The sequence below is a fragment of the Calidithermus timidus DSM 17022 genome (assembly GCF_000373205.1).
In the GTDB taxonomy this organism is placed as follows: Bacteria; Deinococcota; Deinococci; order Deinococcales; family Thermaceae; genus Calidithermus; species Calidithermus timidus.
Genome location: NZ_KB890699.1, coordinates 167936 through 225606 on the forward strand (window position 1 = coordinate 167936; position 57671 = coordinate 225606).

General features: G+C 65.6%; 42 protein-coding genes, 1 tRNA gene and 1 pseudogene (2 of these 44 running past the window's edge). 20 read left to right on the forward strand and 24 right to left on the reverse strand.

Annotation, left to right across the window (positions count from 1 at the left end):
* The 4 genes from B047_RS0112575 to B047_RS0112590 all read right to left on the reverse strand — a co-directional run.
* Positions 1 to 100: the 5' portion of a branched-chain amino acid ABC transporter permease gene (locus B047_RS0112575; protein WP_018467323.1), read on the reverse strand. 977 nt of this gene lie to the left of the window's left edge; the window shows 100 of its 1077 coding nt (coding positions 1-100); it begins with the start codon at positions 98 to 100; the stop codon falls past the left edge of the window.
* A gap of 150 nt (positions 101 to 250) precedes the next feature.
* Complete coding sequence (locus B047_RS0112580; protein ID WP_018467324.1) at positions 251 to 1144, reverse strand: branched-chain amino acid ABC transporter permease; 894 nt, start codon at positions 1142 to 1144, stop codon at positions 251 to 253.
* 18 nt (positions 1145 to 1162) lie between these two features.
* The gene (locus tag B047_RS0112585; RefSeq protein WP_018467325.1) at positions 1163 to 3118 is read right to left on the reverse strand and encodes a long-chain fatty acid--CoA ligase; all 1956 of its coding nucleotides are present in this window, start codon (positions 3116 to 3118) and stop codon (positions 1163 to 1165) included.
* Positions 3119 to 3128: 10 nt separating this feature from the next.
* Entirely contained in the window at positions 3129 to 3893 is a 765-nt protein-coding gene (locus B047_RS0112590) for an ABC transporter ATP-binding protein (protein ID WP_018467326.1), read from the reverse strand.
* Between the two features lie 292 nt (positions 3894 to 4185).
* On the opposite strand from B047_RS0112590, the gene B047_RS0112595 reads away from it, so the two are divergent.
* Complete coding sequence (locus B047_RS0112595) at positions 4186 to 4842, forward strand: GntR family transcriptional regulator (RefSeq protein ID WP_018467327.1); 657 nt, start codon at positions 4186 to 4188, stop codon at positions 4840 to 4842.
* Complete coding sequence (locus tag B047_RS0112600) at positions 4839 to 5852, forward strand: 1-aminocyclopropane-1-carboxylate deaminase (RefSeq protein WP_018467328.1); 1014 nt, start codon at positions 4839 to 4841, stop codon at positions 5850 to 5852. Before B047_RS0112595 ends, B047_RS0112600 begins: the two co-directional genes overlap by 4 nt.
* A gap of 350 nt (positions 5853 to 6202) precedes the next feature.
* On the opposite strand, the gene B047_RS0112605 is transcribed toward B047_RS0112600, so the two are convergent.
* Positions 6203 to 6278 (reverse strand) — tRNA-Lys (locus B047_RS0112605).
* Positions 6279 to 6377: 99 nt separating this feature from the next.
* Between B047_RS0112605 and B047_RS0112610 the strand changes: the two genes are divergently transcribed.
* Positions 6378 to 6638: a hypothetical protein gene (locus tag B047_RS0112610; protein ID WP_018467329.1), complete on the forward strand. Its 261-nt coding sequence runs from the start codon at positions 6378 to 6380 to the stop codon at positions 6636 to 6638.
* Between the two features lie 71 nt (positions 6639 to 6709).
* On the opposite strand, the gene ctaD is transcribed toward B047_RS0112610, so the two are convergent.
* The 4 genes and pseudogenes from ctaD to B047_RS0112640 all read right to left on the reverse strand — a co-directional run bounded on the left by ctaD (position 6710) and on the right by B047_RS0112640 (position 13340).
* Positions 6710 to 9136 (reverse strand): cytochrome c oxidase subunit I, encoded by a 2427-nt coding sequence (gene ctaD, locus B047_RS0112615; protein ID WP_040779827.1) that lies wholly within the window; start codon positions 9134 to 9136, stop codon positions 6710 to 6712.
* 13 nt (positions 9137 to 9149) lie between these two features.
* Positions 9150 to 10184, reverse strand: coding sequence for a cytochrome c oxidase subunit II (gene coxB / locus B047_RS0112620; RefSeq protein ID WP_018467331.1), 1035 nt, complete (start codon positions 10182 to 10184; stop codon positions 9150 to 9152).
* Between the two features lie 96 nt (positions 10185 to 10280).
* Positions 10281 to 12123: pseudogene (locus B047_RS18625) on the reverse strand (heme o synthase).
* A gap of 116 nt (positions 12124 to 12239) precedes the next feature.
* Positions 12240 to 13340 carry an N-acetylmuramoyl-L-alanine amidase family protein gene (locus B047_RS0112640; protein ID WP_018467333.1) on the reverse strand — a complete coding sequence of 367 codons (1101 nt, stop codon included), beginning with the start codon at positions 13338 to 13340 and terminating at the stop codon, positions 12240 to 12242.
* A gap of 115 nt (positions 13341 to 13455) precedes the next feature.
* Here B047_RS0112640 and B047_RS0112645 point away from each other — a divergent pair, with 115 nt between their 5' ends.
* From B047_RS0112645 to B047_RS0112665, 5 genes are all read left to right on the forward strand, one after another.
* A complete protein-coding gene (locus B047_RS0112645) occupies positions 13456 to 14106 on the forward strand; it encodes a hypothetical protein (protein WP_245533743.1) in 651 nt (216 codons plus the stop codon).
* Between the two features lie 2 nt (positions 14107 to 14108).
* A complete protein-coding gene (locus B047_RS0112650; protein ID WP_157205921.1) occupies positions 14109 to 15764 on the forward strand; it encodes a hypothetical protein in 1656 nt (551 codons plus the stop codon).
* Between the two features lie 134 nt (positions 15765 to 15898).
* Entirely contained in the window at positions 15899 to 17029 is a 1131-nt protein-coding gene (locus tag B047_RS0112655; RefSeq protein WP_018467336.1) for an LptF/LptG family permease, read from the forward strand.
* Between the two features lie 70 nt (positions 17030 to 17099).
* Positions 17100 to 18209 (forward strand): DegT/DnrJ/EryC1/StrS family aminotransferase, encoded by a 1110-nt coding sequence (locus B047_RS0112660; RefSeq protein ID WP_018467337.1) that lies wholly within the window; start codon positions 17100 to 17102, stop codon positions 18207 to 18209.
* Positions 18210 to 18250: 41 nt separating this feature from the next.
* A complete protein-coding gene (locus B047_RS0112665; protein WP_018467338.1) occupies positions 18251 to 20275 on the forward strand; it encodes a M3 family metallopeptidase in 2025 nt (674 codons plus the stop codon).
* 44 nt (positions 20276 to 20319) lie between these two features.
* On the opposite strand, the gene icd is transcribed toward B047_RS0112665, so the two are convergent.
* From icd to B047_RS0112685, 4 genes are all read right to left on the reverse strand, one after another.
* On the reverse strand, positions 20320 to 21594 hold the full coding sequence (gene icd / locus B047_RS0112670; RefSeq protein ID WP_018467339.1) for an NADP-dependent isocitrate dehydrogenase: 1275 nt from the start codon (positions 21592 to 21594) through the stop codon (positions 20320 to 20322).
* A gap of 269 nt (positions 21595 to 21863) precedes the next feature.
* Positions 21864 to 22445, reverse strand: a complete 582-nt coding sequence (locus B047_RS0112675) for a CPBP family intramembrane glutamic endopeptidase (protein ID WP_018467340.1) — start codon at positions 22443 to 22445, stop codon at positions 21864 to 21866.
* Entirely contained in the window at positions 22445 to 22729 is a 285-nt protein-coding gene (locus tag B047_RS0112680; RefSeq protein WP_018467341.1) for an Lrp/AsnC ligand binding domain-containing protein, read from the reverse strand. The genes B047_RS0112675 and B047_RS0112680 overlap by 1 nt, the downstream gene beginning before the upstream one ends.
* Positions 22730 to 22809: 80 nt before the next feature.
* A complete protein-coding gene (locus tag B047_RS0112685) occupies positions 22810 to 23532 on the reverse strand; it encodes a metallophosphoesterase (RefSeq protein ID WP_018467342.1) in 723 nt (240 codons plus the stop codon).
* Between the two features lie 64 nt (positions 23533 to 23596).
* Here B047_RS0112685 and B047_RS0112690 point away from each other — a divergent pair, with 64 nt between their 5' ends.
* A complete protein-coding gene (locus B047_RS0112690; RefSeq protein WP_018467343.1) occupies positions 23597 to 24073 on the forward strand; it encodes a regulatory protein RecX in 477 nt (158 codons plus the stop codon).
* Positions 24074 to 24333: 260 nt separating this feature from the next.
* On the opposite strand, the gene B047_RS0112695 is transcribed toward B047_RS0112690, so the two are convergent.
* Both B047_RS0112695 and mscL read right to left on the reverse strand, forming a co-directional pair.
* Positions 24334 to 24759 carry an OsmC family protein gene (locus tag B047_RS0112695; protein WP_018467344.1) on the reverse strand — a complete coding sequence of 142 codons (426 nt, stop codon included), beginning with the start codon at positions 24757 to 24759 and terminating at the stop codon, positions 24334 to 24336.
* Between the two features lie 104 nt (positions 24760 to 24863).
* Complete coding sequence (gene mscL / locus B047_RS0112700; RefSeq protein ID WP_018467345.1) at positions 24864 to 25259, reverse strand: large conductance mechanosensitive channel protein MscL; 396 nt, start codon at positions 25257 to 25259, stop codon at positions 24864 to 24866.
* Between the two features lie 396 nt (positions 25260 to 25655).
* Between mscL and B047_RS0112705 the strand changes: the two genes are divergently transcribed.
* The 6 genes from B047_RS0112705 (at position 25656) to mnmE (ending at position 34031) form a co-directional block, all read left to right on the forward strand.
* Positions 25656 to 26807: an ABC transporter ATP-binding protein gene (locus B047_RS0112705; protein WP_026234864.1), complete on the forward strand. Its 1152-nt coding sequence runs from the start codon at positions 25656 to 25658 to the stop codon at positions 26805 to 26807.
* Between the two features lie 122 nt (positions 26808 to 26929).
* Positions 26930 to 27568, forward strand: coding sequence for a uridine kinase (gene udk / locus B047_RS0112710; protein ID WP_018467347.1), 639 nt, complete (start codon positions 26930 to 26932; stop codon positions 27566 to 27568).
* Positions 27565 to 29298, forward strand: a complete 1734-nt coding sequence (locus tag B047_RS0112715; protein WP_018467348.1) for a DUF5693 family protein — start codon at positions 27565 to 27567, stop codon at positions 29296 to 29298. The genes udk and B047_RS0112715 overlap by 4 nt, the downstream gene beginning before the upstream one ends.
* The gene (csaB, locus tag B047_RS0112720; protein WP_018467349.1) at positions 29283 to 30284 is read left to right on the forward strand and encodes a polysaccharide pyruvyl transferase CsaB; all 1002 of its coding nucleotides are present in this window, start codon (positions 29283 to 29285) and stop codon (positions 30282 to 30284) included. The genes B047_RS0112715 and csaB overlap by 16 nt, the downstream gene beginning before the upstream one ends.
* 43 nt (positions 30285 to 30327) lie before the next feature.
* Complete coding sequence (locus tag B047_RS0112725; RefSeq protein WP_018467350.1) at positions 30328 to 32574, forward strand: DEAD/DEAH box helicase; 2247 nt, start codon at positions 30328 to 30330, stop codon at positions 32572 to 32574.
* Positions 32575 to 32705: 131 nt separating this feature from the next.
* Positions 32706 to 34031, forward strand: a complete 1326-nt coding sequence (mnmE, locus tag B047_RS0112730) for a tRNA uridine-5-carboxymethylaminomethyl(34) synthesis GTPase MnmE (protein WP_018467351.1) — start codon at positions 32706 to 32708, stop codon at positions 34029 to 34031.
* 57 nt (positions 34032 to 34088) lie between these two features.
* On the opposite strand, the gene B047_RS18765 is transcribed toward mnmE, so the two are convergent.
* Entirely contained in the window at positions 34089 to 39869 is a 5781-nt protein-coding gene (locus B047_RS18765; RefSeq protein ID WP_476695744.1) for a translocation/assembly module TamB domain-containing protein, read from the reverse strand.
* A gap of 3578 nt (positions 39870 to 43447) precedes the next feature.
* Between B047_RS18765 and B047_RS0112740 the strand changes: the two genes are divergently transcribed.
* Positions 43448 to 43714, forward strand: coding sequence for an acylphosphatase (locus tag B047_RS0112740; RefSeq protein ID WP_018467353.1), 267 nt, complete (start codon positions 43448 to 43450; stop codon positions 43712 to 43714).
* A 54-nt stretch (positions 43715 to 43768) separates the two neighbouring features.
* Here B047_RS0112740 and hflX read toward each other — a convergent pair whose 3' ends face one another.
* From hflX to B047_RS0112770, 6 genes are all read right to left on the reverse strand, one after another.
* A complete protein-coding gene (gene hflX / locus B047_RS0112745) occupies positions 43769 to 45439 on the reverse strand; it encodes a GTPase HflX (protein WP_018467354.1) in 1671 nt (556 codons plus the stop codon).
* 84 nt (positions 45440 to 45523) lie between these two features.
* Positions 45524 to 45931: a YbjN domain-containing protein gene (locus tag B047_RS0112750; RefSeq protein WP_018467355.1), complete on the reverse strand. Its 408-nt coding sequence runs from the start codon at positions 45929 to 45931 to the stop codon at positions 45524 to 45526.
* Positions 45932 to 45974: 43 nt separating this feature from the next.
* Complete coding sequence (gene dnaG / locus B047_RS0112755; protein WP_018467356.1) at positions 45975 to 47741, reverse strand: DNA primase; 1767 nt, start codon at positions 47739 to 47741, stop codon at positions 45975 to 45977.
* A 95-nt stretch (positions 47742 to 47836) separates the two neighbouring features.
* A complete protein-coding gene (locus B047_RS16810) occupies positions 47837 to 50911 on the reverse strand; it encodes an AAA family ATPase (protein ID WP_084784994.1) in 3075 nt (1024 codons plus the stop codon).
* An 11-nt stretch (positions 50912 to 50922) separates the two neighbouring features.
* Positions 50923 to 51360: a hypothetical protein gene (locus B047_RS0112765; protein ID WP_026234866.1), complete on the reverse strand. Its 438-nt coding sequence runs from the start codon at positions 51358 to 51360 to the stop codon at positions 50923 to 50925.
* Positions 51361 to 51571: 211 nt separating this feature from the next.
* Complete coding sequence (locus B047_RS0112770) at positions 51572 to 54046, reverse strand: BamA/OMP85 family outer membrane protein (RefSeq protein WP_018467359.1); 2475 nt, start codon at positions 54044 to 54046, stop codon at positions 51572 to 51574.
* Positions 54047 to 54180: 134 nt separating this feature from the next.
* Here B047_RS0112770 and B047_RS0112775 point away from each other — a divergent pair, with 134 nt between their 5' ends.
* From B047_RS0112775 to B047_RS0112785, 3 genes are all read left to right on the forward strand, one after another.
* Positions 54181 to 54999 carry a purine-nucleoside phosphorylase gene (locus B047_RS0112775; protein ID WP_018467360.1) on the forward strand — a complete coding sequence of 273 codons (819 nt, stop codon included), beginning with the start codon at positions 54181 to 54183 and terminating at the stop codon, positions 54997 to 54999.
* A 3-nt stretch (positions 55000 to 55002) separates the two neighbouring features.
* Positions 55003 to 55647 carry a YggS family pyridoxal phosphate-dependent enzyme gene (locus B047_RS0112780; RefSeq protein WP_018467361.1) on the forward strand — a complete coding sequence of 215 codons (645 nt, stop codon included), beginning with the start codon at positions 55003 to 55005 and terminating at the stop codon, positions 55645 to 55647.
* A 123-nt stretch (positions 55648 to 55770) separates the two neighbouring features.
* Positions 55771 to 56220, forward strand: a complete 450-nt coding sequence (locus tag B047_RS0112785; RefSeq protein ID WP_018467362.1) for a DivIVA domain-containing protein — start codon at positions 55771 to 55773, stop codon at positions 56218 to 56220.
* Here B047_RS0112785 and B047_RS0112790 read toward each other — a convergent pair.
* Both B047_RS0112790 and B047_RS0112795 read right to left on the reverse strand, forming a co-directional pair.
* The gene (locus B047_RS0112790; protein WP_018467363.1) at positions 56189 to 56731 is read right to left on the reverse strand and encodes an ElyC/SanA/YdcF family protein; all 543 of its coding nucleotides are present in this window, start codon (positions 56729 to 56731) and stop codon (positions 56189 to 56191) included. The genes B047_RS0112785 and B047_RS0112790 overlap by 32 nt on opposite strands.
* 14 nt (positions 56732 to 56745) lie before the next feature.
* Entirely contained in the window at positions 56746 to 57438 is a 693-nt protein-coding gene (locus B047_RS0112795; protein ID WP_018467364.1) for a YkgJ family cysteine cluster protein, read from the reverse strand.
* A 152-nt stretch (positions 57439 to 57590) separates the two neighbouring features.
* Between B047_RS0112795 and glgP the strand changes: the two genes are divergently transcribed.
* Positions 57591 to 57671: the 5' portion of an alpha-glucan family phosphorylase gene (gene glgP / locus B047_RS0112800; RefSeq protein WP_018467365.1), read on the forward strand. The gene runs 2439 nt beyond the window's last position; 81 of the gene's 2520 nt are visible here — the first part of the coding sequence; its start codon is at positions 57591 to 57593; its stop codon lies off the right edge, out of view.

The window sequence follows — 57671 nt, forward strand, 5'->3', positions numbered from 1 at the left end:
GCACCCCCACCGAGACGATCTCGCGGTAGGTGGCGAAGATGGTGGTGTCTTGCTCGTAGGAGGTGCGGTAGTTGCCGGTCTGGGCCCAGGGGTTACGCATAAACGCCTCCGACGCGTCCAAGGCCCGATGTTGAACACCTGACGGCAGCGCATCGTGGACGGCGCTTAACGAAGGTTGGCAGCCTATAGCTCACAGTCGCCGGTACCGGGCACGCGGCCATCGACCTTGGACATTTAGCGTTCGACATGCTCATACCCGCTCGATCTCCTCGGTTCCAAACAATCCGTGCGGCTTGAACCACAGCACCACCAGCAACACCACGAAGGGGATCACCAGCTCGGTGCCGCCGCCGGGAACGAAGCGGTTGAGGTAGCCCGCCGCCAGGTTCTGCAGCACCCCGATGGTGATGCCCCCCACCACCGCGCCGGGGATGGAGTCCAGGCCGCCCAGGATCACCGCCGGGAACACCGCCAGCCCGATGGCGATGAGGCTGTCCTGGTTGAGACCCGAGACCGTGCCCACCACCATCCCCGCCGAGGCCGCGGTAACGCCCGCCACCGCCCAGGCCAAGGCGAAGACTTTCTCCACCGAAACGCCCACGCTCATCGCAGCCATCTGGTCGTCGGCCACCGCCCGCATGGAGATGCCCAGCGTCGAGCGCTGGAAGAACCAGCCGAACAACAGCAGAAACAGCGCGGTGAAGCCCACGGCCAGCAGTTGGGGGTAGGAAACGGTGATACCCGCCAAGCGGAGCGGCTCCTGAGGGAGAAAAGCCGGGTAGCTGAAGTTACCCGAGCCGAAGGGGGTGAGGTACATCAGCCCGTCGAGCACCGAGGCCAGGCCGATGGTCACCATGATCACCGAGATGATGGGCTGCCCCACCAGCCGCTTGAGGAAGACCCGCTCCACCACGAAACCCAGCAATCCGGTCGCGAGCACCGCCGTCAGCAGCGCCAAGGCGATGGGTAACTTCAGCCAGGCCACCAGCGCATAGGCGACGAAGGCCCCGATGGCGATGAGCTGTCCATGGGCGAAGTTGATTACCCGACTCGACTTGTAGATCAGCACGAAGCCCAGCGCGGCCAGGGCGTAGATCGAGCCCACCGCGATGCCGGAGATGAGGAACTGAAAGAAGTCGCTCACGCCACCCTCCGAAAGCGCTCAACGGACCGCATAGCCACCCACCACCTCGGCTCGAGCGGTGGCCTCGAGCACCCTCACCTCGGTCGCCACCTTCTGCACCGAACCGTCCTGGTACTTGAATTCGGTCTCCACCCGTACCGTCTGGGCCCCGCCGTAGAGCGCGTCCACGAGGGGTTGATAGCGTTGCATGATGAACTTGCGTCGCACCTTGCCGGTGCGCGTGAGCTCGTCGTCGTCGGCGTCGAGCAGCTTGTACAAGAGCACGAAGCGGCAGATGCGCAGATGCTCGGGCAGGCTCTCATTAACCGAACGCACCTCCTTGCCGATGAGCTCGGCCACCTCGGGCTTTTGCGAGAGGTCGAGGTAGGTGGTGTAGGCGATGCCCCGGTCCTCGGCCCACTTGCCCACGGTCTGGGGATCGACGTTGATGAAGGCGGTGATGAAGGGTTTCTGGTCGCCGAAGACCACCGCCTCCTTGACGAAAGGCGAGAACTTGAGCTTGTTCTCGATGAACTGGGGGCTGAACATCTGCCCACCCGCGGTGTGCATCACGTCGGAAACCCGGTCTATGACCACCAAATGCCCGCGCTCAGTGAGGTAACCCGCGTCACCGGTGTGCAGCCACCCCCCCTCGAAGGTCTTGGCGGTGTCTTCGGGGCGCTCCCAGTAGCCCGCCACCACCGCGTCGGACTTGCACAAGATCTCGCCCGAGTCGCTGATTCGGACCTCGCCGCCGGGGATGGGCACCCCCACGGTGTCGGCGCGCACGTCGCCATCGCGGTGCACGAAGGCGATGCCGATGATCTCGGTCTGGCCATAGATCTGCTTGAGGTTGACCCCGATGGCGTGGTAGAAGCGGAAGACGTCCGGTCCCAACGCCGCCCCGCCGGTATAGGCTCGGCGCAGGCGCAGGAAACCGAGCTGATCGCGCAGGGGCCGGAACATGAGCTGCTCGGCCAGCCAATAGCCAACGCGCAGGCCCAGCGGCATCGGCTTGCCGCTCATGCGGTAGTCGGCGGCCTTCATCCCGATAGCCAGCATGCGTTCGTACATCCAGCGGTTGAAGGCGTAGGTCTCGGAGATGCGCACCCAGATGTTGCTCTGGATGCCCTCCCACACCCGGGGGGGGCTGAACATCACGTGCGGCCCGACCTCCTTGAGGTCGGCCATGGCGGTGTCCACCGACTCGGGGAAGTTGACGGTGAAGCCCCCGGCCAGGGCCATTCCCACCGACATCATCTGCTCGCCGATCCATGCGAAGGGCAAAAAGGAGAGGTAGTCGTCGGTGGGCTTCAAGGGGTCGATGCTCTGCAGCGAGACGCCCATGTGGATGAGGTTTCGGTGCATGAGCATGGCCGCCTTGGGCCGCCCCGTAGTGCCCGAGGTCAGCGAGAGGTGGCATACGTCGTCGGGCTTGCCCTGGTCGATGAGTTCGTCGAGGAGGCCGGGTTGCTTCTGCTCGGCGGCTTCGCCCAGCCGCAACACCTCCTCGAAACTCACCAGCCAAGCGTCGCCGCGGTAGGCCCGCATCCCGCGGGGGTCCTCGTAGATGACCTTGCGCACGCTGGGGATCTCGTTGCGGATCTCCAACAGCTTATCGACCTGCTCCTGGTTCTCGGCCACCACCACGGCGGCACCGGTGTAGGAGAGCACGTAGGCGATCTCGGGGGGCAGCGAGGATTGGTAGACCCCCACCGAGATGCCCCCCACGGCCTGGGTTCCCAGCTCGGCGTAGAGCCACTCGGGGATGTTGTCGGCCAGGATCGCCAGGCGCTCGCCGCGCTGGAAACCGAGCTCGAGCAGCCCGTAGGCGAAGTGTCGGACCCGGGCGTAGTACTCGCCATAGGTCACCTCGTTCCAGATGCCGAATTCCTTCTCCCGCAAGGCTACCCGCTCCCGCTCATGCTTGGCCCGCAGCCGCAGCAGTTGGGGCAAGGTGTACTTCTTGAGTTCGGGGGTGGGTTGGATGATCATGATCGCACCTCTAGGGAATCTCCACGCCCACGTAGGCCTCCTGCACGCGGGGGTTGCTCGAGACCTCCTCCGGCGAACCCTGGGCGATGACCTGCCCGAAGTCGAGCACGTAGACCCGGTCGGAGATGTCCATCACCACGCCTAGGTCGTGCTCGATGAGGATGATGGTGGTGCCCCGCTCGGCGCGGATGTCGAGGATGTAGCGCACCATGTCCTCCTTCTCCTCCAGCGTCATGCCCGCCATGGGCTCGTCGAGGAGGAGCAACTTGGGCGAGAGTGACAATGCGCGGGCCACCTCCACCCGCTTACGCACGCCATAGGGCAGGTCGCCCACCAGCACCTTGCGGTAGGGCTCGAGGTCCATGAAGTCGATGACCTCCTCCACGACGCGCCGGTTGGCGACGCCCACCCTCATGGCCGGGCCGTAGACCAGCACCGCCTCGAGGAGGTTGTACTTCGAGAAGGTGTGACGGGCCAGGAGCAAGTTCTCCAACACCGTAAGCCCGTTGAACAGCTCGATGTTCTGGAACGCGCGGGCGATGCCGTACTGGGTGACCTGGTGGGGTGAGGCCCGCGTGAGGTCGTGACCCTCGAAGCTGATGCGCCCTGAGGAGGGGTGGTAGAAGCCGGATATGCAGTTGAGCAGGCTGGTCTTCCCCGCCCCGTTGGGGCCGATGATCGAGACCAGTTCGCCCTGGACGACCTCGAGCGAGACCTCACTCAGCGCCCGCAAACCGCCAAAGGCCAAACTCACTTTGTCCACCAAAAGCTGCACCTTCCGCGCCTCCCTCTGCCTGTGCTGGATAAGATTTGTGCGGGAGTATACCCAGCCCTCTTTCTCATGTCAACGTTTTTGATCATTGGTGTATAAAAAACGTCATGGATTGGCGCCATGCCCTCTCTGGTGCTTTGTCCCCTACAATACAACCTCCCGTGCGCAGCCAGACAACCGGCAGCGCTCGGTCATGGAGGGGTTGAGAAGCCGATCGCGCGCCGGTACCGAGCTTTGGTCGCGGGCACAGATTCCGTGGGTTGACTAAATTGGATCCACTGGATACATTTTGATCATGGCCACCAACCCCAGCAGGCCACCCGCCACCTCGCCCGATCGGGTTGCCCAGCAGCTGCGCGAGCGCATTCTGGGAGGCCAGTACCCCGGCGGCACGACCTTGCGCCAGGAAGAGCTGGCCGAGGAGATGGGCGTGAGCCGGATGCCCGTGCGTGAGGCCCTGCGACAACTGGCAGCGGAAGGGCTGCTGGTCCTCCAGCCGCATCGGGGGGCGGTGGTGGCCGAGCTTTCGATAGCGGAGCTCGAGGAAATCTACGAGATGCGCGCGGTGCTAGAGCCCCTGGCCTTGCGCTTGGCCATCCCCAGGCTCGGCAAGGGCCAGCTAGGCGAAGCCGAGGATGCCCTGGACGAAGCCGGACGCGAGCACGACGGGCAGCGCCTGAGCGAACTCAACTGGAAGTTCCACGCCGCCCTGTACCGGCCCGCAAACCGCCCCCGCCTGCTTTCTACCATCGAGTTGCTTCACCTCAACGCAGATCGCTACATGCGGATGATCCTCACGGTGGTACACCACCGTGAGCAATCCGACCGCGAGCACCGCGCTCTGCTCGAGGCCTGCCGAAGGCAGGAGGTTGAACAAGCTTCCAGTCTACTCAAGCGGCACATCATCGAAGCCGGGCAACGCCTGGTGCAGTTTTTGAAGGAGAAGCCATGAAGTTGGAGAAGTTTCCCCGCTATCCGCTGATGTTTGGCCCCTCACCAATCCATCCCCTCAAAAGGCTCTCCGAGCACCTGGGGGTAGAAATTTGGGCCAAGCGCGAAGACTGCAACAGCGGGCTGGCCTTCGGCGGCAATAAAGTGCGCAAGCTGGAGTACCTGATCCCCGACGCCCTGGCTCAAGGCTGCGATACCCTGGTCTCCATCGGCGGGGTGCAGTCCAACCACACCCGCCAGGTAGCCGCGGTAGCCGCCCATCTGGGCCTCAAAGCCCTGCTGGTGCAGGAGCACTGGGTCAACTACGAAGACCCTATCTACGACCAAGTAGGCAACATCCTCCTCTCACGCATCCTGGGCGCTGAGGTCGAGCTCAGCCCGGCAGGCTTCAGTATTGGCCTGCGTGAAAGCTGGCAGCGGGCCCTGGATAAGGTGCGGCAGCGCGGGGGCAAGCCCTACGCGATCCCCGCCGGAGCCTCCGATCACCCGCTCGGTGGGCTGGGCTTCGCCCGCTTCGCCGAGGAAGTCGCGCAACAGGAGAGGGAGCTGGGCGTCTTCTTCGACTACATCATCGTCTGCTCGGTGACTGGCAGCACTCAAGCCGGAATGATCGTGGGTTTTGCCGCTCAGGACAGGCCGCGCAAGGTGCTGGGAATCGATGCCTCGGCCAAGCCCGCCGAGACCCGCGCTGCGGTGCACAAGATCGCCCGCTTCACCGCCGAGGCGGTCGAGCTGGGGCGCGAAATCCTCGATGAGGATGTGACCCTGGTGGAAGATTACGCAGGACCGGAGTACGGCCTACCCAACCAAGGGACCCTCGAGGCCATCCGGCTAGCGGCCCGTCTGGAGGGCATGATCACCGACGTGGTCTACGAGGGCAAGTCCATGCACGCGCTCATCGACATGGCCCGCAAGGGCATGTTCGAAAAGGGCTCTCGCGTGCTCTACGTGCACTTGGGCGGGGCCCCAGCGATGAACGCTTACGCCGGCCTATACCGACCCGGCGCATAGGCTAACCAAAGGGTTTGATGTAGCCGGACTCAATCCCCTAGCCTGTGCCTCGAGTAGAAACAGGCTCGACCACTTCACTAGGGTCGTACCGGGTTCAACCTGTTGACCTTTAGCGGCAATTGATTTCGACATCTAGCCTTTCCGCCTTCTGGGGAACCATTCCTAGACGTAAAATCTGCGAACCACTAATACCGGAAAAGGATAATTCAGAGGCTATTCCCTGACGGCCGACCGCCCCGCCAAAGCGGGGCGGTGTTCGCGAGAACAAACTGACCGAATCTGGTATAAGACCCTCGCAAAGCCCAATACAAAAGCGCCAGACAGCGCAAAAACACCGTCTGGCGGCTCCTTGGTGGGTCCAGAGGGATTCGAACCCGCGACCTACCGATTAAAAGTCGGTTGCTCTACCAGCTGAGCTATGGACCCACAAAACCCAGCACCGAGGATTATAGGCAATCGGCGCAGGGCTGTCTACAGGCGGGTGGCTCAATGAGCGTGATGAAAAGAGGCACTAAGGAGCTCGCAATGGGAGGCTTAGAAGTCATCCAGGGCCTGATCCTCGTAGCCGCCGAGGCCCAGGCCACCCCGGACCCTGCCGCAACCCGCGCCGTCAGGAGCGTGGTGGGGGTGGTGAGCATCCTGGCCGGGGCCACCGTGGGGGTCTTGCTCGGCGCAGCCCTGCACGACGTGGGTGCAGCCAGGGGAGTGCTCATCGGCATGGCAGGCGGGGCGCTGGGCGGCCTGCTGAGCGGTGTGCTGAGCACCACGGGTGAAGCCACGGCCTGAGGCGTTTCGCGTACGACCTACGACAAGCCCTCCACCGCTAGCGGTGGAGGGCTAGGGCTTTGAGAGGGAGTTCACCAAATGTAGAAGATGCTCACGATAAACAGCCACACCGCGTCCACGAGGTGCCAGTACATGCTGGCGCCCTCGAGGGTACCGTGGTTGTGGTCGTCGAGCTTGTTCTGGATGGCCTGGTAGTAGGCCAGCGCCAGGCCGGTGCCCCCGATCACCACGTGAGCGCCGTGCAGACCCACGATGATAAAGAACATGGTCGCCCACAATTGCTCGGCGGGGTTGACGTGGCTCCGGAAAACCGCGAACTCATAGGTCTGGAAGAGGAAGAACACCGTGCCCAGGAGGATGCTGATCAGAAGACCGAAGCGCAGCGGCGACATCTTGTGGCTACGCAGGTCGTGGTGGGCGTAGTGCACCGTGAAAGAGCTCGCTACCAGGAAGAAGGTGTTGAGCAGCGCCAGCCAGATGGCCGGGCGCTCCTCGGGCGGCTGGGCGGCCCCAGACAGGCGCAGGTAGAGGTAGCCCGCGATGAGGATGCCGAAGAGCGCGATTTCCGAGACGATGAACCAAGCCATCCCCACCCAGGCGTTGGACTTGTTGGTGACGGTGTGGTGTTCGACCGGAACGTCGTACTCCAGCCTCCCCGCCCAGCGGAAGAGGCTGTAGATGAAGGTGATCAGGCCCACCGCGAGCCAGCCCTGCCAGCCGGCCACGCCAGGGAGACCGCTGGGATGAGCATTGGGGCTGATGGCTATGCCCACGCCCATGATCAGCAAACCCAACGCGGTCATGAAGGGCCAGACTGTGGGTGCAGGCAGGTGGATGTCCCTGACGTCGACGGGGGTGGTCTCGAGGCCCTCCTTCTTCCAGTCGTACAGAGGCCGCTCAGAGGGGAAGAAGCGGGGGAAGCTTACGGCGAAGTTGTACGCGGGTGGTGGGGAGGAGGTGGCCCACTCGAGGGTGAAGCCCTCCCAGGGGTTATCGCTGGCCTTCTGGTTACGGCGGAAGCTGTCGATGACCCCAACCAGCCAGGCAATCCCACCCAGCGCCAGGGTGATGGCCCCGATGGTCGAGATGAAGTTCAGCTCATTCCACAGGTAGTTGCCATCAGGGTAGGTGTAGTAGCGACGGGGCATCCCCAGAAAACCTAGCACGTACTGGGGCAAAAAGGTCAGCAGGTAGCCCACGAGGAACAGCCAAAAGTGCAGCTTACCCCACCGCTCGCTGTACATGCGTCCGGTGATCTTGGGCCACCAGTAGTAAAGCCCGGCGAAGGCCAGGAAGCCCGAACCCGCCATCAGTACGTTGTGGAAGTGGGCTACTACAAAGTAGGTGTCGTGCACGGAGTAGTCGAAGGGTACCACCGCCAGCATCACCCCGGTGATCCCCCCCAGCAGGAAGTTGAAGAGGAAGCCCAGCACAAACAGCAGTGGGGTCCTCATGTCCAGGTGGCCCCGCCACAGCGTACCCAGCAGGCTGAAGATCTTCACGCCCGTGGGGACGGCCACCAGTGCGGTGAAGAACACGAATACGAGCTGGAACAGCAGGCTCTCGCCTACCGTGAACATGTGGTGCGCCCACACCAAAAAGCCCACCACCGCGATACCAAGCTGGGCGAAGACCATGAAGCGGTAGCCGAAGACCGGCTTGCGGGCAAAAGTAGAAGCCACCTCAGCGGCGATACCCAGGTAGGGCAACAGCATGATGTACACCGCCGGGTGCGAGTAGAACCAGAAAAACTGCTGGAACAGCACCGGGTCGCCACCGATGGCGGCGTTGAAGGGGCTGAACCCCAGCTTACGGTCGATGAAGACCAGCAGGCTGGCAGCGGTGATCCCGGCCAGGGCGAACAGCGACAACAGCGAGGTGGCGAAGATGCTCCAGACGAAAATAGGCATCTTCCACAGGCTCATGCCCTTGGCCCGCAGGTTATATACGGTCGCGGCGAAGTTGGCCGAGCCCAGCAGTGAGGAGACGCCCAGCAGCAACACGCCCAGCATGAAGAAGTCAACGCCGTGACCAAGGCGGGTGGAGGAGAAGGGCCAGTAGAAGGTCCAGCCAACGTCAGGGGCGCCCCCGAAGAACAGCGAGGTGTAAATCAGGAGGCCGGAAAACAAAAACAGCCAAGCTGCGAAGGCGTTGATGCGTGGCAAGGCCACGTCGCGCTCTCCCAGCATCAAAGGCACCATGAAGTTGCCAAAGCCGGAAAGCCCTGCGGGGATGATGAAGAAGAAGAGCATCGTGGCCCCGTGCAAGGTGAGCACTTGGTTGTAGGTGTCGCCCACCAAGAAGTGCTTGTCGGGACCAGCCAGCTGCCAGCGGATGGCCACCGCCATCAGACCAGCCAGGCCAAACATCACGAAGGAGGTAACCAGGTAGATCAGACCCACCTTCTTGTGGTCGCTGGTGGTCATCAGGTCCCAGATCAGGGCCAGCGTCCTGGGGAGGCCACCGGGTCTTGAGGGAGTAGGTGCTTGAACTGCCATCTAAGCGTTCCTCCTAAAACTGGGGCAGGTCCTGGAAGTCCAGGCCCTCGATCCTGAGGCTTTTGATGTAGGCCGCGATTGCCCTGGCGTCGGCATCGGAGAGCTGAGGAAAGGCAGGCATTTTGGAGCCAGGTTTGACGCCAGGGGAGTTCTTGATCCAGGGGATGAGGTAGGCGTCGGTGTTGGCCCACAGCCCACTCCCCACCGTAGTGCGGTTGCCGAAGTAGCTCAGGTCGGGGCCGATGACCCCCTGAGCCGCGGTGCCCTTGACCGCGTGACAGGCCGCGCAATTTTGCTGGAATAAACTCTGTCCCTGCCTGGCCAAAGCCTCCTGGGGCTCAGGAGCCCGATAGCTTTGGGCTTCCCGCACGAAACGGTCGAAGGTCTCCTGCGAGACCACGATCACCCTAAAGCGCATGTTGGCGTGGCTGGCCCCGCACAGCTCAGCACACTGGCCGTAGTAGATGCCCTCCTTCTCCGGGGTGAAGTGCAAGCGGGTGGTCACGCCAGGAATGGCGTCTTGTTTACCCACCAAGCTGGCCGGCCACCAAGAGTGGATTACGTCTTTTGAGGTGATCTCCACGATGACCGGCTTGCCCACCGGCAAGATGAGTTCGTTGGAGTTACGGATGCCCAGGCCCTCATACTCATAGTCCCACCAGAACTGATACCCCGTGACCTTCACGGTCATGGCCCCGGCGGGCAGCTTAGCGTTTGCGATCATGCTCTGGGCAGTGAGGCCGAAGATGATGACGATGATGAGGGTGGGAATGACGGTCCAGAGGATCTCGAGGCGGTCGTTCCCGTGGAACTGCGGCGGCTCGCCCTGCTCATTACCCCGCTTGCGGAACTTGAGCACGGTATAGGTCAAAGCCCCCGTGACTACGGCGAATATCAGCACAGCAAAGACCATAACCCACACCAGCAGCCGGCCCACCTCGCGGTTGTACGCGGTCGAGGGATCCAGGATACTGACGACTCGGGTGTCCTGTCCCAGGGCGAGGCCCAGCAACAACGTCACCCACAAGACGATACTTCCTCGCAGCATTGCTCCTCCTAGGGGGTGATTATTCCGTACATTACCTCGATTGGGCTAGTGCCCGGCCCACCTGGGCCGCAGTCACGCCACAAACAAAGAGCCAGTTTACATCCATAGCGCACGGTCTACCGCCATCGCCGCAAACACCAGGGCCAGGTAGAGCATGGAGTACTTGTACAACCTAACCGCTCTGGGTCGCTCGGGGGCGCGGTACAGCTCCCAGCTATACTTCAGCAGCCAGGCATTCAGGAGCAGGCTGCTCAGCAAGTAAAACCCGCGCAGCTGTCCAAAAAACGGTGGCAGCAGGGAAATCAGCACGGTGAGGATCGCGTACAGGCCAATCTGGATCGCCGTAGCCCTCTCCCCCATCACCACCGGAAGCATGGGAACGCCCACCGCACGGTAGTCCTCCTTGATCATCAAGGCCAGCGCCCAGAAGTGCACCGGGGTCCAGTAGAAGATCAGGGCGAACAGCAGCCAGGGCAACCACCCCAGCTCACCCGTCACCGCCACCCATCCCACCAGCGGCGGGAAAGCCCCAGCAGCCCCGCCGATGACGATGTTGCTCCAGAAGCGGCGTTTCATGTAGAGGGTGTAGACCAGCACGTACCAGGCAAGGCCAGCCATCGACAGCAGCGCCGCCGGCAGGTTGGCGCCCAGCCACAGGATCAAGAAAGCCCCGATCATCAGCAGCACGGCGAAGAACAGGGCCTCGCGGGTTCCGATGGCCTGGGTCACGGTAGGGCGCCTGGCGGTGCGCTTCATGCGGGCGTCGATATCGCGGTCGACGACCATGTTGAACACGTTGGCCGAGGCTGCCGACATGTAGCCACCCACGAACACCGTCGCGAACAACCCCAGCCCCGGCCAGCCACCCGCGGCGATGAACATCGCCATGATCGCGGTAAACAGCAGGAGGCTGATCACCCTAGGCTTGGTGAGCCAAAAGTAGTCGCGCCAGGTGGCAGTGAGGGGTTTGTTCAGGGACGAAGATCGCACCATATCAGCCTACCTCACCCAGGGGGGTTCGTGAGGACTGGGGCTCGAGGGAGAGGGTCGCCACCGTAAAGAGCAGGAAGCTAATCCAGACCAGGTCGGAAAGCAGCAAGTGGGGCAACTGGGTGTAGAGCGCCGCCGCAGCCTTGACGTTGAGATAACCCATGGCCAGTTGGGCCAAAAAGAGCATCCCAAGTAGCCTCGACAGCCGCCTTGTCTGCCCGCTGGGGCGCGCAGCAGCCACCACGCCCACCACCACCACCGCATACAGGCTGACCACGATGGCGATGAAGGGGTGATACAGCCGCAGGTACACCAGGAAGTTCTCCCCTGGCGTGCGGCTTTGGGCGATAGCCTCGGCGGTGTCGCGCACCGGGAACAGGGCATCGCCTAGCGAGGTCAGGGCTCCCGAAGCCGCTACCAGCACCAGGCCCAACAGACCTACCCCCAACGCCAACCCCACACTTCCCTGCCCGCGCCACACCAGGGGCTGGGGACGGCTGGACCACCAGGCCGTCAGGGCCAGCGAGCCCACCAGAAAGAGCGTGTTGACCAAGTGGATGGGAGCGATCACCGCTCGAGCCAAGCTGGCGTCGGTACCCACCCAGCGGAAGAGTACCAACGCTGCCCCTACCAGGCTCTCGAGCACCATGAAAAGCATGGCCAGCCCGGCCCCTCGGCGCACCAGATGTCCCTTAGGAAAGGCCCGCCACGACCACAGCAGCAAACCCAAGGTCAGCAGCAGCGACAGGCCGCTGGTGGCACGATGGAAGAACTCGATGAAGGTAGCCAGGCCCGGGCTGGTGGGGATGGGCTCGCCGTTACAGGTAGGCCAGTGCGCTCCGCAACCATCGCCAGAACCCGTGGCCTGCACCACGTCGCCCCACACGATGACCAGCAGGGTAAAAGCCAGGGTCAGCCAGGCATAGAGGGTGAATCGGCGCAACATCATGACAAAAGGCCCTCCTCAATGGGAGTCGAGCCATTTTTGTCCTCCGGGGCCGGGACGATTGTCCCATCCGAGGCCTTCTCGCCGCTGAATAAGGACTCCGCAATGGTTGCCGGCATCTACCGCTGGGCTACGGACCCCACGCCCAGGAAGCCAATCACGGCCTGCCCCATCGCCCGGGCAATGGTCTCACGGTAACCCGGATCGGCCAGACGACGACCCTCGATCGCGTGGTTGGCAAAGCCGATTTCGACCAAAATGGCCGGTATGCGGGCATTGCGAAGGACGTAGAACGGTGCCTGCTGCACCCCCCGGTCGACAGCGCCGGTAGCCTGAACCAACCTTCTTTGGACAGCGTAGGCCAGCTCGCGGGAAAACCTGAGGTTGAGCTGGGCCAGGATATCGCTCGCAGCCCGTTGGGCTGCGCTCCGGGCAACGCGGGTAAGCTGCTGCCCCACCGCTCCCCCACCGTTCTCGCGGATGACCTGCTCGAGCAGGCTGGGGTTGAGCAGCTCGCCGAAGTAGTAGGTTTCGATGCCCTGAGCCTGCCCCGGACAACCCGGAGTGGAGTTGACGTGAACCGAGATGAAGAGGTTCTTCTTGCTGTCGGCCATCTGCGCGCGATCGTCGAGGGTGGGGTAGGTGTCGCCCGAGCGCGTCAGCACCACCTGCACCCCCTGGGCCTCGAGGTAACGCTCCATCCGCCGGGAAACGTCGAGGGTGACGAGCTTTTCGGTGACCCCGGTGCACAAAGCCATCGCACCCGGATCGCGCCCGCCGTGGCCGGGATCGATCACCACCACGAACTTTGGCGGCGCCGGTTTGGGCGAGGCCTTGGCCGGGGCAGGCTTGGGCTGCGGGGCGGGGCTGGCCTTGGCTTCATCCTTAGTGATGTCCACGATCAGGCGCTTGCTCTGCTGATCCTCCAGAACGCTGCTCTGCACCCGCACACCCGCCTTCAGGCGCACGAACACTTCGACCAATGCGCCACCGATCACCACCTGATAGGAAGCCACCTGGTCGGAGTTCACGCCCTCATCGAGGGCCTCGGCCTTAACCCCGCGAAAGCGCAGGGTGAGGGTCTGCCCCTCGGTGTTCATCTCATAGGAAGCGCCCGGAGGTAGGTCAAAGACCAGGCGGGTGAAGTTTTCGTGCAATCCCACCCGCGGGAAAGCCAATGCCTGAGTCGCAAGTAGCAGCACAAGCGCCAGCAATCGCATTTCGTAGTTCAGTATAGGGGCATTTCGCGGCAATTGAAGGGTATCTCCATCTTGGGCGATGGTCTGCCTACCTCTTCATGTCCCTAATGACCGGAGCAGTAGCATTTAGGGCATGATGTCAGGCGTTTTGTCCCCCACCATCAACAAAAGTTCGCTGGTGCTGCTGGCGCTGTGCGTGCTGGTGCTCACTGCGGGCCGCTTCTCCAGCTTCAGCGTCGAGAGCGGGGAACAAGAACTCGACCTCGGCACCGGGGTGACCACCATGCCCAAGGGCGGAGTACTGGTGGACAACAAAAACAACCTGCGCCTCGAGGGCAGCTACATCCAGTTCAAGCAGGAGGAGTTCATCCGAGCCCGCAACGCCACGTTGCGCGGCAGTGAGGGCACCTTCTACGCCTCGAGCCTGGAGTACTTGTTCCACGGCGAGCAGCTCAAGCTCTCGGGGGTGCGCTACTCCTCGAGCAACGTCAAGGGCCTGACCGGTACCAACGGCCTGGGGCTGCTGGCCGAGAGCGTGGTGATACTCAAGGGCAACGTGCGCTCACAGGATCCCCAGCTCGAGGCCAACACCCTGGTCATCGACACCGCCAGAAGCCAGGCGCTGGTGCTGGGCAGCTTCAGCTACAAAGACGGCCAGAGCAGCTTCAGGGGGCAGCGCAACGATAGCACCTTGCTCATCGACTTCAAGGGCAGCAGGACCACGGCCACCACCAAAGTGCCCGCCGACGTGCTCAACCGCCTGCGTTCCTACGCCAGCAGACTGTGATGGTGCGTAGCCTATCGCTGCTCATGTTCTTGTTCTTCGGCAGCGCGATGGCCCAGACCCTGGCCGATGACCCCGCACTCCCTTACGAGAGATGCGCCGACGCGCCCTACCTGGCCGAGACGCCCGATGGGATCGTGGGCGGGGTCAACGTCGAGTACGACGGGAGCATCGCCATCTTCAGCGACGGAGCCTGCTTCGAATCGACGGGCCTTCAGGTTCGGGCGAAGGAAATTCGCTTCGACCAAGACAAGAAAGAGATCAGCATCCAAGACCTCACAGCCCAAACAAAAGCCTATCGATTTCGGGCCCGGCAGGGCGTGGTCAGGGACAGGGTGTTCAGGGCCAGAGGCATCGGGCTGACGACCTGCAAGTGTGGTGAGGACCTGCGGATCGTGGCCCAGGAAGCGGCTTTCCACACCGAAAGCGGCCTGCTGGTCCTGGAGCAGAGCAGCCTGGAGACCTACGGCCTCGAGCTCGCCCGCCTCGAGCGGCTGCAAGTCGCCATCGACCAGCCCGTCACCACCGCAATTCCCGGCCTCTCGGCGGGAAGCGGGGGTTCGATCAACGTTCCCCTTCGCTTTGGCTACGGCTTCAGCGATGGACCGACGCTGGGCGTCGAAGACCTGCCCCTGCTTGGGGGCGAGGAGGGCCGGGTCGGCACCACCCTGACCCTGCTGGGAAGCAACCTGAGCAACCCCACCACCCGCAGCGTCACCATCGGAGCAGCGGTGTCCAAGCCCGGAAGCAGCCTCCGCTTCCGCACGGTCTTTCGCAGCCAGTGGTTCGACTTCTACAGCGGCCTCGAGAGTGGCCCGCTTTTCTTCAAGGTCGACACCAATCGCGACCAGGCCACCGAGGCTACCTCGCGCATGTCCACCTTCGAGATGGGCCTGCGCCAGACGTTCAGGCTTGGGGGCCTGCTGCTCTCCCCCTTCGGGCGCATCGCCGAGGAGCAAACCTCAAGCGACGGCGACCCAAAGCCCTACTCCGCCGCCGACGCTTACGTCAGCGGCCTGACGGCGGGGCTCGAGCTGCGCTATCCGCTGGAGCTGAGGGAGGGAGCGATGGCCCTTCGCTTCGAGCCTTGGGCGCTGGGTGCGGCCTACAACAACGATCCCCCCTACCTGGCCGCCGGGCTCAGGCTCGAGGGCCGCTACAGCCGTGACTTTACCCTGAAGCTCGCCTACGACTACAGCCTGCAAAACCGCACCAGTCGCTATCTCTATGAGCGCCATGACCCCGTCAATCGCGCTTCGGGCGAACTGGGCTTCTCCGATCTGGCTCTGCGCTCCAGCTTCGATTTCCTCGACCGCGAGCTGGGGGCCAGCGTGCGCTACAGCCCTAAGCTTCCGGACGGGGTGCTCACGGGCGAGTTTCGTTACCGCAACGACTTCATCCCCGACAACGATGGCTTTGATCAGCAGCGCGAGCTACTGCTGGCCTTCGAGCCCAACCCCCTGAGCTGCACCTATAGCTTCGCCCTGGCCCCCAGCCTCGGCTACGACTTCTGGCGGGGAGGCTTCAGCCGGGCGGGCCTCGAGCTGCGCTACGCCGACTGTTGCCTGGTCTGGAAAGTGGGCTACCAACAAGTATTCATCCCCCAGGTTTCCGGCGAAAGCGCAGCGGGGCGTTTTAGCTTTGGCCTCGAGCTGAGATGAGCAACCCTTGGGACAGCAAGTACACTGAGCAACCGCATGACAGCGATCCCGGCCATTCACCCCACATCCCCAAAGCCTCAGCATGGGCACACTCTGCGGCAAAAGCAGCTTCCGTGGGCAGAAGCAGAGCGCATATGACCCGCCTCGACCGCTACCTCCTGCGTGAAACCTTACCCGTCTTCGCCTTCGGGCTGGTGCTCTACATCGGGCTGGGTCTGCTTTCCAACATCCTCGCCCGCAGCGCCTACGTAGGCCAGATGCCCCTGGGCGGGCTCGTGGCCTGGCTCGGCCTACAGGTGCCCGCCATCGTGGCCCAGACTCTCCCGGTGGCGGTGCTCTTCGCGGTACTGCTGGGCTATGGTCGCCTGGCGCGGGAAAACGAGCTGCTGGTGATGCAGGCTGGGGGCATCTCCCCCCGCCGCACCGCCCGCTGGCTGCTGGTGGGGGGGGTCCTGCTGACGGCGCTTTCCTTTGCCCTGGCCGAGTGGGTGATCCCCTGGAGCAACAAACAGACCGTGCTGACCTGGTGGCGCTCCTTCGACAGCAACGGGGGCGTCTTCAGGCTGGTGGGGCAGGATTTGCCGGTGGGGAAGATGCGGCTCTTCTTCGCAGGCTACGACCCCGCCAAGAATGAGCTGCTGCGGGTGCGGGTGCAACAGTGGGAGGACCGTAAGCTGACGGTCTACTTCGCCGAGTGGGGCAAGCTCGAGGGCTACGCGCTAAGGCTGGGTGAGGTCAAGGGCTTCGCGTTGGACATGGACCGCTTGCCCCCGCCCGACTTCGGCGACCTCGAGCAGGTCGAAGCCTTCTTCCAAGGCTACATCCAGGCCCAGAACATCACGCACAGCCTGCTCATCCGGCTGCCGCTGAGCCAGGACGACCTCGTAGCCCAGTTCTCCAACTACAGCAGCACCGCCCTGGACGCTTCTCACCCCCCCTCCTACTGGCTCAGGCTCTGGCTGAACCCCACCGCCTCCGTCCGGGAAAAGGTGGAGGCCAGGGCCAACCTGCACGCGGCCTTGGCCCAGTCCTTCGCGCCCTTGGTGCTGCTGTGGCTGGCCCTGCCCGTGGCCATCCAGCGCGCCAGCAGCCCCGGCGTGGCCCTGGGGCTCGCGCTGGTGCTCGCGGTGGGGTATTACGTGCTGTTTGGGCTGGGCGGGGTAGTGTCGCGCAGCAGCGTGTGGCTGCCTGAGATCGCCATGTGGAGCGCCAATCTGCTGGCCCTTGGGGCAGGTTGGGCGCTGGGACGAGGGGTCTACCGATAAAATCGCCGATAGCGGAGAGTCCGTAGCCACAGGCTCGAGGCGAACCGGCAAGACACAACTGGATAAGCTCATGGTTCCTATCATCGATCTGCAAAGCGAATACCGGCTGCTCAAAAGCGAGATAGACGCTGCTTTGGGGCGCGTCCTGGAGGCGGGGGTCTTCGTCGGGGGGCCGGAGGTTAGCACCCTCGAGCGCGAGCTCTCCGACTACCTCGGGGTGCCCCACGTCGTGGGAGTGGGCTCGGGCACCGACGCCCTATTCATCGCGCTGCGGGCTTTGGGCATCGGTCCAGGGGACGAGGTGATCACCACCCCCTTCACCTTCATCGCCACCCTCGAGGCCATCCAGATCGCCGGGGCAAAGCCGGTGCTCGTAGACATCGACCCCACCACCTTCAACCTCAACCCCAAGCTGCTCGAGGCCGCCATCACCGAGCGGAGCAGGGCCATCCTACCCGTTCACCTCTACGGCCAGGTGGCCCCCATGGGCGAGATCCGGGCCATCGCCGAGCGCCACGGCCTGAAGGTGCTCGAGGACGCCGCGCAGGCCATCGGGGCCCGCTACTGCGCGGACGGGTCGCAGAGCACGATGGCCGGAGCCCTGGGCCACGCCGCGGGGTTCAGCCTCTACCCCACCAAAAACCTCGGAGCCTACGGCGACGCAGGCTTCATCACCACCGCCGACCCCACCGTTGCCGAGGAGGCCCGGCTGCTGGCTTCCCACGGCCAGCAGGCGCGCTACCACCACGTGCGCCCAGCGGGCTACACCTCACGCCTGGACGCCTTGCAGGCGGCCATCCTGCGGGTCAAGCTGCCTCACCTCGAGGGCTGGAACCGGCGCCGCCGTCAAATCGCCCGCATCTACGACCAGGGCTTGAAAGGTCTGGTGCAGACCCCCATCCAGGCCCCCTATGCGCTGCACATCTACCACCAATACACCATCCGCACCCCTGAGCGAGACCGCCTGCAAGCCTTCCTCAAGGAACGCGGGGTGGGCTCGAGTATCCACTATCCCCTGCCCGCGCACCTGCAACCGGCCTACCGCGACCTGGCCCCCGAGGGTTCGCTTCCCCACGCCGAACAGGCCGCCCGCGAGGTGCTCTCGCTGCCCATGCATCCTTTCCTCTCCGACCTCCAGGCAGAGCAGGTGGTCGAGGCGGTGCGAGCCTACTCGAAATAGCCCCTCATCTTTTTGAATAGCTCACACATATACTCCAGCTTATGACAGAAAATCCCCTGCTCGATCTGGGGTTCGAAATCCCCTTTGACCGCATAAAGCCCGAGCACGTCGAGGAAGCCATCGTCACGCTCATCGCCGAGGCCCAGCAGGAGTTCGAGGCCATCCTGGCCGTTCGCGGCGAGCGCACCTACGCCAACACCCTCGGAGCGCTGGACCGACTCGGTGAACGCTTACAGCGGGCTTTCAGGGTGGTGGCCCACCTCGAGAGCGTACGCACCACGCCCGAGCTGCGTCAGGCCTACAACGCCATCTTGCCCCAGGTCACCGCCTTCTACAGCAAGATCCAACTCTCCAGCGAGCTGTACGAGGCCCTCAAGGCCTACGCCTCCACACCCGAAGCCCAGCGGCTCTCACCCACCAAGCGGCGCTTCCTCCAGCTCACCCTCGATTCTTTCCGCCGCGAGGGGGCCGAGCTGCCCCCTGAGAAGAAAGCCCGCCTCGAGGCCATCAACACCCGCCTGGCCGAGCTCACCAGCAAGTACAGCCAGAACGTGCTCGATTCCACCGCCGCTTTCGAACTGTACCTGGAGGAACACCAACTCTCCGGGCTGCCACACAGTGCCCGCCAGGCCGCTCGGCAAAGCGCGAAGGCCAAGGGCAAGGAGGGCTGGCGCTTCACCTTGCAAGCCCCTAGCTACCTCGCCCTCATGACCTACCTCGACGACCCCGACATCCGCAAGCAGGTCTACCTGGCCTACAATAACCGCGCTACCGAGGAAGGCCGCGACAACCGCCCGCTCATCGACGAGATCCTCGCGCTCAGGCAAGAGAAGGCCAAGTTGCTTGGCTACGCTCACTTCGCCGACTTGGTGCTGGAGGAGCGCATGGCGAAGAATGGGGCCACCGCCGTGGCCTTCGAGCGCGACCTGGCCGAGCGCTACCGGCCCTACTTCGAGCGGGAGAACGAGGAGTTGCAGGCTTTCCGACGACGGCTCGAGGGCCCCCATGCCCCTGCCCTCGAGCCATGGGACGTGGCCTACTACGCCGAGAAGCAACGCCGGGCGGTCTACGACTTCGACGAGGAGGCCCTGCGCCCTTACTTCCCCCTGGAGAGGGTGCTCGAGGGGCTGTTCGAGCTGTGCGGGCGGGTCTTTGGCATCCGCGTCGAGCCCGCCCAGGCTGAGGGCTGGCACCCCGAGGTGAAGAGCTACGACCTCTACGATCCCCAAGGCCGCTTCACCGCCCGCTTCTACACCGACTGGTTTCCCCGTGAGGACAAGCGCGGGGGAGCCTGGATGAACTACTTCATCACCGGCGAGCGCGACGGGGTTTTCGAGCCCCACCTGGCCCTGATATGCGGCAACCTCACCCCTCCTGTCGGCGATCAACCCGCCCTGCTCACCCACCGCGAGGTCGAAACCATCTTCCACGAGTTCGGTCACCTGCTGCACCACGCACTTTCCAACGTGGAGGTCAAGAGCCTGGCCGGGACCAACGTGCCCTGGGACTTCGTCGAGCTACCCTCGCAGATCATGGAGAACTGGTGCTGGGAGCGCGCAGCCTTAGACCTCTTCGCCCGCCACTATCAAACCGGCGATCCCATCCCCGACGAGCTCTTCCAGCGCATGCAGCGGGCCCGCACCTACCGCGCCGCCAACAACACCATGCGCCAGCTCGCCTTCGGCACCGTCGATCTGGCCATGCACATCGACTACACCCCCCACAACGGCGACCTGATGCGCTACACCCGCCAGATCATGGCTGCCTTCTCCCCGGCCCCCCTGCCCGAGGACTACGCCTTTATCGCCTCCTTCAGCCACCTCTTCGGTAGCCCGGTAGGCTACGCGGCGGGGTATTACTCCTACAAATGGGCCGAGGTGCTCGACGCCGACGCCTTCTCCCGCTTCCAGGCCGAGGGCATCTTCAATCCGCAGACCGGACGGGACTTCCTCGAGCACATCCTCTCCAAAGGCAACTCCGACGACCCCGCCCAACTCTTTCGCAACTTCATGGGCCGCGACCCCAACCCCGAGGCCCTGCTGCGTCGGACGGGATTGCTGGATTAATACCAGATTCGGTTAGCTCATTGCCGAGCTAACCGAATCTAGCATCACATGTTCTCGATTAAGGCCTGCCCGAACTCGCTGCACTTCAGCAGCGTAGCCTGGCGACCTTCGGCCACCATCAGGCGGTGGAAGTCGTAGGTGACGCGGCCCTGGGCGATGGTCCGGGTCATGGCGTTGATGATCAGATCGGCAGCCTCGGTCCAGCCCATGTAACGCAGCATCATCTCGCCGGAGAGGATCACCGAGGAGGGGTTGACCTGATCCTTGCCCGCGTACTTAGGAGCGGTGCCGTGGGTGGCCTCGAAAACCGCGTGGCCGGTGTAGTAGTTGACGTTCGAGCCTGGTGCGATCCCAATCCCGCCGACCTGGGCGGCCAGGGCATCGGAGAGGTAATCGCCGTTGAGGTTCAGTGTCGCCACCACGCTGTACTCGGCGGGGCGCAGCAGGATTTGCTGCAGGAAGTTGTCGGCGATCATGTCCTTGATGACGATGTCCCTGCCGGTGCGGGGGTTCTTGAGGACCTGCCAGGGGCCGCCATCGAGGTCTTGTGCTCCGTACTTCTCCTTGGCGAGCTGGTAGCCCCAATCCCGGAAGGCCCCCTCGGTGAACTTCATGATGTTCCCCTTGTGCACCAGGGTCACGCTGGGAAGGTCGTTGGCGATGGCGTAGTTGATCGCGGCCTCGACCAGGCGATGGGTGCCCTCCTGTGAGACGGGCTTGATGCCGATGCCGGCGGTGTTGGGAAAGCGGATTTTGCTGTAGGGTTGGGGGAATTCGCGCTCGAACCACTCGAGGAACTTCCTGACTTCGGGACTATCCTTGGCAAACTCGATTCCCGCGTAGATGTCCTCGGTGTTTTCGCGGAAGATCACCATGTTGACCAGCTCGGGATGGCGCACGGGGCTGGGCACCCCCTCGAACCACTGCACCGGACGCACGCAGGCGTAGAGGTCGAGCTCCTGGCGCAAGGCCACGTTGATGCTGCGGATGCCGCCACCCACGGGCGTGGTCAGCGGGCCTTTGATGGCGACGCGGTATTCGCGGATGAACTCGAGGGTTTCATCGGGCAGCCAGAGCACCTGGCCATATACCTCGTTGGCCTTTTCACCCGCGTAGATTTCGGCCCAGGCGATTTTTCTGCGGCCACCGTAGGCTTTGGCCACGGCGGCATCGAGCACAGGCTGAGCGGCTCGCCAAATGTCGGGGCCGGTGCCATCCCCTTCGATAAAGCCGATGATGGGCTGGTCAGGTACCTGCAATACGCCGTCTTGGATGGTGATCTTATCGCCCGCAGGCACCTTGATGCGTTGATAGGACATGCTTTTCCTCCCGAGTCAAGAGCATAAGCCACGGCTGGTATACCACGCAAAGCGAGGGGAGAATTCACCGATGGGCGGAGGCCAGACGTGGGTCATACGTGGCCCGTTATACCGGATTCAAAAAGATACTCTTCAAAACCAAAACCCAGAGGCTATCTTTTTGAATCCTAGAGCACTCCCTTCGGTCGACCACCCCACCTTGGCGGGGCGGCGTTCCCATTCGGGAACGAACTGACCGAATCTGGTATGAGAATTTAGCGCCCCTTGCTCTAGCCATTCTCGCTGCGCTCGAGCCGTTTGGCCTCATCGAGCAGCTGGTAGAACCCCCTGGCATTGTTGAGGTAATGGGCCAAGATGCCAGGAATCAGGCTTCCGGTGAGGAAATAGACCACCCCGAAGGCTAGCCCGGCGATGAAGATGAACAGCGGGTAGCTCCAGGCCCGGCGGTCGGGGACCGGATGGAAGGCGGCGAAGATGAGGGCCTGGATCACCACGCCCAACCAGCCCAGGCCCAGGGTGCTCACCAGCAGGCTTTGCAGTGCTCCGCGGAAGAATACCTCCTCGGCCAGGCCCGAGATCATGCCCAGCTGCAGGGCATGGTTGTAGCCGAGTTGTTGGTCACGAAAGGCCCGCCCGATCTGGGAGTGGAGTTGCTGCACCACTCCGAAGGAAGAGGGGAATAGCCGGGAGAAGAGCCGCTCGAGGCCCATCAACCCCAGGTAAAGCGCCAGAAAAGCCAGGGTGTCGCGCAGAGGGTCAGGCTCTCGCACCGGCGGGTATCCCCCCACGGCCATGCCTACGACCCCAACCAGCAAGACCAGGGCTTGGATGTTGAATAGAACCCTAAACACTACCCCAGCTCCGAGCCGATATTGAAACCCTGCTCCAGCAGCTTTTTGGGGTAGGCCCTGAAGGCCAGCAGGGTCTGAGTGCGCTCAATCCCCGAGAGCTTGCGCAGGCCCAGGGTCACGATATCGTCGAGCTGCTCAAAGTCCTGAAAGGAGAGCTTGGCCACCAGGTCCCATTCTCCCGTCACCGAGTAGACCTCGGCCACGCCGGGGATCTCGGCTACGGCCTCGGCGGTCTCGGCGGTGGACTCGCGCTTGGTCTGGATGAGCACGAAAGCGGTGATCATGCTACTCGATGATACCGCGTGGACGTGCCTCCGGTGGCGGGGTCGTAGGTCATACGCAATTCGCGTTTGACGTGCATTGGCTATTGGCCATCGGCTACGGACGACTTTGATGCCGTCTCGAGGATCAGCTTGGGCCTGAAGCGGATCATGTCGGCGGATACAAAGTGCAGCGGGATGCCGTCCCAGGATTGAGGCAGCCGGTTGGGATCGGCCCCGTGCAGGTGGCCGTAGACGACCATATCTGGGCGATATTCTTCGATCAGGTCGGTAAAACCGGTCGGCCCGCCGGTTACGGAGTAGGGGGGGTAGTGCAGGGCCAGGATCAGGTGGTCGTAGGGCTGGTTCTGCACGGTCTTGAGGCTCAGGCGCAGGCGCTCGAGTTCGCGCTTATAAATGCGCAGGTCTTCCTGGCTGAAGTCGCGGCTGCCTGGGGCATCCCAGCCTCGGCTTCCGGCGATGGCCACGCCGCCGATCATCAACGAGTCGTGTTGCAAGGCGTGCATGCGTGGGGGGAGGACTTCGCGCAAGCGGCTGATGGAGGGCCACCAGTAGTCGTGGTTACCCCGCAGCAGCACCTTGATGCCGGGCAACTCGCCCAGGTCGCGTAAGTCCACCAGGGCCTCGGGCAGCCTCATGGCCCAGGAGATATCACCCGCGACAATCACCAGATCGTCCTCGCCCACCACCTTGCGCCATTCCTCGAACACCGCCTCAGGGTGGCCTTCCCAGTTGGGACCGAAGATGGCCATGGGCTTGGGGAAGGCTCGGGAGAGGTGAAGGTCGGCGATGGCAAAGACGCGCACGACGAACAGTTTAACCCCGGCGTGGATTGGTGAAGCACCTTGATCTGAGGCCAATGCTGCCGTTATGGTGCGGGAGATGGCCATGCCCGAGGAAAGCAAGGCCGCCCAGGAGCTCTTCGAGTATGCCCTCAGGGTGCTCAACATGCGTCCTTACACCGAGTCCGCCCTGCGCCAAAAGCTCGCCCGAAGGGGCCCGGTGGAGGTGGTGGCGCGGGTCGTCGAGCGGGTCAAGGCGCTGGGCTTCCTCGACGACCGCAAATACGCCGAGGGCTATGCCCGGCTTTACCAGGGCAAGTGGGGCGCGGCCAAGATTCGCCGCTCGCTCGAGGCCAAGGGCGTGCCCAGGGACATCGTCAGCGAGGTTCTGGCAGCCCTCGAGCCCCAGAGCGACCCAGTAGCCGAGGCCCTGGCCCTGCTGGAGCGTTACCAAAGCCGCCACAAGGGCGATAAAGCCAAAGCCATCCGCTTCCTGGCCAACCGGGGCTTCTCTTTCGCGGCGGCGTTGGAGGCCTGGGAGCGTTACGAGGCGGGGGGTAGGTAGGTTGCGCGTCGTGCGCTCAGCGCTAAGCGCACGGTGTTGGCTATCAGCGGTTCGTCGGCGCTTTTCGTAGGGCTGGGCCGCTGCTCTCGTTGATCCACGGCCCCTTGGGCTCTTGCCCGGCGCACACCCCTGATCTCGGCCTGGGGGAATGGCCCTCGATGCGTACGGTGTATTCCCCCCAACGCAGGATTTGGGGCGGGGCACACCCCTCGCCCAAAAGAAACGCCGGAGCACAGTGGCCCGGCGTCAGGCTGTCTTCCTCAAGCAGGCTGGCCAAGCTCGTAGGGCTCAACCACCGCCCGCACCTCTACCGGCACGTTAAGGCTGGCCGAAACCGAGCAGTATTTCTCGTGGGAAAGTTGGGCCGCACGCAGCAGGGCTTCCTGGGTCACATTGGGCCCGGCTCCATAGTGGGTGATCACGATGTGGGTGTAGCGCTTGGGGTGCTCCTCGGCCCGCTCCCCCACCGCCTCGACACGGTAGCGTGCCAGGGGCTGGCGTTTCTTGTTCATGATATCGACCACGTCGTAGGCGGTGCACGCGGCCACAGCCGCCAGCAACAACTCCATGGGACGCATCCCACTGGCTGGCTGGTCGCCGTCGATCATGACCTTGTCACCCTGCTCGTTGATCCCCAAGAAACGATGCCCGACGAGTTGGTGGAGTACGACACGCTTCGTCGCCATGAGTTCAATTTATGTTTTCGCACGAGGGGCAAAAGTCATCCCACTGACACACAGAAGCGCTGAATGTCGGCCCGCGGGGTACTGAACGACTTTCGTAGCCCCAGCTACGGATTGCGACCCTTGAGCGCGTCGCGGATTTCACGCAGCAACACGATGTCCTCGGGGGGAGGGGGAGGTGTGGAAGCTTCGTTGCGCTTCATCATTTCCATCACACGCTTCATAGGCTGCACGATCACGAAGTAGATCACCGCGGCTTTGATCAGGAAGGAGAGCAGGGCGTTGAGGAAGTTGCCGATGGCGATGCCACCCTGTCCCTGGGCATTGGCGCCGATGCGAATCGCCGAGAAATCCGGCTGGCCACCGATCAGGCCGATGATGGGGGTGATGATGTCCTTGACCATCGAATCCACCACCGCGCCAAAGGCTGCGCCGATGACCACGGCTACCGCCAGGTCCACGACATTGCCGCGAAAGATGAAGTCCCTAAAGCCTCTGAGCATACGCCAACCTCCTCGAGCACAGCCTAAACAATCAAACAGCACGGCCAGGAGTTCTTTGTGTTTTTGCCAGGAAGTCCGACCAAGGTGAGCATATTTGCAGCGATCAGCGCCGTCAAGCTCGAGCGCTCCAGGATCCACCCACCGTACAGGCAATCCCTCTGGGAACACAATCTGATTTCAGCACGCTCACAGTGCAGCTCCTCGAGCCCATCGGGGCAAAGAATACGCTGTTGTAGCGAATCTCTTGGGCGCTGCACAGCCGGGTCGGCGGCCTCGAGTCGGCATTGATTCTCCGGCGGGATGGCTTATAAACTGACCGTGTACCCAGCACCAAACTCCCCGATGGGCTACAGGCTCACAGCGCGGGAGCTAGGGTACGAAAGAGGAGGCCATCTCATGGCAAAAATCAAGCTGGAGAACGTATACAAGCGGTATGGCACCAAGGTCACGGCGGTCAAGGACTTCAACCTCGAGACCGAAGACGGCGAGTTTGTGGTGTTCGTGGGGCCTTCGGGCTGCGGCAAGACCACCACGCTGCGCATGATCGCGGGCTTGGAGGACATCACCGAGGGCAAGATCTACATCGGAGACCGACTGGTCAACGACGTTCCGCCCAAGGACCGCGACATCGCCATGGTCTTCCAGAACTACGCGCTCTACCCCCACATGAACGTCTACGACAACATGGCCTTTGGCCTCAAGCTGCGCAGGGTGCCCCGCGACGAGATCGACCGGCGGGTTAAGGAAGCTGCCCGCATCATCAAGATCGACCACCTGCTCCAGCGCAAGCCCCGCGAGCTTTCCGGCGGCCAGCGCCAACGCGTGGCGATGGGGCGCGCCATCGTGCGTGAGCCCAAGGTCTTCCTCTTCGACGAGCCCCTCTCCAACCTCGACGCCAAGCTGCGCGTAGAGATGCGCGCCGAGATCGCCAAGCTGACCCGTCGCCTGGGCGTGACCACGGTCTACGTGACCCACGACCAAGTAGAGGCCATGACCCTGGGCCACCGCATCGTGGTGATGAAAGACGGCGAAATCCAGCAGACCGACACCCCCCTCAACCTCTACGACTTCCCCGAGAACAAGTTCGTAGCTGGCTTCATCGGCTCGCCTTCCATGAACTTCGTCCGGGCCAGGGTAGAGCTGCAAGGAAACGACGCCTACTTCTCGATCGATGGCCAGAAGATCAGGGCCAACCCCACCCTCTCCGCCAGCCTCAGGGCCTACAACGGCAGGGAGGTTTGGATGGGTATCCGCCCCGAGCACATCGGCCTCAAGGGCTGGACCACCATCCCCGAGGACAACAACCTGGTCAAGGCCGAGGTCGAGGTAGTCGAGCCCCTGGGAGCCGATACGGAAATCCACGCCGCGGTGGGGGGAGCCATGGTCACGGCCAAGGTGGACGGGCACGCCGTGGTGCTCCCCGGTGACACGGTAGAGCTGCTCATAGACCCCAGCAAGCTGCACGCCTTCGAAACCGAAGGCAACGAGAAAGCCATCGGCCACGCCACGCTCAAGGAAACCCAAAGCCGCAGCCAGGCCAAGGTCTGATCCGATGGCTACGCAGGGGCGGGCCCAATGACCCGCCCCTTGGGTTGTCGAGGGAGCAGGGCCTGCGGCTTTGACAGCCGGCTCCCCTGTCCCTCTTCCCCGCTCTTGCATATGATTGGGAGGTGGACTCTCACCGACCCTTCGTCATTGGCATCGCCGGGGGGACGGGCAGTGGCAAGAGCACCGTGGCCGACGCCGTGCTGGCCGCGGCCCTGCCCGAGCGCGTGGCGGTGCTACCGATGGATAACTACTACAAGGACCAATCCGAGCTGCCCTTTGAAGAACGCATCCGCGTCAACTACGATCACCCGGCGGCTTTCGATCTCGAGCTCTACCTCGCTCACATTGCCCAGCTCCGGCACGGACGCCCGGTCGAAATGCCGCTGTACTCTTTCGAGGAGTACACCCGTCTGGGCGAAACCGTCCGAATCGAGCCGGCTCCGGTGGTGGTGCTCGAGGGCATCCTGGTGCTCTTCGACGAACGCCTGCGCGAACTGATGGACCTGCGCATCTTCGTAGATGCCGACCCGGACGTGCGCTTCATTCGGCGGCTGCAGCGCGACATCCTCGAGCGGGGCCGCACGGTGGAGAGCGTGGTGGAGCAGTACATGGAGCGGGTGCGCCCCATGCACCTCTCCTTCGTCGAGCCCTCCAAGCGCTACGCCGACGTGATCATCCCCCACGGGGGCAAAAACAGCGCAGCACTGGACATGCTTACCGCCCGCATTCATAGCCTCTTCACCGCCGGAGGGGTAGCGTGAGCCTGCCAAGGCTGCTGCGCATCGTCATCGCGCTGGCCGCCCTGCTCTCGCTGCCTGCCCTGCTGCCGCGCGTGCAGGCGGAGCATCCTGGCCCAGTGGTGCTGGTGGTGGATGGCCTGGACGTGGAGGAAGAAGCCCGCGCCGCCAACATCCCTTTCGAGGAACAGCTAGCCAAATACAAGGCCCTGGGGGTGGCCGGGGTGGCGATCTACGAACGCGGGCTGGGCAGCCTGGCCGAACAGGGTGTGGTCATGCTGAAGAACGGGGGCGAACTCGGCCTGCTCTACCCGCAGGCCGGCTTCAAAAGCGGCTGGTTCTACTTCAGCGCCCCCGACTGGCTCACCCAGCAGATCCGGCGCAACTGGACGATCCCTCTACAAAGCCTCAAGGCTGGCGGCCTGACCTGGTACGGCGCCCCGCTCAACGTCAGCGGCTTCCCCGCCGGTTATGACCCGGCGCTGCTCGAGCGCCTTAAGGCCGAGGGCTACTTCGTTGTTTATCGCCCTTACAACCACCCCTACCGCACCTACCTCCCCCAGGCCATCCCACCCCAGGCCGACGCCATCGTCTTCGCCGGGGTGGACGTGCTGGGGAACCCCAAGAAGCTCGCAGAAGCCCAGGCCATGCTGGGCGGCAGGCCCATCGCCTGGATCGAGGGCACCCCGCAGGAGGGCTTCTCGCGGCTGGCCGCTTCCCTGCCGGTGCTGCGGCTGTTCTCCATCCGCCCGGAGTGGCAGGCCAAGCTCAAACCCGACGAGGTGGCCGATAAGTTCGTGCTGGCGGCGCGGGAGCGGGGGCACCAGCTCCTGTACATCCGGCCCTTCCAGGACTTCGCCGACACCCAGGAGTTCGTCGCCCGGCTCAAGGGGGGGCTCGAGAACGCCCGTATCGCCTTTGGCACCCCCGCTCCCCGCGATTTCGAGCTCTCTCCCCTGCGCTACGCGGCGCTGGTGGGCGTGCTGGCGGGGCTGGGGCTGCTGGCGCTGGGCTACCCGCGGCCCCTTGGCCCCATCATCGCGCTAGGCCTGCTGCTCTTCGCGCTGGTCTACGTGCGAGGGGACTTCGGGGCCTTGCTGGCGGCGCTGGTCTTCCCCGCGCTGGGCTTCCTCGAGCCACGCCGGGGCATGGCGGTCTGGCTGGCGGCGGCAGTCTACTCACTGGTGGGGGTGGTCTTCCTGACCGCGCTGGGCAGTGACCCCCAGAGCATGCTGGGCCTGACCCCCTTCAAGGGCGTTTCGCTCACGCTGCTGGTGCCGCCGCTATTGGTGGGACTTTCGTACCTGCCACAGGATTGGAAGGGCGCCATCACCAGGCTGTGGGGCTACCCCATCAAGCTGGGCGAGGTCGCGGTGGCTTTGGTGGGGCTGGCGCTGCTGGCCCTGGCCCTCCTGCGCCGGGGCAACGACGCCGCAGGGGCACTCGTGCCCGACTGGGAGTTGCAGCTGCGGGCCATCCTGCAAGACGCCATGGTGCGGCCCCGCTTCAAGGAGATCTTCGCCCACGCAGTGGCTCCGCTGGCCTTGCTGCTGCCCTGGCCCCTGTGGTTGCGCAACGGCCTGTTGCTACTGGTGGCGGTGGGAATGGGTTCAATCCTCAACACCTTCTCGCACTTTCACACGCCCCTCACCATATCGTTATTTCGGGTACTAAACGGCATGATCATCGGGCTTATCCTGGGGTTTGTTCTGGTGTGGGTGGTCCGGAGGGTCTGGCAATGGTGGTCGCGCTGAGCGGGTATTACGGCTTTCACAACGCGGGAGACGAAGCCCTCCTGGAAGCCATCGTGCAGGAGCTCAAGGCGCGGGGGCACACCCCGCTGGTGCTTTCCAAAAACCCAGCCGAGACCCAGCAGCTCTACGGGGTGCGGGCGGTCAGGCGCGCCCATCCCCTCGAGGTCTGGCGGGCGCTGGGCGAGGCCGACCTGCTCTTGTCGGGTGGCGGAACCCTTCTGCAGGACAAGACTTCCTCGGCCAGTCTGTGGTACTACCTCACCATCATCCGCATGGCCAGGGTGCGGGGCAAGCCGGTTCACGTATTCAACCAGTCGCTCGGCCCCCTTTCCCCTAAGGGCGAGCGGGCCGTGCAGCGTGTGCTCAAGGGCGTTCAGCTCTTCATGCGTGACCGCGACTCGCTCGAGTACGCCCGGCGGCTGGGCTTGCAGGCCGAATTAGGCGCCGACTGCGCGATGCTGCTCAGCCCACCTCCCGTGGAGCGCGAGCCGAGAATGGTGACGCTGGTACCCAGGGCGGGTTTCGACGAAGCCAACCGCACCCTAGCCCAAACCGCCGAGCGGCTGCGGGAGTTGGGCTACGAGGTGGTGGTCCTGGCGATGCAGCCGGGGCACGACGAGGATGCGCTGGAGTTCTTCCCGGGCTTCACCGCCGAGCTGGCCTGGGACCCCCGCCGGGTGTTCTACGTGCTGGCCCAGTCGGCCTACGTGATCTCGATCCGGTTGCACGGGGTGATCCTGGCCGCCGCCGCCGGAACCCCTTTCGCCGGGTTGTCCTATGACCCCAAGGTGGCCGGCTTCTGCCGCGACGCCAAGGCCCCATTCCAGGAGATCCCGGGCGAGGCTGGCTACTTCGTACGGATGGTCGAGCACAACGTTCAGCCCGACTGGAGCGCGGTCGAGGAGATGAAAGGCCGGGCCAGCGCCAGCTTCGACCGGGTGCTCTCAGGGCCGCGCGACCGCAAGATCGCTTCCTCGCGGAATTAGGCTTCTTGCCGAAGCCATTGAGTCGGGGGTCGATGGCTCGAGCATGCTTCCCAAAGAACTCGCCGACTATGACAGCTATGCCCAGTGGCTCCGCGACATCGAAGGCTACGCGGACCAGCTGAGCTTCGTGCGCTTGCTGGGGGCCGACCCACCGCGGAGGGTGGACTACGCGGGCGAGTTCGCGGGGGTGCTCGAGGCGCTGAGCCTGAAGCCCTTCGCCCACCAGGCCGAGGCCCTGAGGGCCTTGGATGGGGGGTCCGTCGTGCTGGCGACCTCGACTGCCTCGGGCAAGAGCCTGGTGTTTCAGGTGCCTGTACTCAAAGCGCTGCTCGAGGGGAACACAGCCATACTGATGTACCCCACCAAGGCCCTGGCCCACGACCAGCTAGAGCGCCTGCGGGCCATGGGCGAGGTCTTGGGGCTCACCGAGCGCATCTTTCCCTACGACGGCGACACCCAGGACAAGGAACGCCGATTGGCGAGGTCTCGAGGGCTGGCGATCCTGACCAACCCCGACATGCTGCACTTTGGCCTGCTGCCGCGCCATGCGGAGTGGGCCGAGTTTCTCAGCCGGTTGCGCTACGTGGTCATCGACGAGTTGCACGCCTACCGAGGTGTCTTCGGCACCCACACCGCGCTCATCCTGCGGCGGCTGCTGCGCCTTGCCCGGCACTACGGGGCCAGCCCCCAGGTCATCGCCGCCAGCGCCACCATCGCCAACCCCGACGAGCACGCCGAGAACCTGACCGGCCAGCCTTTCCGAGCGGTGCGGGCCAGCGTGGCGAGGGCCGAGCGGGAGTTCGCGGTGTGGACCCCCAAGGCCCTGGACAAGGAGGGTCGGACCCGGCGCAGCCCCAACATCGAGGCGGCACTCCTGGCCCGCCACGCCGCCGAAAGCGGCATCAGGGCGCTGGTGTTCACCAACGCTCGGCGCACCGCCGAGCTGGTGGCCCGCTACGCCGCACACGAGGCGGTCAGACCCTACCGCGCAGGTTACACCGCCAAGGAGCGCCGCGCCCTCGAGCTGGGCCTCAAGAGCGGGAAGATCCGGGTGCTGGTGAGCACCAGTGCCCTCGAGTTGGGCCTGGACATCGGCGAGCTGGACGCGGTGTTCTTGCTGGGCTACCCCGGCTCCTTGAGCGCCTTCTGGCAGCGCGCCGGGCGGGCGGGGCGGGGCGACCGCCGCGCCTTGGTGGTCTGGATTCCCCGCGAGGACCCCCTGGACGAGTATTTCCGCGAGCGCCCCGAGTTGCTGCTGGGCAGCCCGCCCGAGTCGGCGGTGGCCGACCCTGCCAACCCCGTGCTCTACCCCCTGCACCTGCACTGCGCCGCTCGAGAGCTGCCCCTCGAGCCCAGCGAGCCTCTCTACCTGCCCTGGCTAGCCAACGGGCTGCTCGAGCAGCACGGCAGGCTCTACACCCCCAAGCGCAACCCCCATCGCGACCTGATTTTGAGGGGGCTGGGCACCACCTTCACCCTCAAGGACAGCCAGGGCCATACCCTGGGTACCCTCGACGAGCGGCAGGCTTACTGGGAGGCCCACCCCGGCGCGGTCTACCTGCACGCGGGCGAGAGCTACCTGGTGCGCAACCTTGATGTGGAAAAGCGCGAGATCGTGCTGCTGCCGGGCCTGGAGGACTACTACACCCAGCCCCGCGCCCAGACCGACATCGAGGTGCTCGGCGGCGAGGAGTTGTTGCCGGGGGTGTGGGTGGGGCCGGTGATCCTGCGCGAACGGGTGACGGGCTACGTCAAGAAGCGCTTCGTGAGCGAGACCGTACTGGAAGAGGTCATGCTGATGATGCCCGAGCTTAGCTTCCAGACCGAGGCAGTTTGGTTCCACCCGCTGGCCGAGACCGCCGTCCATCCCTCTCCCCTGCCCGGCGAGGCGGGCATGTCGGAGGCGCTGGTGCCCTCGGCCATCCACGCCCTCGAGCACACCATGATCGGCCTGCTGCCCCTGTTCGTGCTGGCTGAGCGCTCCGACGTGGGCGGGGTGAGCTACCCCTTCTACCCCCACCCGCTGGCCTCGGGCGCCGGGCCCACCGTCTTCATCTACGACGGCTACCCCGGCGGGGTGGGCTACGCGCGGGCCGCGGCGCGTCAGTTCCCGGCCTGGATCAAGGCCACGCGGGATTTGCTGGAGCGCTGCCCCTGCGAGGGCGGCTGCCCGCGCTGTGTGCTCTCCCCCAAGTGCGGCAACGGCAACCAGTACCTCGACAAGGCCGCCGCCCTCTGGCTGGCCGAGGCCCTGGCAAGCCGCCACAACCGGCTACGAAAGCCAAATTGAGCTGCTACGGCAATCCGCCCGCGACCGTGGGCCTTGCTTTGATGCCCCCCTCTGATCTGCCCTAGCCCCCGGCGTATCGCGTCTTGCATCTCGCGTACGAGCCGCGCCCTCCAAGCCCTAAACTGTCATTCATGGCCCTGCCATCGCTCAATGAACCCATCGCCGCCATCGCCACCCCACCCGGCAAGGGGGCTGTCGGCATCGTGCGGCTTTCGGGGGTGGGGGCGCTCGAGGTCGCCCAGAAGGTCTGGCGAGGGCGCGACCTGCGGGGAATGGAGGGGGGCCGCTTCACGCTGGGCCTGATCCTGCACCCCGAAAGCCGCGAGGTGCTCGACGAGGCCTTAGCGCTGGTATTCCGCGCGCCCAACTCCTACACCGGCCAGGACGCCGTGGAGTTCCAAACCCACGGCTCGCCTGCAGTGCTGCGGCAGGTTCTGCAGGCCCTGCTCAGCGCCGGAGCCCGCCCTGCCCAGCCGGGGGAGTTCACCCTGCGGGCCTACCTCAACGGGCGCATGGACCTGGCCCAGGCCGAGTCGGTGTTGGCGCTGGTGGAGTCGGAGTCGGAGGCAGCGCGGCGTCAGGCTCTGCGCGGGCTCTCCAAGGAGCTCTCCGCGCGCATCGAGGGGATGGCGCAGGAGCTGCTCGACCTGCTGGCGCACATCCAGGCTCTGCTGGACTATCCCGAAGAAGGAGTGGAGGCGCACAAGGCCCGAGAGATCCTCGAGCGCGTCCTCCTCGAGGCCGAGCACCTCCTCGCCACCGCGCCCGCCGGGCGCATCGCCCAGAAGGGTGCGCGGCTGGCCCTGGTAGGCGCGCCCAACGCTGGAAAGTCCAGCCTGCTCAACGCGCTGCTGGGCTACGAGCGGGCCATCGTGACCCCCATCCCCGGTACCACGCGCGACTACCTCGAGGCCCCGCTCGAGATCGCCGGGGTGCCCATCGTGGCCATAGACACCGCCGGTCTGCGCCAAACCGACGACGTGGTGGAGAAAAGCGGCGTCGAGCGAGCCCTCAATATCGCCCAGGAAGCCGACTTGGTGCTCTACCTGGCCGATCGGAGCCAACCCCGTGCCGACACACCCGACCTGCTGGCCCGCCTCCCCCAGGAGCGCGTCATCCGCCTCGCCACCAAGGCCGACCTGCCCCCGGCCTGGCACGACCCCGCCTTCTTGCCGGTCTCGAGCGCCAGTGGCGAGGGAATACCCGCGCTGCTGGAGAGCATCCACCAGCGGCTGTTGGGCCAGGCCCCCGAGGGCGAGGTCTGGATCAGCAACGAACGCCACGCCCAGGCCCTCACCGAGGCCAAAGAGCACCTGCTGGACGCGCTGGCCGCCCCCGAAGACCTGATGGGGCTTTCCATCCAGGCCGCGCTCGAGGCCCTCAACCACATCCTGGGCAAGGACGTGCCGGAAGAGGTCATCGACCGGGTGTTTCGCAACTTCTGCGTAGGGAAGTAGTACACCGCCGCATTAGGATTCAAAGAGATAGCCTCTAAGGGTTTTTGGTGGCTTGAATCAGAAGCGGATCTGCAAGCCGACGCCAAAGCGGTTGTCGGTCTGGCCGCCCTGCTGCTCGGAGCGCAGCGAGAGGTCGAGGCCGAAATTAGGGGTGAAGAAGTAGCCCAGGCCGAAGCTGAGGTTGGGATAGGCCGAACCCAGGTTGTCCAGGCCGAAGCGGATGCGCAGGCCGTCGAGCTGGTATTCGGCCAGGAAGTTGACCCGGAACTGGAAATCGACCTGGGTCTGGAGGTAGAGCTCGGGAGTGATGTATTTGCCGAAGGTGAAGGTGGTCTCCTCAAAGCGCTCCCCATCGCCCAGCCCCCGCACCGTCACCACCACCCGGTCCAGGCCCAGCGCCTGGGCGAGTTGGCCTTCGATCTGGCCGACCAGGAAGTTGGTCAGGGCTACCCCCGCCGAAGTCGCCAGGTTCTGCACGTCGGTCTGGGCGTCGATGCGACCAAAGATCAGCACGCCGGCAATTTCCGCCAAGGTCAGCGGGCGGTTTTCCTCGGGGTGGGTGGCGCTGAAGGTAGGCTCGAGCCTGGCCTTGATGCGCCCATCCTCGCGCACGAAGTGGCTCTTCAAGACCGCGGTGACCTCGACGTTGCCGCGCTCGGTGGGTACTTTGGTCTGGGCCACCAGGGTCACGTCGGGCAGGATGCCTTTGTCGGGGCTGAAGACCGCCTCACTGGTGGCATCCTGGTAGCTATGCAAGATGGTGAAGTTGCGGTCCCACAGGCGGATGTTGCCCTGCAAGGGCACCACGCTTCCGGTGAGGTAGGGGTTGCTCATCGGGCCATTGAGGTACACGTCCCCCGCCAACTCGCCGTTGAGCAAGGGCTCCTGGATCAGCACGCCCCGGCTGGCCATCACCCGCAGGTTGATGAATTCCACCGGCGAGCGGGTGGTGGGGGTGCTCGAGGCCTGGTCGGTCGTGGCGGGGATGGAAAGCTCGGTCTCACCCGGCGGCAGGCCCAACTCAGCCCGCAGCACCTCGATGGTGCCGTTGAGCTTGTAGATCCCCTGTTCCTGCTGGATGTTGACCCCAGCGTAGACCTGACCGCCCTTGAGGAAGTAGCGGGGATAGGAAACCGGAAGCTCGCCCACCAGCGCCCCGGCCAAGTGAGGGAACAGTGAGAGGTAGAGTCGCGCGCCCTGGTTGGGCAGCTCAGCGTTGATGGTGTAACCGGGGTAGCCAAAGGTCAAGGTGAAGGGCTGATTGGGCGGCAGCAGCGGGAAGTTGGCCTGACCCTTGGCATTGATGGTGAAGCCGGAGAGGCTGCCCGAGCCCGACAAATCGGCCTCGGCGGGGTAGGGAGCGGTGAGCTCGAGTCTTCCTTCGGCCTGGGCGGTTTCACCAATGCGTAGCCGGGCGCGAGGGGTCTCGGCGGCAACCGGCCCAAGCTTGAACCTGAAGTTCTCCAGGTCTAGGTTGAGCTCCTGGTCGCGCACGCTGAGCAGCACCGTGCCGCTGCCCTCGGGCACGTAGGGGCGCAGCTGGGGAATCACCTGGAGCACCGGGGTGAAGGTGGTGTTTTCCAGCCTCAGCTCGAAGTCGCTGCCCCGGCGGCCCAAATAGCCCTGGCCCCTCCAGCTCCCGGCTCCATCGAGCTGGAGCCGCTCGACATAGAGGCGCTCGCCGGCGAAGCGGAAGACAGCTTGGCCTTGCAGGGATTCTTTGCTGCTGCTAAAGTGCAGCGCCTGGCCGATCAGGCTGCCCCGGCTCTTCCAAAAATCCTTGAGGTTGTAGCGCAGGTTGGCCTCGCCAGTCCAGGTCGCCTCGCCGTCGAGGGTCCCGGCCCAGGCCGAGACCAGCCAGTGCAAGGGGAAGGCCACAGCCCTGACCTGGACGTCGAGTTCATCGCCCACACGCCGCACGCTGGCCCGGCTGTTACCCAGCTCGAGCTCGCCCTCCACCCCCCCACCTTGGTAGCGGGCGGTGAGCTTGAGCGGCAGGCCCCGGCGCTCCTGGCGGATCTTGCGCTCGAGGCTGTCGATGTCAAGGGGGTCTTCCTCGCTGCGCACCTCGAGGTCCTGGCTCTGCAGCACCACCTCGAGTTGGTTGGGCCGGTAGCTGGCCTTCCCGGTGATGCGGCCCCGCAGGAAGGGCAGCCGGTCGCTGAGCAGGGGCAACTCCTCGATCAGCACCTCCTTCAGCGTGGCCTGGGCCACCAGGCCCTCCTGAGCCAGGCTGGCCTCGAGGTCGATCTCCCCCGAAGTGCCCACCACGCTCCCCTTAGCCTGCAGCTCTCGCCGAGCCTGCAGCTCGAGCTTCAGCCGCGCCGAGATGGGCTCCAACGGCAAGTCCAGGTCTAGCCCGCCGTTCCAGCCCGCGTCCACTCCGCCATAGGCCAGGTTGCCGCGAAGCCAGCGTCCTTCGGCCTCCAGACGCCCTTCGGCCCCCTGGCCGCGCGCCCTGAGCACCTCTTCACCCTGGGCCGCGCGGTAATCGAGTTGCCACTCCCCGCCCAGGCTCACGCTGCCCTCCAGCCTCCCCTGCTGCCAGGGGAGCCACTCGGTAGACGCGTGCTGGCCGCTGAGGGCTACTTTGTCCCCCCTTCCCTCCAGTCGCAGCTCCAATCCGTAAAGCGCCGCCTCGAGCTGGCCGGTCAGGCGGCTGTGGCGGTACTCGAGTTGCCCCTCTCCCAACCCCGGAGCCGTGAGCCCCACGGCAAAGTCCTCCAGGCCCAGCTCGGCGCGCAACTGCCCCTCGCCCAGGGGATAGCTGGCGATCACCGACCGCCCCTGCCCCTCGAAGCTCACCCCCCACTGCCGCAGGCGTCCGGTGGCCTGGCGCGTCGCCAGATCGACCTCGAGGCCCGGCTCACTGCCAGCGCTCAAGCGCAGGCGGGGGTACTCCAAGCTGGCCGTGAGCCCCAGGGCCCTGGCCTGTACGGTGGGAATGGGCTTTTCCCCGCTGAGGGTGAGGATGCCTTCGCGCAGCCTGAGTTCCCCGCTCCAGCTACGGGCGTAGGCTACCTGCCCAGCCAGGTCGCCCTGCAGGGCGGCCTCGAGCTGGCCTGTCGCATAGCTTCCCCGCACCCTCCCGCTACGCCCCAGCGCCTTCCAACCCAGGTCGAAAGTCAGTTTGCTCCAGGGGCCTTCCACCTGACCATCCAGCGTTAGCCCGCCGTAGCTGAAGCCCTGAAGCCTGCCCGCGAGGCCCGCCGCGGAAACCCGGGCTCTCAGGCCTTCACCCTGGGCGAGGAGCTGCTGATCCTGCGAACGCAGCTCGAGGGTCTTGCCGTAGAACGACCAGCGACCCTCCAACCACTGACCAGGATAAGCCCCGCGGGCCTCCAGCTCACCCAGACCCCTCGGCAGCTCACCGTCGTAGCTCCAGCGGGCACTCAGCGCCTCCAGGTCGAGGGTGCCGCGCAGGGGTGCGATGGCCTCCAGACCCTGCACCTCCACCTGCCGGCCCCGCCCCACCAGCCGTAGCGTACCCCACTCCGGCAGACCCAGCCTGGCCTCGCCCTCGACCTCGCGCCGGGCCGGACGGGCCCGCAGGCGGGCCTCGAGGCCGAAGAGCCCCTGAAGGTCACCGTCGATCTGCACGGTGGGGTCGGCCGAGTAGCCACCCAGCAGCTCGGCGCTCAGCTCCCCCCGCCAGCCCTCGCGGCCCTCCAGGCGCAGCAGGCCCCGCTCCAAATCGGCTTCGCCCACCAGCCGACCGTTGGGAATGGGGAGGTCTACGTCCAGAAGGCCGCTGGGACGATTGCCCTCCAGCCGCACCTGACCCCGCAGGTAGGGGCCTTTGAGCTCGGCCTGGAGTTGCTTGTCATAGCGCAGGACGAATTGCTGTTCCCGGTAGCGGCCCTCGAGGCTGGCCTCCAGGCCCACCGGCCTGAGCTGCCCGCTGGCTTCGAACCCCTGCCCGCTGAGCTTGAGCGGCAAGATGAGGCTCTCCAGCGGCCCCTGGGCGCTGCTCTCCAACCGGAGCGGCAGCCCGGTAAAAGGCCCCAAGTCGGTGTCGAGCCGCACCTCCGCCTCCCCGGCCCGGTAGCTCAGGTCGACCCCGGGACCCTGGGCCTCGAGCCAGGGCTGACCTTGGTAGCCAAAGCGCAGCCCGACGCTCGCNCCCTCGCCCAGCACCCGCCCGCTGCCCTGCAGCAGCGGCTGGCTCAGCGTCCCACCCAGCGTGGCGTCGGCCTCGACGCGCGTACGCAGCACGCTGTAGCGGTAGTTGAGCCTGCCGCCGAGCTCGCCCTGCAAAAGCAGCACCCCCTGAGCCTCCAGTTCACCCAGGTTGCGCGGCAGGGCCCCGCCGTAGCGCCAGGTGGCGCTGAGCTTTTCCAGGTCGAGGCTGGCCTGGAGGGGCTCGAGCCCCTCCAACCCGCTGACCGCGACGCTCCTGCCCTGCCCCACCAGCCCCAGCGCACCCCAGCCCTCCAGCCCCACGCGCGCCTCGCCCCACACCTCGCGCGAAAAGGGTCGCGCGGTGAGCTGAGCCTGCAATTGCAGCGGCCCCGAAAGTTCGCCCTGAAGCCGCAGCGCCGCGTCGGTGGAGTAGCCACCCAGCAGCTCGGCGCTCAGCTCCCCCCGCCAGCCCTCGCGGCCCTCCAGGCGCAGCAGGCCCCGCTCCAAATCGGCTTCGCCCACCAGCCGACCGTTGGGAATGGGGAGGTCTAGGTTCAGCCGCCCCTTGGCGCTGCCGTCCTGCCAGCGGGCCTCACCCCGCAGGTAGGGACCACTCAGCTCGAGGCTGAGGGCTTCCTTGTAACGCAGGACGAAGCCTTGGCCGCGGTACAGCCCCTGCAGGGTGCCCTCGAGCCCCTGCAGCGCGAACTGTCCCCTGGCCTCCAAGCCCTCCCCGCTCAGGCGCAGCGGTAGCACCAGGCTCTCCAGCGGCCCCTGGGCGCTGCTCTCCAACCGGAGCGGCAGCCCGGTAAAAGGTCCCAAGTCGGTGTCGAGCCGCACCTCCGCCTCCCCGGCCCGGTAGCTCAGGTCGACCCCGGGACCCTGGGCCTCGAGCCAGGGCTGACCTTGGTAGCCAAAGCGCAGCCCGACGCTCGCCCCCTCGCCCAGCACCCGCCCGCTGCCCTGCAGCAGCGGCTGGCTCAGCGTTCCACCCAGCGTGGCGTCGGCCTCGAGCCGGGCCCGACCCAAAGCCTTCTGGTAGCGCAAACTGCCCGAGAGCCGACCCTGCAGATCGCTCCTGGCGTTCACCGCCACCCCAAAAGCCTCACCCCTGGCCGCGAGTCCCTCCCCCAAGCCCTCCAGCACCAGCGCGACTTGCTCTGCCGCCCCAAAGGGGATCGTCCTCAGGCTGAGGGCCCCGGAGATGGCCCGGCTGGTGTAGAGCAGGTCTCCGTCGAGGGCAAACCGGCGCTGGAGGGCCTCGAGCTCGGCCTGCCCGCTCAGGCGAGCCTGCTCTAACCCGGCCCCCACCCCGGCGGCCACCAGCCGCAAGGTCGCCCCCGACCACCTGGCGCTCCAACGGCTTCCCTCCCCCTCAACCTGCAGCACGCCGGGCTGCTTGAGGTACTGCCTGGGCTCGAGCCCCCCGCTCAGGCGGTAGCGGGTGCCCTCGGTGGCAAAGCCCAGGTCGGCCTGGACCCACTCGCTGCGCAAGCGCAGGCGGCCCTGGCTGGCCTGGGCCTGCAAGTCGATGGCAGCTTGGCTGTGAAGGTCGCCCCAGGGGCTGTGGGCCTCGAGCTCCAGGGTAGGCCGTTCGCGGCTGCCCGCCGCCCGGACCCACAGCTCCCAGCCCTGGCGGCTATAGCGCAGCTCCCCTGAGGGCACTGGGAGCACCTGGACGCTGCCCTGCAAATCGCCCAACCCCTCCAGCAGCATCTGAGAATCGGTAGGCAGGCGGAACCTGACCCCCAAGGCCTGCTCGGGCAGGAAGGCCACGACCTGCCGGTCTCGGTACTCCAGCCGCACCCGCTGATCCCAGGCCACCAGTTCCCCGTCGGCCTGCCCGGTGGCGTCTAGCCCGATCTCGCCCCTGAGGCGGCCCCGGATGGGCTGGTCGAAGGCTTTGGCCAAAGAAGCGGCCTCGAGGTCGAAGCTCACCCGCCCCTGGCGCAAGGTGGCCTGCCCCTCGGGCAGGGTCAGCCGGGCTCGCAAGCCCTCGAGGCTGGGCCGATCGAGCTGGGCCGACAGCCGCAGCGGAACCCCGGCGAAGTGACCCGTCAGCTCGGCTTTGAGGTCGGTGGACTCCCCGCTCAGCTCACCGCTCAGCAACCCCTGCCGGCCCAGCGCGGCGTAAGGCCAGCGTAGGCGGCCCTGGTACTTCAGCCCCTGGCCCCGCAATTGCAGCGGGCCCTCCAGGCTCCAGGTCTGGCGGCGCACATCGGCGCTCAGGCTCCATTGAGCGGGCTCGAGGTAGGGCAGCGCATAGCCGCCCGAACCCCGCAGCTGGAGGTCGCTCCAGGGGCCCTCCAGGCGCAGCGTGCCGCTGAGGTGGGGGATGTCCAGCCTGGCTTCGGCGCTCAGGCCGCGGGCATCGGCAAAGGCCCGCAGCGTGCCCCAGCGGGTGTCGCCGCTCAAGGTTAGCCGCCCCAGCAGGTCCCTGCCCTGGGCGCTGAGCTGGCCGTAAGCGCTGTCCAGCCGCAGGCTGCCGCCCCGTTCGCTCCAGGTGCCCTCGAGCCTCCCCGGCACCCCTAGCGCTTGCAGGTCGTACCCCCTGGCCTCCAGCCGCAGGCGCAACCCCTCGGGGATCGTCCTCCTGGCGTAAGCCCCGCTCAGCACCAGCTTTCCTTGCTGAAAATTGCCGCTGTAGCTGAGGTTGGCCCCCTGACCCGAAAAGCGCAGTCCGCCACCCAGCTTGCTCGAGTCCAACCGGCCTGCGTAGGCCGCCCGGAACAAGTCGGCGCTCGCGCTCAGGTCTATCGGGCCCAGGAAGGGCAGCTCGAGCCTACCCCGCAGCTGCAGGGCCTTCCAGGCTCCGCGCCCCTGTACCTGGCCCCAGGGGTGCTGCAGGCGCAGGCTGCCCTGCTCGAGGTCACCCTGGGCGCTGAGGGTGGCCTCCTGCCCGCCGATCTGCACGGGCAGGACCAGCGTGAAGGGGAACTTCCCACCCCACCGCACCCGCCCCTCGCCGATGCGAGCCTCCTTCAGGTCGAGGTGGAGCGGCACCTGGGCCACTTTAAGGGGACCGAAGTCGGGCAGGGTCAGGCGGCCCTGAAGGGCGGTACCGGGCCAGAGGGGGCCAAAGAGGCGAGCATAGCCACTGGTATCGGCCCATAGGCTCCCGCCGCGCCCCTCGAGCCGGGCCTCGAGCCAGGGGGTCTCGAGCTGGGCAGTCCCGCCGAAGAGCCCACCCTGGTAGCTGAGGTCGGCCTGGGCCCGGATGAAGCCCAGCTTCAGCGGCCCCTGCACCCGCACCCCCTCGCTCCCCGCGCGGATTTGCAGCGTGTCGAGGCTGGCCCGCACCCCCCGCCCGTCGGCCACGCCCCGCAAGGGCAGCCTGCCCAGCGGGGTACGCACCTCGCCGCCGTAGCGTGTACCCAGGCCCTCGAGCACCCCTTCCACCTCGGCCCAGTCGCCCAGCAGGCGCCAGTTCCCCGAGAAGCGGTTTCGGGCGTAACGGGCCTCGCCGCTGAGGACGAAGTCGGTCCCCAACCGCAGGGGCAGGCGGCTGACGCTGAGGTCGAGTATCCCTTCGGCAAAGCGCCCGCTGGCGTAGTCGTTGAAGAAGCGCCATACCCGCCCCTCCTGGCGCACCGCCAGGGGAAAGCGGGCGTAGTCGGAGTCGTAGAGCAAGTCGGCGCTAAAGCGACCACCCTCGAGGCGGCCCTTGCCGCTGAGGCTGCCCACGACCAGCTCGAGGCGCCCCAAATCCAGCGCCAGGTCGTTCCAGCTCCCCGACAACCCCACCTGGCCCAGCCGCCCCCACACCCGGCTTCCCTCGCCCGAGAGGCGGCCCGAAAGGTCGAAGGGCTTGGCGATCGGCGGCAGGTTGACTGTCCTGGACAGCACCTCAGCGCTCCAGCGACTCCCCTGGCTGTAGAAGCTCACCCCCGCCTCGCCCAGCAGGGGTTTGGGCAGGGTGAGCCGCCCCTGGCCCCGCGTGGCGTTGCCCCGACCGGTGAGTTGCAGCAGGCTGCCCAGGCTGTCCTTGAGGTCGACGGTGTAGTCCTGGCCCACCAGCTTGACCCCCGCCACGTAGCCGCGGTCGAAGAAGCGCCCCTGGACGGCGGCGTTAAGGCGAAAGACCTTGTCGAAGCCCAGGGTGCCCTTGTAGCTCAGCGGCTCGTTCAGCAACCGGCCCTGGCCCTCGTACCCGCCGGTGATGACCAGGTTTTCCCAGCCCCGGCCCTCCAGCACCAGCGGTCCGCCCCCCTCCACCGGCAGCACCAGCCCGTAGCTCCTGGCCAGCTCGGCCAGCTTAGGACGGCCCTGCACGCGGAAGCTGTAGTTCTGGGCGCCAATGTCCACCGTGGCGTCGCCCACCACCGGAGCACCCAAGGCAGACCCGGTGAGGTTGGCGGTGACGACGTTGTGCTTGAAGTCCACCGGACCGGAGATGTGGGTGATGGTCAGGCCCACGACGCTGACCTGGGCGTTCTCGAGCCGGCTGTGCCCTTCAATCCCCCGCGGCGAGAGGGTCCAACGGGTTTGGAAGCTTCCGTCCTCGAGGCCGGGGTACCAGTAGCTCAGCGCCCGCACCTCGCCCTCAGCCCGCAGCTCCCAGGCCTCGAACTCCCGCCCGGCGCGGCGCAGTTGCCCGCTGGCCGAGCCCGCGGGCAAGGTGGCGGTGAAAGCGTAGGTTGGGCCGTCGCCCCGAAGGGTGATCTTCAGCGGTGGCAGGACCAGCTTCTTGGCCTCGTCGAAGCCGACTTCAACCCCCTCGAGCTTGAGCTCGTCCACCTTGAGCTTGAGCTGGGCCTCTGCGGCGGGCTGGGGTCGGAAGATCTCCTCCCAGTTCAACAAGGCCTTGACGTTTTTGAGGCGAAGGCGGATGGGCAGCTCACGGCGGAACAGACCGGTAAGCCCGTACTCGAGCTGGATCCGCTCCCCCTCGAGCTCGATACCCGGCTTCTCCAGCCGCACCCCGCGCAGCTCGAGCCCGGTAAGGAGATAGCCCCCGGTCCCCCTCCACTCGCCCTTAAAGCCCGCAGCCTTGAGGATCTCACCCAGCACCAGCGATTGCACAGGCGGCAAGGCCGGAAGCAGTACAACCCCCAAAAGAAAAAGGGCCGGAACCAAACGCCAAAGGCGCAGCCCTCTCCGCTTTTTGGCTTGTTCCGTACGCTTCTCGACCACCCTTCTCCAACTTTCGCAGCCACCAGTTCAAGCTGGCGTTTCCCTCGGAAAACCCAACGCTCATGATAACCAATTCTTTCTGTGTGCTACGTTAACGCAGATTGCAGGGAAGGTTATGGGCGCATTTGTCAAAATCCCAGGCAAGGCCTTAGGCTGACCTCATGACCCGCATTGTGGCCCTGGTCAGTGGAGACGTGCAGGGCGTGGGTTATCGAGCCTTCGCCCAGCGCAAAGCCAAAGAGCTCGGCCTAAGCGGTTACGCTGAAAACCTCCGCGATGGCCGGGTCGAAGTCGTAGCCGAAGGCCCCAGAGAAGAGCTCGAGCAATTCCTGCGCTTCCTGCGCCAAGGCCCCCGCCTCGCCAGGGTGGAGCAGGTGGAGGTGCAGTGGAGCGAAGCCACGGGGCTCAGGGGGTTTTTGACGTATTGAGCGGGGGTCGTACGCCAGGCGCAGGGCGCTGAAGGCTCAAAAAATCCGAACCCTTCAGGGCATGAAATCCGGCAGGTAGCCCGTTTGCGCCCAGACCGCCGGGCGCATGCCCTTGGCGATGAGCTTCTCGGCAAGGGCCTGCTTGAGCTCGGGCAAACCGACCCCGCTCAGCGCCGAGACCGCAAGCCCGCCCAGGCGCTCACGCAGGAACTCGAGGTCATACCCATCGGCCCGATCGGCCTTGGAGAGCACCAGAACCCTGGGCACTTCCACCTCGAGCTCGGCGAGGATTTGCTCGACCACCGCGTAGCGCTCGAGGGCTCCCTCCTGCGAAGCGTCCAGGACGTGCACCAGCACATCGGCGTCGCGGAGTTCCTCCAGCGTCGAGCGGAAGGCCTCGAGCAGCTCATCGGGCATGTGGCGGATGAAGCCCACGGTGTCGGTGTAGAGCACCTCGCCCAGCTTAGGCAAGAAGCCCCGGCGGGTGAGGGGGCGCAGGGTGGCGAAGAGCTTATTCTCGCCCGGCTCGCCCTTCTTGGCCAAGGCCTGCATCAGCGTGGTCTTGCCCGCGTTGGTGTAGCCCACCACCGAGACGACGGGCAAACCGGCCCGCTCACGCTGACGACGGGTCTCCTGGCGGCGGCCCGCGATCTCCCGCAGCTTGCGGGTGAGTTCGGCGATGCGGTCTTGCAGGCGGCGGCGGTCGACCTCGAGCTTGGTCTCGCCCGGCCCACGGGTGCCGATACCACCCCCCAGACGCGAGAGATCCTTGCCCCGACCCACCAGGCGGGGCAAGAGGTACTTGAGCTGGGCCAGTTCGACCTGCACCTTAGCCTCCGGAGTGCGCGCGTGCTGGGCGAAGATGTCGAGGATGAGCTGGGTGCGGTCGAGCACCTTGAGGCTTGTAGCGGCCTCCAGCTCGCGGGCTTGGGCGGGGGAAAGCTCGAGGCCGAAGATCAGGGTGGCGGCGTTCTCGTGGTAGGCCTTGCTCTGCAGATCCTCGATCTTGCCGCGGCCCACCACGTAGCGCGCATCGAGCACCGGGCGGTAGACGAGTTCCTTGTAGGCTACGATGGCCCCGGCGGTGCGGGCCAGTTCGGCCAGCTCGGCCAGATCGACCTCGGCCTGGGTGCCTTCGCCCCGGTCCACGCCCACCAAAATCGCGCGTTCCCCCGAGCCGTCCTGCAGGTCGAGCACCCGCGCCTGGCGCGAAAGCTCTTCCTCCAACGCGCTCACCGCTCCCCCGAGGTCCCACTCGAGGTATTCGTGGTAGGGCCTGGAGGGCAGGATCTGCCAGTCCTCCTGCTCGGCCTTGGGCGGGGAGAGCTGGGCTAAGTGCAGTGCACGGGGCTGGCCACCCTCGACCTCGAGCGCGGCGATCACGTCGAGGCGGTGCAGGAACAGGGTGGACAGATCGGGGCGCGAAAGACCCCCGCCGCCCAGGTGGGTGTGAACAAGGCGATACCCCGAGAGCCGGGTCTCGACGTAGGCCCGCTCGGGGATGGGCACCTCTTTGGCATCCCCCACCGCCACCCGGATCACGTGCCCACTGCGGTCGAAGAGCAGGCTGAGCGGTTTCTCGAGCTCCCCCGAAAGCCCCGCCAAGGTCCCCGCGAGTTCTGCTGTCAGGAGGCGATCCGCCGGAACCTTACGCCGGTAAAGATTGGCTAGCCGCTTTTTTTCGCTGGGTTTGAGACCGTTGGTTCTGCCGAAGATTTGCTCCATTAGCTGGTGGCTCGAGTATAGCACCACGACCCGGCCCCACCCGGGCGTAGCGCCACGTTTAATAGCGACCTCAGCCGCAGCGGCTCACTCCACGATCCCCGCGTCGATCATGCGCAGGTAGGAGAAGAACAAGTTGGACTGGTCATCGAAGTTCTGCACGAACTTGACCACCGTCTCGCGGGTCACGCCGGTGAGCTCGAGGTCGGTCTCGAGCAAGGGGTCGCCGTCGTCGTCGAGGTAGGCCTTGGAAAAGCGGTAGCGCTTGTTCCACTGGTTCATGTGCTTGAGCTCGATCTTGCTGAACCCCGAGAACCCCGCCCGCAACTGCAGGCTGCGCAGGGGGTCGTCGCCATAGGTGATCAGGCGGGCTTTGAGGCCGGTGGAATAGGTAATGCTGAAGAGATCTTCTTCGATCCGCTCGGCCTGGATGCCGGGCAAGTCGAGCAAGAGCCGGAGGGTTTCGGCGCTGAGGGAGAGGATTTCGCTTTCCACCGCCTTATCCTACCGTGGAAGCTCCGCCATGAGGGGAGCGCTCTCAGGTGCGGTACACCCGGCGTTCGGCCTCGATGGCCTGGAGCACCTCCTGGATGTCCTTGGTGAGGGCGCGAATCTCCTCGAGGTCGGAGGCCGCCCTGAGCTGGGCTTTGAGCTTGTCCAAGCGCATCTCGTAGTAGACCTCGCGCAGCCGGGCCATGCTGGTTTGCAGGGTGCGCTCGAGGTCCTGCGGAGCTTCCTCGGGACGTTTCATCAGCGCGTCGAAGAGCCGGTCGCCCTCGCCGCGCTCCTGAAAGTGCCGGATCACCCTGGCCTTGTTCTGGCCGTTCTTGACCACCGCCATGAAGTCGGACAACAGGCTGCCCTCAGGGGGCCAGGTGTGGTCCTCGACGTACTGGCACCAGCTCACGAACTCGGCGTCGGGGACCGAGTAAAGCAGTGAAATCACGTCCAGCTCGCGTAGCAGGCGTTTTTCCGAGAGGTCGGGGCGGGAGAGGCCCAGCGCGCTGGGGGAGTGAGAAGCGGGGGCGCGACGGCTGGCGCGGCTGCGGATGTAGTCGTCGATGGCGCGCGGCTCGAGGTTCAAGCGGCTCATCAGCACCTGCTTGAGCGCACTCACCACCTTGTCCAGCGGGTCGGGGGAAACGAGGCGGGGCAACAGGGCGTCGAGCACTTGCTGCTTGCCCTGGGGGGTTTGCAGGTTGACCCCCCGCGCGGCGACCTGGAAGCGAAACTCCACCTCGGGGAGGGCATTTTGCAGCGCCAGGGTGTAGCGCTGGGCCCCATCTGGAAGGAGCAGCAGGTCGCCGGGGTCTTTGCCGCTTTCTAAGCCCACCGAGTGAACCAGAAAGCCTTTGACGATCTCCAGGTCGAGGCTCTGCAGCGTGGCCTTGCGCCCAGCCTCGTCGGCGTCGAAGGAGAGGTAGAGTTCACGCACCTCCAGACGCTTGAGCAGGTGAGCCTGTTCGCTCGAGAGGCTGCTGCCCAGCACCGCCACCGTCTCGGCGAAGCCCAGCTGGTGCAGTGCGATGGCATCGAAGAGCCCCTCCACCACGATCGCGCGGGCCTTCTCCCGGATGGCCTGACGGGCCTGAGGGTAGCCGTAGAGCAACAGGCTCTTCTTGAACAGGCCGGTCTCGGGGGAGTTGAGGTACTTGGGGGTGTCCTCGGGGGCCAGGGCGCGGGCGGTGAAGGCCACGATGCGGCCCAAGCTGTCGAGGATGGGGAAGGTGACGCGGTTGCGGAAGCGGTCGAAGAAACGCCCGTCGCGCTCGGCCAGTACCCCAGCCCGGCTGGCTTCCTCGGGGCTGACGCCCTTGTTCTGCAGGTAACGCAGCAGGCCGTCCCAGCCCGCCGGGGCGTAGCCCAGGCCGAACTTCTCGATGGACTCCTCGCTCAGGCCACGCCCCTTGAGGTACTCCAACCCGGCCCCGGGAAGGTGGGAGCGAAAGTAGTCCTGGGCCAGGTTCAACACCTCGTACAGCTCGCGCTTCTTGCCCTGGGACCCGAACTCGGGCAGTTCCACGCCGGTCTCGCGGGCCAGGCGAAGGAGCGCCTCGCGGAACTCGAGCCCCTCGATCTTCTGCAAGAAGGCGAATAGGTCGCCCCCGGCCTTGCAGCCGAAGCAGTAGAACAGCCCCTTGGCCTCGTCTACCTGAAAGGAGGGGGTCTTTTCCTGGTGGAAGGGACACAACCCCTTGTAGCGGCCTTTGCCCGCCGGCTTGAGCGCCACGTAACGGCCCACCAGCTCGGCGATGGGGAGCCGGGAGCGAATCTGCTCGACCGCTTGGGCGCTATCAAAGTCCATAATGGCGACCCCGGATGGATCCAGGCGATGAGGCGGTGTGGTTCGATCTTACCCCACTCCCGCAACGACAGACCCCCATGATACGCCCAAAGCGCTCAGGCCGATGAGGGTGGGGCGGAACCCGCGTACCAGAAGTGCCTGAGCCAGGCTCCGAGGATGCCATACCCCTCCACCGCGCGCAGGGGCGAGGCGGGCACGTTTTCCCCCAGCCAACGCAGCAAAGCAGTGCGCCAGGCGTGGGAAAAAGCGTTGGACGGCTGGAATTGCAGCAGGTGCAACACCTCACGCCCCTGCTTTAGCTCCAGCTGAACCCGCAAAAGCCGGGCCAGCTCGTGCAGGGCGGTGAAGCCCGTCTTGCCGGTGTGGTTCATCAGGTGCCGGGCGAGGTGCAGGGCGCGGGTGGGGTTGTGCTCGCTGTGGTACAGGCCCAGCGTGAGCAGGCTGCGGTGATAGATCCAGGGGTTGGGATGTCGCCTGGCCGCGACCAAGGCCGCCTTGAGGGCCTTACGCGGGTCGAAGCCCAAGTGCCACGCCCGCATCCCCATGGCCAGTTGGATCAGTCCGTGGGTGTCGGGGTGGTCGTCGTAGCGCAGGCCTTGGGTCAGGCGCTCGAGCGCGCGGGTGTGCTCTTCGCCGGGGACTAGGGCGTGGGCCAGGGCCAGGTGGGCCAGCAACCAGCCGTCGCCGCTCTCGCTGCAAGCCCGCTCACCCCATTGCACCGCCTCCTCGACGTAGCCGGTCTCGAGCAGGTAGCGCAGTCGCATCCCGTAGGCCCTGGCCCTGGCGGTGGGAGGGGCCGCCTGGAGGTAGCGGGCCATGAGCTCGAGGGTGGTGTAGGTCTGGTGGTAGAGGGCGCTGTCCATCTGCAGGGCAGCCAGCTCGCACAGGCCCTCGAGCTGCAGGCCAACCGGAAGTTCGGGGTTGGGGGTGAAGCCTTGCAGGACCTGCAGGGCCTCGCCAGGACGGTAGCAACGCCACAGGGCGCGGGCCAGTTCCAGCCGCCCCAGGGCCTCGCGGTAGGGAGCGGGCTCGGAGGCTTGCAGGTAGGCCTGGAGCCAGGGGATGGCCTCGGCGTAGTTCTGCTGGCGCAACGCAGCCTGACCCTGCCGCAGGCAGGCCAGGGGTTGGAGGTTTCGGGGGAAGTCGGCGGGGACGAGCTGGGTTGCCTGAGGCATCAGGAGGGCTCTGACCAGGATGGCCCGGGGCTCCTCGCACAAAGAGGGGAAGATCGCCAGCGCCTCGTCCACCATCCCTCGCTCGAAGAGGGCTTCGGCCCGCAGGGCCTCGGCCAGAGGGTTGAGGGAGGCGTGGGGGTTGAGCATCTCGCTGGCCTCGGCGAAGCGACCCAGGCTCAGCAGGCGCTCGGCCATCTCCAGCGCGGTGGTAGCCTGCAAGTTCCCCTCGGCCAGACGCAAAGCCTCGCGGTAAGCTCCAAAGGCTCGGTCGTACTGCATCTCGGCCCAGGCCCGCTGGGCGGCCAGCCGCCAGAAACGGAAGGCCGAGAGGCTGTCGCCAGCGGCCTCGAGGTGCCGTGCGCTCTCGAAGAGCCGGCCCTTCTGCTGGTACCAGCGCGCCGCCTGCAGGTGCCAGTCCTTGGCCTGCTGCGCGCTGACGTGCCCCAGCACCGCCTCGCGCAGGAAGGGTACCGCGAACTCCAGCCCCTGCTCACCCACCTCCACGAAACCCTCGGCCTCCAGGCGCGAGAGATCGGTGTCGTCGCCCAGCACGAAGCGCACCAGCTCGTTGGGGGTGCCGTCACCCAGCACCGCCACGGCATAGAGGGCCTGCCGCACCAGGCGGGGCAGGCTGTCGAGGCGAGGTTGGTAGAAGGGGGTGGGCTCGGGCTCGCCCTGGGGATGGGTGAGGAGCGCGCGCAGCACCAGGGGGAAGCCCGCGCTCAAGCCCGCGAGGGTGAGCGAGCGCCGGGGCTCGAGCCCCGGTTGCCAGATCTGCACCAGTCGCTGGGACTCCTGCAGGCTCAGGGGGGCAAGCTCGAGGACTTGCAGGTCAGGGCCGCGCGACCAGCGGTTGCGGCGGGCGGTCATCACCATCAGCACCCGTCCTTCGGGGGCCTGGCGGGTGAACTCGAGGATGGCCGGCTCGGTGGAGTGCAGATCCTCCAGCACCAGCACCAACGGCGACTGCCGGGAGAGCATCTCCAGCGCCGCCCGCCAGCCCTCGATGAGGTAGCGCTCGAGGTCGCCGGGCTCGAGGTCGGGCTGGTCGATGAGGCCCAGGGTGTAGGCCAGCGCCGCCTCGCTGGGTCGGCCCTGGTCCATGCCCTGTACCCACTGGGCTAAGCTGCCCTTGACGAAGGGTTCGAGACCCTGGCGAATGGCCTGCCGTAGCGCGGTGCTACTGCCCATCCGGGGCGCAATGAGCCCCCGCACCCCCTCGGGCAGACTCCGCAGAAAGTGCTGCACCAGGTGAGTTTTGCCCACACCCATAGGGCCATGAATCACCACCCGGCGCGACTGACCCCGCTGCACGGCCTCGAGTGCTGCTGCGAGCTGCTCGAGCTCGTACTCTCGCCCCACGATCTCCGGGGGCTCCTCACGCAGGCCCAGGTAGCTTAGCGGGGCCAGCGGCTCGGCATAGCCTTTGAGCGTCTGGGCCGGCATGGCCTCGACCCGAGCGCGGGGCACCAGCCTTATGGTCACCTCGTCGCACCACACCTCCCCCGGTGGAGCCGCCGCCGAGAGGCGCTGGGCCAGGTTGACCGCCGGGCCCAGCACGGTCTGGTCACCTGCCATGCCCCCGCCCAGCGGGGTGCGTAGCACCAACCCGCTCGCCACCCCCACCCGTGCGGGCAAGGGGCTGGAGGCCACCATGCTGCGCGCGGCCTCTAGGGCGGCCTCGGCATCGTTGTCCTGACTGCGCTGGGCGCCGAATACCGCCAGGATCCCATCCCCAAAGAACTTATCCACCGTGCCGCCCCGGTTACGCACCTCCCGGGCAGCTTGTTGCAGTGCGCCGTCTACCGTGCGCCAGGTGTCCTNGAGGGGGTGGGCCAGCAGGTACTCGGTGAAGCGCGAGAGATCGAAGAACAGCACCGTCACCCAGCGCCGCTCCTGGGTATAAGCAGGATGCAGTGGGGTGCCGCAACGCACGCAGAAATCCGCCTGCGGCGGGTTGGGGTAACCACAGCGGGGGCAGGTGCTGCTGGCCATGGCTAAGCTCGCTAAGGTCGGAAGGCCATCAAAGGAGGAGCCAAGCGCACCGCGAGGGGCCCAGGCGGCAGAGGCTGGCTCGAGGCCAGCACGAAGAGCAGCTCGGGGCGACCCACCGCAAACAGGTAGAACCCGCGCTCGAGCCCGCGAAGCACCTGGCCCCGCAGCTCGTAACGACCCCCCCCGAGGTGGCTGATGCCGGTGGATTCGGTGTCCTCGCTGGCCTCTACCACACCGTGCAGCAGCACCCGCAGGGGGCTGTGAGGAATGGGGGTGAGCCCCCGGTCGAAGGCGTAGAGAACGCCCGCGGGGGTCAGCAGCTCGAGGATTGGACTCCCGAGGGGCTCAGGAGCGATGGGCCACTCCTGGGCATAAGCCGAGAAGCGCTCCCAAAAGCCTTCGGCGCTATCCTCGAGGATCATCCCCCGCAACGACGGAAGCACGCTCATCGGTCTCATGATACCCATTTCCTAAGGAAGGTCCCCCCCTATGTTGAGGCTTTCTTAAGGAATGTATGAGGGCTTGTTAACCTCGTAGCACGCCCAGCGCCAGTGGCGTATTGCGTCCAACCTTTGGTGTTTTCGCGGTTCCCAACGCGGTGCAGCGAAAATTACCGCCTACAGCAAGGGGCAGCCGTAGGCGGTACTCGTGGGAAGCGCTCTAGAACCACGAGCCAAAGCGAAAGTAGAACTTACCACCGGGGCTGTCGGGGCTGAAGCCGTACTCGACCCGGAAGGGAGGGAGCAAAGCGCCCAGCACGTCGAGTTCAAAGACCAGGCCCAGGCCATAGCCCAGCTTCAGCCCGAAGGCATCCCCAGGGTTCCAGGCGCTGCCAAAGTCGGTGAAGACCACAGCATAGACGTTGGTGCCGCCAGCCGGACTCAAGCCGAAGTCGTAGCGGTACTCCAGCCCCCCCGACACCAGGTAGATGCCACCCAGGGTGCGGGGGTCGTAGCCACGCAGGGTGCTGACGTCATCCACCGCCCCCCCCAGGTAAAAACGCTGGCTCTCGGGAGGGTTGCCCAGCACGACGCCGGTTGAAAGCCGCAGGGCCAGGGCCTGGCGACCCACCTCGTCGAGAGCGAAGTAGGTCTTGCCGGTGATGGAGAAGGGGATGAAGGTCCTGGCCGACTCGCCCTGGGTCGTGGAGATGCCAAAAGCGCTCTGGAGGTCGGCGCTGTAGCCCTGGGTGGGGAAGCGTGGGTTGTTGACCTGAGCGTAAGAGGCATTGCCCTCGAGGCGGAAGGTGCCATAAGGCTTCTCCAGAAGAGCCCGAGCCTCGTCCTCACTGAGGTTGGTGCAAGTGCTGCTCGAAGCGTCCGGGTCGCTGCAGGGCTGGGGGGCGTTGCCGGTCTCGAGCTTGGGAATGACGTATTCGTAGCGCACCCCCAGACCCAGACGCAGGCTCTGCAGGTCCTTGGAGAGGGGGCGGTTGATGCCAATGCGGAAGCCGGTCTTTCGCTCGGTGAACTCCCAGTTGGTCTTGTTGTCGTTGGCGTCGAGCAGGGGATTGTTGGGGCTGGGCACCGTGTAAATGGAGATGCCCACCGAGGTGTTGACCTCCTTGAAGTCGGCGAAATCGGCATAGAGCCAGGGGATCTGGTAGGAGAGGCTGAGGGACAGGGGGTCTCCGGCGTCGTTCTGGCTGAAGGAGAGGTCCAGGCTGCCGCTGTGCAGCAGGCCCCACAGGTTGGTATCGGCCAGGCGCAGGCTCCCCGACCAACCCTCGATGCTGCTCCAGCCCAAAGAGGGCAGGAACTGCAGGGTGCGGGCCTCCTTGAGGCCCAGGGCGACGACCACCTTGTCGGGCGCAGAACCCGGCTTGAGGCTGACCTGCGGCGGCTCGGCTAGGATGCCGCTGCGCACGATGCTCGTCAGGCCCGAGCGCAGGGCGGGCACGGAGTAGAGGCTACCCGGCTGGGGCAGGTAGCGCAGGATGGTCTCGCGCTGGGTGCGGGGGTTTTCGCCGGCATTGATCTCGTAGCCCTCGATACGGATTTCCTGGATGATCTGGGTGTAGACCCCATCCTGAAAGCGAATCTGGGGCTGAGCTACCAGTTCATAACCGGCCTCGCGGTAGAGCGCTAGGATCCGGCCAAAGTCCTCCTGGGCCAGCGCCGGGTTGTAGATGTCGCCGGGCTTGAGACGGACGCGCTCGAGCAGCTTCTGGGTGGGGAAAGCCGTGTTGCCCTCGATGCGCACCTCTTTGATGGGCCCGTAACGCTCGGCTCCCTGCTGCAGGGTGATGCGCACACCGGTGGGCGTGAGCTCGAGCTGGGGTTCGATGTTGCGCTCGAGCTGGCGCGAAAGGGCGTTGACCCCGTCGAGGAGCTTGTCGTAGTTGAAAGGATCGCCCGCCTTGAGGCCCAAGCTGCTGACATCGAGGTCGCCGGCACGGATCTCGGCTATCTTCAGCTCGCGCAGGGCCACCTTGAGCGTGCCCTCTTGCAATTGGGTCTGCTCAGTGTCCACCCCGCTGCCCCGGTAACCGGCGGCGGTGTAGAGCTGGTTAGCCTGATTGACAGCGTCCATGTAGCGCTGAAAGTCGAAGCGGCCATCCTGGGGCACGTTGTTGAAGATGGCCTGCAGGCGCTCCCGCGAGACGTAGCTCACTTCGCCAAGCTCGACCTTCTTCAGCTGCGGGTTCTCCTCGACGCTGAAGGTGAGCTTGACGCCCTTGCTGCCCTCCTCGGCTTTGACGCCCACGACCGGGAAGAAGGGGAAGCCCTGCTGGCGGTAGGCCTGGGCCAATCCATCGGCAGCCTCGCGGGCTTTCTTGGGGTTGTAGGTGACTTCCGGACCGATGGCGAACTGCGTCTCGAGGAAGCGCACCAGCGCGGCCTGGGGGAAGACCTTGCTCTCGACCGCCACGCTCTCGACGGGCGGGTTGGGCACGACCTCTACGATCAGCTTGTTACCTTCAAGCCGCACCTCGGCGTCTTTGAAGTATCCGGTGTCCAGCACGGCTTTACGGGCAGCCTCGAGGTCGCCCGGCTCGTCCCCCACCCCGAAGGGCAAGGCGATGCGGGCCAGGGCCTGCAAAACCGTGTCCCCACCGCGGACTTCTACTTCCTCGATGGGAGCAGCCCAGGCCAGGCTCAGCAGCAAAAGAAAAGAAAGCCCCAGTCGCTTCATGGCGCAAAGGATACCCGTATCATCTTAGCCCCTTGTGAGAGGGGAATTGAAGCGCCGATGGCCGATCGGCAGGGGTCGTAAAGCCCCCGACCCTCGAGCTCAAACACCGCTTCCAACATGGTAATCTTGGCCTCATGGCAGGCTACGACCAGATCCAGGAGACGGTGCGGCACATCCGCGCCACGACCGACTTCACCCCCGAGATTGGCATTATCCTGGGCTCAGGGCTGGGCCCGCTGGCCGACGAAATCGAGCCGGTAGCAACGCTGCCCTATGCCGAGTTACCTCACTTTCCCCACTCCACCGCGCCGGGTCACGAGGGCAAGCTGATCCTGGGGCACCTCGAGGGCAAGCGGGTGGTGGCCTACAAGGGCCGGGTGCACTACTACGAGGGCTACGAGGCCGAGGCGGTGGTGTTCCCCCAGCGGGTGGGGTTCTTCCTGGGAGCCCGCACCTTCTTGGTCACCTCGGCGGCAGGGGGCCTCAACCCCAACTGGAACGCGGGCGACCTGATGCTCCACCTCGACTACATCAACTACGCCGGGCTCTCCCCCCTGCGCGGCCCCAACGACGAGCGCCTGGGGCCACGCTTCCCGGTGACCTTCGACGCCTACGACCCCGAGCTCATCGCCAAAGCCCGCGCAGTAGCCCGCGCCCAGGACATCACCCTGCGCGAAGGGGTGTACTCCTGGTGGCCGGGACCGCAGTTCGCCAGCCGTGCCGAGCTGCGCCTGCTGCGCCAGATCGGGGCCGACGCCATCGGCATGAGCACCGTGCCCGAGGTAATCGCCCTGCGCCACCTGGGCGCACGGGTGCTGGGGCTTTCCACCATCACCGACATGGCCATTCCCGACCGCGACCACCACGCCACCGAACAGGAGGTGCTCGAGGTCGCCGCCCGTAGCGGGGCCACCTTCCGCAAGTTCGTGCGCGGCATCCTGGCCGCAATCTGAGCGATGGGCTTGGCGAAGGTACTCCAGCGCATCGAGCAGGCCGCCCGCCGGGCGGGGCGCGACCCGGCCGCGGTCAGGCTGGTCGCGGTCACCAAGGGCCACACAGTCGAGGAGATCCGCCAGCAGGTCCTGGCCCACGGGAACTACCCGCTGGGCGAGTCGCGGGTGCAGGAAGCTTTGCCCAAGATGGCCGAACTCGAGGGGGTGGAATGGCACTTCATCGGGCCCCTACAGCGCAACAAGGCCAAGTTCGTGCTCGACTTCGCCCTCATCCACTCGGTCGATTCGCTGCGGCTGGCCCAGACCCTCGACCTCAAAGCCCGCGAGAAGGGCAGGGTGTTGCCTGTCCTGGCCGAGGTCAATGTGGGGCGCGAGCCGCAGAAGCACGGCTTCCTCGAGGAAGAACTCCCCGAGGCCATCGCCCGACTTCGCACCCTGGGGGGCCTGGAGCTGCGCGGGCTGATGACCGTGGCCCCCTACACCGAAGAAGCTGAGGCCGTGCGCCCCATCTTCGCTCAACTCTCACGCCTGGCGGACCGCTACGGCCTCCCCGAGCGCAGCATGGGCATGTCGGGCGACCTCGAGGTCGCCGTGCAGGAGGGGGCCACGATCGTGCGGGTGGGCACGGCCATCTTCGAGCCGGATTGAACCGCAACCTGAGCGCTGGCCGAGCGTCGGGTCCAGGGGGTTTTGTGCTCGGCCCTGGGCATTTGGCTTCCATCCATTGCAAAACCCACGGCCCCACCGTTAGCCTTGGAATCAGAGACCGCTATGGACCTGACCCCCCTCGACGTTCGCTACCAGGAGTTCAAGCAAGGGCTGCGGGGGTATGCCGTAGCTGAGGTGCGGGAGTATTTAGCCCAGGTAGCCGATCGCCTCGCCGCCCTTACCGAGGAAAACGAGAGCCTGCGGGAGCGCATTCGCATCCTCGAGAGCGAGTTGAGCCAAGCCCGCGAGGGCGAAGCCGACCTCAAGCGGGCGGTGGTGGCCGCCGAGCGCATCGCCCGCGACATCAAACAGCAGGCCGAGCGCGAAGCCGAGCTGATCAAACGCGAAGCCGAGGCGGCCCGCGAGCAGACCATGCAGGAGATCGTGGCCGAGATGAAGCGCATCCGCGGGGATATCGAATCCCTGCGGCAAGAGCGCGACCTCTTCCTCAGCCAGTTCCGCGCTTTGCTCGAGGGCTACCTCACCTCGCTGGATCGCTATAAGCGTCCGTGAACCCCAGCCGCGCCAGCAGCGTGAGCAGGATCTCGCGCTGGTAATAAGCCGATGAGAAGCTGCCCTTGACGGGGTATCCCCTGGCCTTGAGGCCCAGCCTTTCGGCCAGCAGCAGCGCGCGGGGTAGGTGGGGATCGTCGGTCACGATGAGGACGGGGTGGTCCCTGACCACGGGCAGGATGTTTTTGAGGTTCTGCCAGGTGCTACGGCTTTGCTCCTCGCAGACGAGGGCTTCGAGTGGCACACCCCGCGCCCGCAGGTAGCCGCACCCCACGCCCCCTTCGCTATAGCGGTCTCCGGGCCGCTTGCCTCCCGTCACGATGATGGCTGGCGCAACCCCCTGCCGGAACAGCTCCAAGGCAGCCTCGAGCCGGTTCTTGAAGATGGGAGAAGGCTTGCCGTTGTACTGCGCAGCTCCCAGCACCACGATGTAATGCGGCGCAGCTCTCCCCGCACCCCTGACCCAAACCCCAGGGTTCAAAAGCAGGAGCAGCCCGAGCAGCAGCGCCATCCGGTGCACGCACTTCAGTCTACCCAAAAACCCCACTCCCCACCCAACACCCCCAGGCCCTTGAGGTGATCTCGGACGGCCCTTTTTCCCTGGACGAGGGCAGCTTGGAATTCTTCTTGCCCAAGGAGGTAGAGCATCGAAGCCAGTTCCCCCACTACCGTGAAGCCCCGCAAGGCCTGCTCCTGCGCCCAAAGGCTGTGAGCCAGGCGCTCCGAGCTTCGCCAGGGCCGCTTGAGGTAGTGCTCGGGGCCATGGTAGGGCCGTAGCTGCTGCCGGTAGCGGAGCAGCTTCTCTCCCTTCAGTTCCGGAATGGCACCCGGAGCGCAGTAGTGGGCCTCGAGGTCGGTCAGGACGCCCCGGCAGGCCAGTGGGCGGGCAGAGTAAGCCGAGCAGGTGGCCTCAGGGGTCAGCAGCGGGCAGGGGTTGGCCTCGGCGAAATAGCGCCCCGGAAAATCCGCGCTGTGCTTTTCCCGCCGGATGCGCTGCAACCGGGCCACCCCCTCGACCTCGAGGCGCTCGAGCACGTGGGGCTCGAGCCGCTTGCGCAGGTACTGAGCCTCGGCCAGGCCCACCGTCACCAAAGCGTGGCAACAGAAGGCGCAGCCCGCCCGGCAGCTCACCCGCAAACCCGCATGCTCGAGGTAGCGCCTCGTCCGCGCATCCTGGGCACGGTGGACCTGGGCTACGAGTTGCTCGAGGCTTCGCATCTTCTCAAAGTTTAAAACCCGCCGCCCCATAAGACGCATGCCCCCTGGCATTCGGCATGCGATGGCCAATTGCAGCTCCCCAACAGCCATACCACCGTTTTCGAGCCTTAACGGCATCGATCACGAACGGAGGTGGTACAATCCCACAAGTCATGAACGTACTGGGTCGCATCACTGCCATGCCAACCCTGCCTGAGCCCATCAAGGGACTGCGCGAGGTGGCTTACAACTTC

Bases quoted from the DNA above. Each gene is read 5' to 3' on its own strand.
- icd (WP_018467339.1), bottom strand. From the start codon at position 21,594: ATGTCCTATCAACGCATCAAGGTGCCTGCGGGCGATAAGATCACCATC.
- B047_RS0112795 (WP_018467364.1), bottom strand. From the start codon at position 57,438: ATGCGAAGCCTCGAGCAACTCGTAGCCCAGGTCCACCGTGCCCAGGAT.
- B047_RS0112660 (WP_018467337.1), top strand. From the start codon at position 17,100: ATGGTTCCTATCATCGATCTGCAAAGCGAATACCGGCTGCTCAAAAGC.
- hflX (WP_018467354.1), bottom strand. From the start codon at position 45,439: ATGGAGCAAATCTTCGGCAGAACCAACGGTCTCAAACCCAGCGAAAAA.
- dnaG (WP_018467356.1), bottom strand. From the start codon at position 47,741: ATGGACTTTGATAGCGCCCAAGCGGTCGAGCAGATTCGCTCCCGGCTC.
- coxB (WP_018467331.1), bottom strand. From the start codon at position 10,184: ATGCTGCGAGGAAGTATCGTCTTGTGGGTGACGTTGTTGCTGGGCCTC.
- mnmE (WP_018467351.1), top strand. From the start codon at position 32,706: ATGGCCCTGCCATCGCTCAATGAACCCATCGCCGCCATCGCCACCCCA.
- B047_RS0112595 (WP_018467327.1), top strand. From the start codon at position 4,186: ATGGCCACCAACCCCAGCAGGCCACCCGCCACCTCGCCCGATCGGGTT.
- B047_RS0112600 (WP_018467328.1), top strand. From the start codon at position 4,839: ATGAAGTTGGAGAAGTTTCCCCGCTATCCGCTGATGTTTGGCCCCTCA.
- B047_RS0112780 (WP_018467361.1), top strand. From the start codon at position 55,003: ATGGGCTTGGCGAAGGTACTCCAGCGCATCGAGCAGGCCGCCCGCCGG.
- B047_RS0112585 (WP_018467325.1), bottom strand. From the start codon at position 3,118: ATGATCATCCAACCCACCCCCGAACTCAAGAAGTACACCTTGCCCCAA.
- B047_RS0112680 (WP_018467341.1), bottom strand. From the start codon at position 22,729: ATGATCACCGCTTTCGTGCTCATCCAGACCAAGCGCGAGTCCACCGCC.
- B047_RS0112770 (WP_018467359.1), bottom strand. From the start codon at position 54,046: ATGAAGCGACTGGGGCTTTCTTTTCTTTTGCTGCTGAGCCTGGCCTGG.
- B047_RS0112645 (WP_245533743.1), top strand. From the start codon at position 13,456: ATGTCAGGCGTTTTGTCCCCCACCATCAACAAAAGTTCGCTGGTGCTG.
- B047_RS0112725 (WP_018467350.1), top strand. From the start codon at position 30,328: ATGCTTCCCAAAGAACTCGCCGACTATGACAGCTATGCCCAGTGGCTC.
- B047_RS0112740 (WP_018467353.1), top strand. From the start codon at position 43,448: ATGACCCGCATTGTGGCCCTGGTCAGTGGAGACGTGCAGGGCGTGGGT.
- ctaD (WP_040779827.1), bottom strand. From the start codon at position 9,136: ATGGCAGTTCAAGCACCTACTCCCTCAAGACCCGGTGGCCTCCCCAGG.
- csaB (WP_018467349.1), top strand. From the start codon at position 29,283: ATGGTGGTCGCGCTGAGCGGGTATTACGGCTTTCACAACGCGGGAGAC.
- B047_RS0112705 (WP_026234864.1), top strand. From the start codon at position 25,656: ATGGCAAAAATCAAGCTGGAGAACGTATACAAGCGGTATGGCACCAAG.
- B047_RS0112775 (WP_018467360.1), top strand. From the start codon at position 54,181: ATGGCAGGCTACGACCAGATCCAGGAGACGGTGCGGCACATCCGCGCC.
- B047_RS0112665 (WP_018467338.1), top strand. From the start codon at position 18,251: ATGACAGAAAATCCCCTGCTCGATCTGGGGTTCGAAATCCCCTTTGAC.
- B047_RS0112610 (WP_018467329.1), top strand. From the start codon at position 6,378: ATGGGAGGCTTAGAAGTCATCCAGGGCCTGATCCTCGTAGCCGCCGAG.
- B047_RS0112790 (WP_018467363.1), bottom strand. From the start codon at position 56,731: ATGGCGCTGCTGCTCGGGCTGCTCCTGCTTTTGAACCCTGGGGTTTGG.
- B047_RS0112690 (WP_018467343.1), top strand. From the start codon at position 23,597: ATGGTGCGGGAGATGGCCATGCCCGAGGAAAGCAAGGCCGCCCAGGAG.
- B047_RS0112765 (WP_026234866.1), bottom strand. From the start codon at position 51,360: ATGAGCGTGCTTCCGTCGTTGCGGGGGATGATCCTCGAGGATAGCGCC.
- B047_RS0112640 (WP_018467333.1), bottom strand. From the start codon at position 13,340: ATGCGATTGCTGGCGCTTGTGCTGCTACTTGCGACTCAGGCATTGGCT.
- B047_RS0112785 (WP_018467362.1), top strand. From the start codon at position 55,771: ATGGACCTGACCCCCCTCGACGTTCGCTACCAGGAGTTCAAGCAAGGG.
- B047_RS0112695 (WP_018467344.1), bottom strand. From the start codon at position 24,759: ATGGCGACGAAGCGTGTCGTACTCCACCAACTCGTCGGGCATCGTTTC.
- mscL (WP_018467345.1), bottom strand. From the start codon at position 25,259: ATGCTCAGAGGCTTTAGGGACTTCATCTTTCGCGGCAATGTCGTGGAC.
- B047_RS0112655 (WP_018467336.1), top strand. From the start codon at position 15,899: ATGACCCGCCTCGACCGCTACCTCCTGCGTGAAACCTTACCCGTCTTC.